The sequence below is a fragment of the Streptomyces sp. sk2.1 genome, from assembly GCF_008120935.1.
GTDB lineage: Bacteria > Actinomycetota > Actinomycetes > Streptomycetales > Streptomycetaceae > Streptomyces.
Window position 1 is genome coordinate 583,741 of the sequence record NZ_RDBO01000055.1, and the last position, 54,893, is coordinate 638,633.

A 54,893-nucleotide genomic window follows, 5' to 3' on the forward strand; every position below is an offset into this window, starting at 1 on the left:
CTCCCGAGCCCGCCCCGGTGAAGGCGGAGGCGGAGCCGGCGGAAAAGGCAGGGGCGGAAGCGGCGGAGGAGAAGGGGAACGCGGCGTCCGCGCCCGTGACGCCGCAGGCACCGGTGTCGGTACCGCCGCCCGCACCACCCGTACCGCCCGTGCGCGCCACCCGGGAGCCGGAGGGACAGGGCGGCGGAGGAGGCCGGGGCCGGGGACGGCAGAAGGCCGCGGTGGGCGTGGTGTGCGCGGCACTGCTGGCCGGTCTCGTATGGGGCGGCGCGCAATGGCTGGGGAAGGACGGCGGGACGGACCCGGGCGGGCGGTCGGGGCCGCAGTCCGTGCCGGAGCCGTACATCAAGAAGCAGCCGACCCTGACCGTGGGCGTCAAGAAGGACCAGCCCGGTCTGAGCGAGAGGACCAAGGGCGGTACGTACCGGGGGTACGAGGTCGACCTGGCCTACGCGATCGCACACGACATGGGGTACAGCCGTGAGCACGTCGTCTTCGTGCCCGTGAGCAGTGAGAACCGGAGCACGAAGCTGAAGATGGGCGAGGTGGACCTGGTCATCGCCACCTACAGCATCACGGAGGAGCGCAAGCACGCGAAGGCGCCGGACTACAGCGTCGCGTTCGCCGGTCCGTACTACGTGGCGAGCCGCAGCTTCATGGTCCGCAGGAAGGCGAAGACCGTCTCGATCGACGACTCCAGGGTGCTGAAGGAGAGGGAGCTGGAGGTGTGCACGGCGAGGGGGTCGACGTACGAGGGGTGGCTGCCCAAGGCCGGTTACACCATGACGGAGTTGCTCCCGAACGGCTACGACCGGTGCGTACGGGACCTGCTGGACCCGACGTCGCCGGTCTACGCGGTGAGCACGGACGACGTCATCCTCGCCGGGTTCGTCAAGGACGATCCCACCGAGCTGAAGCGGCTGGACAGCAGCGCGGGCGCGGAGGGCTACGGCGTCGCGATGAACCCGGACGAGAAGGGGCTGAAGAAGGAGGTGTGTTCGGCACTGGAGCGGATCATGACCGACGGGTCCTGGGAGAAGCTGTACGCCGACCACCTCTCCCCGCTGCTGGACAGGACGAACCCGCCGAGGAAGCCGAAGATGGCGGAGTGCCGGTCCTGACGTGACGGGTTGACAGGTCGGTGGGCCGGTGGGCCGGGGCGGAGGGTTCGCTCAGCGGTCGACGACCCACGCGGCATCGGCCGGGGGCCGGCCGGTGGCGAGGATGTGGCGGACGATCCGGAACGCCTCGCCGAGCGGCACGGTGTCGGTGTCCGGGTACTCGTCGGACTGGCCGTTCGAGAGCTCGAAGCCGTCGCTCCACCCGTCGGCGTCGGCCCCGGGGTCCGCGGCGTGCTCGCCCGGGTCACCGGGGTGTTCGAGGAGCATCACCATCGCCCGCTCGGTGTTGCTCACGACGGCCAGGGACCGTCCGGACGCGCTTTCCAACCAGGTGTCGAGCTTCCCCGCGGCGATCCGGCTCCGGAGCACTTCCGTCACCGTGTCCGCGGACATCGGGGCGGCGCCGTCCGTCAAGGTCCATGACTCCATGGGGGTGACCCTCTCACGGCGTGGACCTGCGGCATCGGCGCCCCCGACCGGCCGACGCGTTCCCACGCGGGGCGGTGCACGGGGCGGTACGGGGGCGACTCCGGCCCTCGGTACGTGAACGGGCGAGGGGCGAATAGCATGCACCCCGACGCGCACCGCGCGGCCGAAAGGGGGATCGGCCGGGCTCGGGCCGTTGGGTTCGGTCTGTCGTTCCCCCTGGTCGAGTTGGCTTTGCCAGAAGGAATCGAAGACACATGCATCGCCGTTCCAAGGCCCTCCACGGCGCCGTGGCCACCGCCCTGGCCGTCATCGCCCTCACCGCCTGTGGCGGCGGCGAGGACAGCGACGAGATCGTCCACTCCAAGAACGGCGGGACGGTGGGCGAAGCCCGCCGGGAGAGCCCGGCCGCGGAGAAGACCCCGGCGGCGGAGGAGACCCGGGCCGCCGAGGTGAAGTGGGGCCCCGAGCTGACGCCGGGGCAGCCGGCTCCGGGGCTGTACGAGCCCGGCAACACCGGGGGCGGGAAGTTCGAGATCGCCGTCACGAAGGTCGTCGAGGGGACCGTGGAGCAGATGAAGGGGGGCGGCTACGACGAGAGCGACCTGGCGGGCGACACCCCGTACTTCGTGTACGCGGAGTACACGTTGAGGGAGGGGGAGCCGACCTCCGTCAACGTCGACCTCAACGCCCACATCGGGGTCCTCGACGAGAAGGGCGAGGAGGTGGCCGAACGGCCGGTCGTCCACACGGGATACGTGGACGGCGGATGCCCGGTGGCGGACATCTACATGGGCTGGGACATCGGCGAGAAGCACACCGTGTGCACGGTCTTCGTCGGAGAGGCGGCGAACCCGCCCGCCCGGCTCATCTGGACCGCGGAGGAGGCCGTCGACCGCGACTACACGAAGATCCCTTCCTGGAGGTGGGCCGCCCAGTGACTGGTACACACTGACCGGTACGCGCCGGCCGGCTCCGACCGGCCGCCGGGCGTCCAAAACACGTGGAGGCGTCCGGTGCCGGCGGTCATGATGGCGCCATGAGCAATCGCGTGCCCGCAGCCCCCGTGGAAGCCCTGATCGTCGTGGACGTCCAGGCCGACGCCGTGACCGGTGACCGGGCGGTGCCCGACGCCGTACGGCTCGTGGACCGGACGGCGGACCTGATCGCACGGGCGCGGCGGGACGGGGCGCTCGTCGTCCATGTGCAGAACGACGGGGAGCCCGGCGCCGGTGACGAACCGGGCACGCCCGGCTGGGAGTTGCACCACCCCGTCGAGCCGTCCCCCGCGGAGACCGTGGTCCGCAAGACCTGGGACGACGGCTTCGAGGAGACGTCGCTGGGAAGCCTGCTGACCGGTCACGGGGTCCGGTCGCTCGTCGTCTGCGGTGTGATGTCGGAGATGTGCGTACAGGCCACGGCCCGTACGGCCCTGGCGCTGGGGTACCGGGTCGTCATGCCGCACGACGCCCACGCGACGCATGACATACCGGCCGCGCCCGGGATCAGCGACATGGTCCCGGCCGCCGCGGTCTCACGGGTCGCCGAATGGGCCCTGGGCAGTGACCTGGAGGTCGTGGCCCGTGCCGCCGACGTCGTGTTCACCGCCCTGCCCCCGCGTACCGGCTGAAGGCCGAAGAAGGCGACGGGGCGACAGGGCGACGGAGCGGGGCGGTCGGGTTCGGGCGGTCAGTCGGGCCTGAGGGAGCGCCAGATCCGGTCGGGCAGGATGCGCGCGGCCTGCGCGAGGTCCATGTCGTGCGTACGGGCCAGCCAGCGGTGCGCGGCCTCGGTGACTGGCCCCATGACCAGGACCTCCAGGATGGGCACCGGCACGGGTGCGATCTCGCCCGCCAGGACCCGCGGCGCCATCCACTCCGAGATGACCGCCAGTTTGGCCGCCTTGGCGGTGCGGATCTCGTCGGCGTGCGCCGCGAGGTAGCCGGAGTGGGCGGACGTGTGCAGGAAGAGCGCGGCGTCCGGGTGCTCCTCGGTGAAACGCAGGTGGGCGACGATCAGGGCCCGGACCCCGGTACGGGCGGTACGCGCGCGGTGCAGCGCGGCGATCATCTCGTCGAAGAGCTGCTCCGTGCAGCGGGTGTACAGGGCGGCGGCGAGGCCGTCGAAGCTGCCGAAGTGGTGGTACAGACTGCCGAGGCTGACGCCGCCGGCCTCGGTGACGGCGGTGACGGTGAACCCCGGGCGGCCGGACGTCGCGTACACCTCCAGCGCTGCGGTCAGGAGCCGGTCGACGGTGACCTCACCGCGTTGCTGCTTAGCCACGGTGACCCCGCCCCGTCGGTGCCGTCGTGCCCGTCACCCGGTTGTCCTTCGCCCGGTTTTCCGCCATGACGACACCCTATCGCACTGAAATTGGAGGATTTTTCTAGAAAAGAACTCCATGAATCCGGTCATGCGGTTCGTACTCACGGAGGTCCGGCCGGGGAGGTCGGGCGATCGGGAACCGGGGGGCCCGCTCCCGGCGTCCTCACGCGCGCCACCCATGCGGGCCCGCGCCGAAAGCCGTGCGGGGCACGTCACACACAGATCCTGAGGAGCAGCATGAGCGTTAACGGCAGCACGCGATCCCGGAGCGGCAGCCGCGGCAGCACCGGTCTCCCGACCCGGCGCGGCACTCGCCGGGCTCTCCTGGACTGCTCGAAGGCGGTGCTGGTCGTCGGGCTCGTCGTGGGTGCGGCCACCGCGTGCGGCGACTCGTCGAAGAAGGACGGGACCCACGCGGCCAAGGAGTGGAAGGTCGGCGACTGCGCCGGGCCCGACAAGGAGGTCAAGGACAGCTACCAGCCGATGGGCTGCGACGAGGCCGGGGCGACGATCAAGGCCCTCGAGGTCAAGGGCGGTTCCATGTTCTCCGACGCCGTCCAGTGCCCGGCCGGGACGGACACGATCATCTCGGTGAAGGTGTCCTTCGGCTCGGGTGACGCCAAGTCCGGCCTCCCGAGCAAGACCATCTGCGGCCGCAACCTGTCCGGTGACCACCCCGGCGACGCCGGTGCGGGCGGCGGTCAGCTGGTGAAGGGCGACTGCGTCACCGACAAGGCCAAGGAGGTCGCCTGCGCCGGTGCGGGCAGCGGTGTGACCAAGGTGGTCGACCTGAAGGAGAAGGCCGAGCAGTGCCCGTCCGGGTCCGACCCGCTGGAGCTGTTCCCGAGCCCGGGCCGTCCGTACAACGCGATCTGCACGAGCAAGATCTGACCGGACGGATCGGTTCGGGTCCGATCGGGTCCTCGTGAGCGGATCTCACGGATGGGTGCCGCGCGGCCGGTGGAGCACACGCTCCACCGGCCGCGCCGCGTTTCCGGCGTGTACGGATCAGCCGGCCGGAGCCGAAGTCGGAGCCAGGTCCGGGGCGGTGAGGTCGTCGACGGTGCGGGCGACCGTGCCGAACAGGTCGCGGACCGTGGTCAGGCTCGCGGCCTGCAACGCGTCCGCCGTGAGGACGGTGCCGTCCGGGGCCCGCAGCGAACGGGTCGCGGTGGCCTCGGCGACGACGGTCGGGCGGTAGCCGAGGTTGAAGGCGCCCTGCGCGGTGAACAGGACGCACATGTGCGTCATGAACCCGGCGATGACCAGGTCGCCGCCCCCGGCCCCGAGGTCCCGCAGGACCTCGTCGAGGTCCGTGCCGTGGAAGGCGTCGGGGACCTGCTTGACGACCACCTTCTCGCCCTCGGCCGGGGCGACCTCGTCGCTGATCGAGCCGATCTCGGCCCGGATGTCGTACGGAGTGCCCTCGCCGCCGTCGTTCACGACGTGGACGACCGGGGCGCCCGCGGCACGGGCGGCGGCGAGCAGCCGGGCGCCGGCGGCGAGGGCCCGTTCGGCGTCGTCGAGCCGCATCACGCCGGAACGGTAGGTGTTCTGGAAATCGATCATGAGCAGGGTCGACCCGCTCGGGCGGGGCAGCTCGTCGGGCAGGCCGATCACGTCGCGCAGGGTGGTGGACGCCGTCATGGGAGAAGCCCTTTCCGGTCGGGGAGGGGCGGATCGGCCCCACGGTGTATTCGACGCTAACATATTTCGTAAGCGTTGATAACGGTGGTCTGTGATCGCCGGTCTCCGCTGCGGACAAGCCCAGGTCAGAGGTGTTAGCGCTGTTATCGTGGAAGCCATGTCGACGGCACGAGAGCGCATCCTGCAAGCCACCGCGGAACTGCTCGCCACCAAGGCCGCTTCGGCGATCTCGACCCGGGCCATCTGCGACCTGGCCGGAGTCGGCATGCCCGAGATCTACCGGCAGTTCGGCGACAAGCAGGGGCTGCTCACGGCGGTGGCCGATGTCGGCTTCGAGCACTTCCTCGCCAACAAGAGGCGGAACCCGCTCACCGACGACCCGGTGGCGGACCTGCGGGCGGCCTGGGACAGCCATGTCGCGTTCGCGCTGCGCAACCCGCACCTCTACCGGCTGATGTTCACGCCCGCGGCGGAGCCCGGGCCGCGGGCGATCGAGGACGCGCAGGCCCTGCTCCTGGCGGCCGTGGAACGCTGCCGCGACGCCGGACGGCTGCGTACGACCCCCGAACTGGCCGGCCGGTCGATCCTCTCCGCCAATGTGGGCGTGTGCCTGATGGCGCTGTCCTTCCCCGAGTCGTTCGGCGGCCCGGACGTCTCGCAGTCGGTACGGGACGCCGTGATCGGGAAGGTCACCGGCGACGAGCGGGAGGACGCGCGGGTCGGTACCGCGACCGTCCTGGCCCAGGCCCTGGTCGGCACCCTCACCGGAGCGGCGCCGGTGGACCCCGCGGCCGTCGACGACCTGGCCCGCGCGCTCCGACCGCCGACGCCGGAAGCCTGAGCGACCCGGGCGGATCGAGAGGCCCGACAGATCGAGCGGCCCGGGCAGGCCGAGAGATCCGGACGACCCGGATGACATGGGTGGTCCGGACGGCCCGGGCGACCCGAGCGACCTGAGCGACCTGAGCGACCTGAGCGACCCGGGCGATCCGAGGGGCTCGAACGGCCCTGAGATCAGCCGTCGTTACCGGTGTCCCGGCGGAACAGGGCGGTCCAGAGGAAGGGTTCGCCGAAGAACGGGGAGTCGGACGGCTCGTCGCGCATCCGGCGGAGCTCGACCTCGGTCAGGCCGGAGAAGATCCGGCGCAGCGCATCCGGCGTGTAGGCGAGACCGCCCTGCAGGCCGCCGCGCTCGTAGAAGGCGGCGTCGGAGAGCTCGGAGCCCATGCCCGCTGCGCAGGCCTCGCCCGCGGCGAAGCAGCTGAGGGCGAAGTGGCCGCCGGGAGCGAGGCAGTTGTCGAGAAGGGCGAGGTAACTGACGCGGCGGTGGGGCGGCAGGTGGTGGAAGCAGCCCGAGTCGTGGACCAGGTCGTACGGCCCGGCCAGCTCCGTCGCGGCGAGGTCGAAGGCGTTGCCGTGGTGGAACCGGACGGCGTCCCCGACCCCGGCCTCGCGGGCGCGCTCCTCGGCCCAGGCGATGGCCGAACCGGACAGGTCGACGGCGTCCACCTCGAAGCCCAGCGACGCCAGGTGGATGGCGTTGCGGCCCGGCCCGCAGCCCAGGTCGAGGGCACGGCCCGGTGCGACCGTCCCGCGTTCGGTGTACGAGACGAGGTTCTCGTCCGGCTTCGCCACGAAGAACGGCACGGGCCGGTCCCGGTCCGCGTAGAAACCGTCCCACCAGGAGCCCGCACCGGCCGTCCAGCGGTCGGCATCGGGTGCGAACAGGCTGTCCATCAGCCGCAGTACGTCATCCACCGTGTGTATGTCGCGGTCCACGGGGGACCCCCTTTCAGGTCTTTCCGACGGACGGCGATCGTAGGCCCGCCCGGCCCCGCCGCCCGCCCGGAACCCCATACCAGCAACGGTTCGATGGGTAATCGGACTTGGCCCAGGGACCACCCTGCGCGGGTCCGATTGCGTGGCGGAGTCACCAACGGTGCGGCGGAGCGAGGAGAGTGGGGGCAGCGGTACGGAAGACGAAGGAGGACCGTGGTGGGTGTCGTGGCGAACCAGCGGAACGGTGCGGTCGGGCAGTCCATGGAGGTTCTGGAGGCGCGGGAGCGACTCCTGCGGGCGGGGCGCGAGTTGTTCGCCCTGTACGGGTACGCGCACACGAGCGTCGAGGATCTGTGCGTCCGGGCGAAGGTGCCCACGCACGTCTTCCAGCAGGAGTTCCTCTCCCGTGAGGTGCTGCTGATGGCGCTGTACGACGAGGTGGCGACCCATGGGATCCGGGCGGCCGAGAACGCCCTGATGGCGGAGGGCATGGAGGACTGCACCACGACGGAACGGGTCCGGCTGCTCTTCGAGGCCTACGTCAAGGCGGTCACCGTGGACCCGTGCGCCGCCAGGGTGGCCTTCGTCGAGGTGCTGGGGGTGAGCCGGGAGGTGGACAAGCACCTGGCGACCTGGCGGTCGATGTGGATCGAGTTCCTCACGTCCGAGGCCGAGCGCGCCGTGCGCCGGGGCGAGGCGGTGGAGCGGGACCACTTGGTCACCGTCACGGTGCTGAACCACTCGGTGGACGAGCTCATGGCCCACCACGGCCGGCGGCCCCGGCAGGTCGACGCCGAGTGGCTGACCGACGAGCTGACCCGGCTCTCGCTCGCCATGATCCTGTCGTCCTGACCCGACCCGACCCGACCCGACCCGACCCGACTTGACCTGGCCCGATCCGCCCCGCCGCGGACCGGACGAATCGCCGTGCCGCGAACCGCCCGCACCGCGGACCGTACGACCCGCGACGTCGTGAACCGCCCGTGCCGCGGGCCGGACGAATCGCCGTGCCGCGAACCGAATAATGGGGGGATGGCGAACGGCGCGGATCACACGGAACGACCGGACGACGAGATCACGACCGTCCTGACCGGTGTCGGGCCCCGGCTGCGGGCCCTGCGCCGGGACCGCGGCACGACCCTGGCCCAGCTCAGCGAGACGACCGGGATCTCCCTCAGCACCCTCTCCCGCCTGGAGTCGGGCGGCCGCAAACCCACGCTCGAACTGCTCCTGCCCCTGGCCAAGGCGTACGGGGTGCAGCTGGACGAACTCGTCGGCGCCCCGGCCACCGGCGACCCGCGCGTCCACTTCCGCCCCTTCGTCCGCGACGGCATGACGTTCGTACCGCTCACCCGGCACCTCGGCGGGCTGCACGCGTACAAGCAGATCCTGCCCGGCGGGCGGGGATCGACGGGGCCGCTGGAGCAGCGGGTGCACGAGGGATACGAGTGGCTTTACGTGCTGGCGGGGCGGTTGCGGCTGGTGCTGGGGGAGCACGATCTGGTGCTCACGGCGGGCGAGGCCGCCGAGTTCGACACGCACACCCCGCACGCGTGGGCCAGCGCCGGGCCGGAGCCGGTGGAGTTCCTCAGCCTGTTCGGCCGGCAGGGGGAGCGGATGCACGTGAGGGCCCGGCCCACCCAGCGGTGAGCCGCGCCGGGCGCGTACCCGAAGCGGGGCGGGAACGGCTCACGGGCGGGCCGTGTACGGGCCGCCCACCCCCCATGCCTGGTGCATCGCGTCGGCGAACGCGCCCGCCAGCAGGTGTTCGCCGGTGGGGCCGGGGTGTGTCCCGTCGTACGTGTCCCGGTGGATGTCGTACCCCGGCGGGCGGGAGGCCAGCAGGATCGGGGACATCGGCTCGTCGAGGTCGGCGACGACCTTCGCCAGGAGTTCGTTGAAGCGGTCGCACTCGGCGGCGAACGGGGCGTCCGACTCGGCCCGGACATTCGGTATCACGGGCATGAACACCATCCTGACGCGCGGGTTCGCGGTGCGGGCCGCCGCGACGAACGCCCTGGCGTTCAGCGCGGTCTGGTCGCTGTTCGTGTAGAACCCGAGGTCTATCAGGCCGAGCGAGACGAGCAGCACGTCGGTGCGGTGCTCGGCCACCGTGTCGGCTATCACCGGGGCCATGTGCAGCCAGCCCTCGCCCCAGCCGGCCAGGTGGGCGCGGGCCGCGGCGGGGAAGTCCGGCGCGCCGTACTCGTGACCGCCCGGGGCGTTCGCCGACGTGTCGTACAACGCGCTGCGCGGCCCGACGATCGCGAACGGCGCACCGAGGGTGGCGGTGAGGTGCTGCCACATCCGGTAGCGCCAGGTGAAGTCGCCGGCGCAGCCGATGGTCATGGAATCGCCGACAAACGTGAACCGCATGGCGTCATCATCGCGGATCACCGCTCCGGCCTGCGACGTGACGATGGACACTTGGGCCATGCGTTCGTACCTGACTGTGTCCGCGGCCGCCGCGCTGCTCCTCCTCGCCGGGTCGGCCCCGGCCGTGGCCGACGACGGGGCCGACCGGAGTTTCACGATCGAGGACCCCCGGATCACCGAGTCCAGCGGCCTCGCCGCCAGCCGCGCCCACCCCGGCGTCTACTGGACGCACAACGACAGCGACGACGGGCCGTACGTCTACGCCGTCGACTCCCGCACCGGGAAGACCGTCGCGACGATCACCCTGCGCGGGGTCGGGCAGCCGCGCGACGTGGAGGCCATCTCGCTCGGCCCCGACGGCAACCTGTACGTCGGTGACATCGGCGACAACCTGAACGGCAGCTGGGACCACGTCTGGATCTACCGCTTCCCGGAGCCGAAGGAGCTGAGGGACGCGACGGTCCGGGCCACCCAGTTCGACGTGAAGTACGCCGACGGCCCGCGCAACGCGGAGGCGCTGATGGTCCACCCCAGGACGGGGCGGGTCTACATCGCGTCGAAGAACGAGGACGGCGGCGGACTGTACGAGGGCCCGGAGAAGCTGACCACCGGCGGCGCCAACGTGTTCAAGCGGGTGGGGGAGGTGCCGTGGGTGACGGACGGGGCGTTCTCGCCGGACGGCAAGGAACTGCTGCTGCGCTCCTACTTCAGTGCCCGCGCCTACGCCTTCGAGAACGGCGGGCTCGGCGCCGACCACGCCGTGCGGGCCCCGATCCAGCGGCAGGCCGAATCGGTGACGTACACGGCGGACGGGTCGGCGCTGATGTTCGGCTCGGAGGGGGAACAGAGCGACGTGGAACGGGTGGAGGTGATCGGCAGGGCCGGTGAGGACGGGAAGTCGCCGTCCGGGGACGGCACCTCGTCCGGCTCGTCCGACGGGGGCGGGGACGGCGCGAAGGGCATCAGCCTGACCGGCACGCTGGTGCTCGTGGGGGTGGGCTTCCTGGTGTTCCTGGGGCTGCGGAGAAAGAAGGGCTGAGCGTCCGGGGCACGGAAGGGCTGACCGTCCGGGGGCACTCGCCCACTGCCCCGTTCACTCCCCGGCGTGCCGCGCGACGAGCACCTCGAAGCCGTCGATCAGCCGTTGCAGGCCGAACGCGAAATGGTCGACGTCGTAGCTGAAGGCGTCCTCGTCGAGCGCCGCCATCAGCGGATAGTCGCCGCTCGCCATGGCCCGTTCCAGATAGGGGGTCTGGTTCTCCCAGAAGGCGTCGTCGCTCAGCCCGGTCTGCCGCGCGGCCTCGACGGCCTGGAGCCGGGTGCGGGCGATGCCCTCCACGAAGCTGTTGACCGTGATGATCGTCGAGATCAGCTCCCGGCCGGGCAGTCCCATGCCCCCGAGGCCGGCGAGGGCCTGTTCGAGGCCCCGCAGGGCGCTGGGGCCGAGGACCGTGCGTGCCTGGTTGACCTTGAGGAGCCAGGGGTGGCGTTCGAGCTGCTCCAGGTAGGTGCGGGCCATGGTGGCGAGGGCGACGCGCCAGTCCGCCGGTTCCTCGGCCGGGGCGGCGTCCAGGGACTCGCCCAGTACGTGGTCGAGCATCAGGTCGAGCAGTTCGGCCTTGCCGGGGACGTAGCGGTAGAGCGACATCGTGCCGGTGCCCAGGTCGGTGGAGAGCCGGCGCATCGAGAGGGCGGCCAGCCCCTCCGCGTCGGCGATCGCCACGGCGGCGGTGACGATCCGGCCGAGGGTGAGAGCCGGTTTGGGGCCGCGGCTGGGCCGGTCGCCGGTGCCCCAGAGGAGTTCCAGACTGCGCGCGATGTCGCCGCTGCCGGTCGTCGTCCCGTCCGTCCCACCCGCTGAAGCGCTTTTCGTCATGGGTTCAGCGTAAGAGCGCCCGGCAGTGGGCCCCGCGGCGCCTCGGCGCCCACTGCCGGGTGCTCCAGGACCGCGGGCAAAAAATGAGTACGCTGTACTCTGATTCGGGTACGGTGTACCCAATTCATTGACGGAGGGGGTTCCGGCATGGCCGTGAGCGAATGTGCCGTACGTGCCGAAGGATTGGTGAAGCGGTACGGAGGAAGGCGCCGCGGGAAGCGGGGTGCCGAGGAGAAGAGGGCGCTCGACGGATTCGACCTGGCCGTCCGGCCCGGCACCGTCCACGGGCTGCTCGGGCCCAACGGGGCCGGCAAGACCACCGCGGTGCGCGCCCTGTCGACGCTGCTGCGGTTCGACGGGGGGCGGGCCGAGGTCGCCGGGGCGGACGTGGCCCGCGACCCCCGGCTCGTGCGCGAGAGGATCGGGCTCACCGGGCAGTACGCCGCGGTCGACGAGGTCCTGACCGGGCGGCAGAACCTGGAGATGTTCGGGCGGCTCTTCCGCCTGGGCGGCGCGCGGGCCCGGCTGCGGGCCGCGGAGCTGCTGGAGCGGTTCGACCTGTGCGACGCCGCCGACCAGGGGGTCAAGGAGTACAGCGGCGGCATGCGTCGCCGCCTCGACCTCGCGGCCTCGGTGATCCTCGCGCCCCGGGTGCTGTTCCTGGACGAGCCGACGACGGGGCTCGACCCGAGGGGCCGGGGCGAGGTCTGGGACAGCGTACGGGCGCTGGTCGCGGGCGGTACGACGGTGCTGCTCACCACCCAGTACCTGGAGGAGGCCGACCGGCTCGCCTCGCACATCACCGTCATCGACCGGGGCCGGTCCATCGCCGACGACACCCCGGACGGATTGAAGAACCGGGTGGGCGGCGACCGGATCGAGGTGGTCGCGGCCGATTCCGCCGACCTGCCCGCGGTCGCGAGGGCCGTGGAGCGCGTCGCCGGGACCGGCCCCGTCGTCCGGGACGAGGAGGCCCGCCGCGTCCACACCCAGATCGCCACCGACCGGGTCGCCGCGCTCACCGAGGTCGCGCGCACCCTCCAGGACGAGGGCGTCGGGATCGAGGACATCGGGCTGCGCAGACCGAGCCTCGACGACGTGTTCCTGAACCTGACCGGACACCGCACGAAGACGCCCGAAGAGATCGAGACCGAGAAGGAGGTGGCGGCGTGACCGCCCTCGCCCCGCACCCGGCCGGCCCCGCCCCGCACCCGGCCGATCCCGCATCGCACCCGGTCGGCCCCGCACGCGGCCGACTCGGCTGGGTGCTCGCCGACAGCTGGAACGTCACTCGGCGCAGCCTCACCCACTACCAGCGCCAACCGACCGCCATCGTCTGGCAGTTGGGGTTCCCGATCCTCTCCGTGCTGCTGTACGGGTACGTCTTCGGCAGCGCCATGAAGGTGCCCGGGGGCGGCGACTACCGGGAGTTCCTGATGCCGGGCATGTTCGCCACGACCATGGCCATGGGGTTCATGAACACCGCGATGGCGATGGCGACCGACATCGGCAAGGGCGTCGTGGACCGTTTCCGCTCCATGCCGATGGCGCCGTCCGCGGTCTCCGCCGGACGCGGCCTCGCCGACCTGGTGGTCGCCGCCGCCGAACTGGCGATCCTCGCGGTGACGGCCCTTGCGATCGGCTGGCGCGCGGACGGCGGACCGGCCGCCGCCGTCGGCGCGTTCGGACTGTTGCTGCTGCTCCGGTTCAGCCTGATCTGGGTCGGCGTCTGGCTGGGGCTCCTGCTCCCGGACCCGGAGTCGGCGGGCGGTCTGTACGCCGTCGCCTTCCCGGTCACGATGATCTCCAGCGCCCTGGTCGCCCCCTCCCTGATGCCGGGCTGGCTGGGCACCGTCGCCGCCTGGAACCCGATCTCGTCCACGGTCACGGCGGCCCGTGAACTCTTCGGCAACCCGGTGGCGGGCGGCGGGACCTGGGTGGAGGAACACGCCCTGCTGATGGCGGTGGTGTGGCCGCTGGTGCTGACCGCGGTGTTCCTGCCGCTGGCGGTGCGGCGGTTCCAACACCTGAGCCGCTGAGCCGCAGGGCTGCTCAGTCGCAGAGTTGCCGAGTTGCCGGGCCGTCGTTGTCAGTGGCCCGTGCGAGCATGCGCTCCGTAAGGCAACACGGGAAGCACAGGAACAGCGCTTACGGAGGACCCCATGGGCACCTGGGACACCGGCCACTTCGACAACGACACCGCGGCGGACTTCTCCGGGACGGTCGACGACACGCCGGAGAACGAGCGGGAAGCGGTGATCCGTGAGGCCCTGGAGGCGGTGCTCGCCCCCTCGGACTACCTGGACAGCGACGACGGGGCGGTCGCGGTCGCGGCGGCGGCGCTGGTCGCCGCCCAGTGCCCGGGAGGCGAACCGGTGACCACCGCGTACGGCCCCGACAAGCCGCTGCCGACCCTGGCGACGGACCTGCGCCCCCTCGCGGTGAAGGCCCTCGACGCGGTGCTGGGCGAGGACTCGGAGCTGCGCGAGCTGTGGGACGAAGGGGGAGACGAGGAATGGGCCGCGGGCATCGCCCGGCTCCGGGAGTTGCTGGTGGCGGCCTCCGGCTGATCGGGTGCCGGACCGGTCGGCCGGTCAGCCGCGGGGGCGGCCCGCCCGGACGAGCTCGTCGACGTCGAGGGTCACCGGGGCGCCGATCGACTCGGGCAGCGTGACCTCCTGCCCGGGGGCGTACACCTGGTGGCTGTCGTAACCGCCGCTGACGGGCTCCGTCAGGACGTGCACCCGGCCGTGCCTGCGGTCGATGATCACGTACACCGGGATCTTGGCCTCGGCGTACGCGGCGACCTTGTTGCGCAGGTCGTTGTTGTAGTCGATGGAGGTGACCTCCAGCACGAGGCGGAAGGCGGCGGGGTCGTAGCAGTTGTTCTCGATCAGGTGCTCGTCGAGATCGGCGTCGACGATCGCCAGGTCGGGGACGGCGTAGTCCTCGGGGCCGCCGGGGAGCCACAGGCCGACCCTCTGGAGGACATCGGTTGCCTGCCCGTGGAGCTCTGCGGCAAGCAGCGGAATCATGACTTCGGTCAGCACTTCGGCGTGCCGCCCGTCCGGGATCGGGGCCACGACGATGACGCCTCCGATGATCTCGACGCGGTATCCCGGGTGTTGTTCCATGAGTCTGTTCGCCGCGGTCAGCAGGGTTTCCGGCGCACCGGCACGGGGGCGTCGGGTTGTCGCTGCGGGCACGGCGGGCCTCCTGGGGAGAGGGAGTGTCGGGGCCATCGTCGTGGGGAGACTCGGCCGCCCGCACGCCTGCGGTGTTCCGCCACCCGACCGGATGAACGAGGAAGGGCCCCGCGCCGACACGCGGGACCCTTCCTCGTACAGGTGCTGCGGGTACTACGCCGTCACAGCTTCTCGATCACGTAGTCGATGCAGGCCGTCAGCGCCTCGATGTCCGCCGGGTCGATCGCCGGGAACATCGCCACGCGCAGCTGGTTGCGGCCCAGCTTGCGGTACGGCTCGGTGTCGACGATGCCGTTGGCGCGCAGGGCCTTGGCGACGGCCGCGGCGTCGATCTCGTCCGCGAAGTCGATCGTGCCGATGACCTGCGAGCGCTTGGCCGGGTCGGTGACGAACGGGGTCGCGTACTTCGACTCCTCGGCCCAGCCGTACAGGTTCCGCGCCGAGGCGGCCGTGCGGCCGGTGGCGAAGTCCAGGCCGCCCTGGGTGTTCATCCAGGTCAGCTGCTCGTTCAGCAGGAAGAGCGTGGCCAGGGCCGGGGTGTTGTACGTCTGGTTCTTGAGGGAGTTGTCGATCGCCGTCGGGAGCGAGAAGAACTCCGGGACGTGCCGGCCCGAGGCGTGGACGCGCGCGGCGCGCTCCAGGGCCGCCGGGGAGAAGACGCCGATCCAGAGGCCGCCGTCGGAGGCGAAGGACTTCTGCGGGGCGAAGTAGTAGACGTCCGTCTGGGCGATGTCGACCGGCAGGCCGCCCGCGCCGGAGGTGGCGTCCACCAGGACGAGGGCGCCCTCGTCGGCGCCCGCGACGCGCTCGATCGGCGCGGCGACACCGGTCGAGGTCTCGTTGTGCGTGAAGGCGTAGACGTCGACGCCCGCCTCGGCCCGCGGGTCCGGGTGGGTGCCCGGCTCGGAGGCGATCACGGTCGGGTCGGCCAGCCACGGGGCGAGCTCGGCGGCCTTCGCGAACTTCGAGGAGAACTCGCCGAAGTTCAGGTGCTGGGACTTCGTCTCGATGAGCCCGTGCGTCGCGATGTCCCAGAAGGCGGTGGAGCCGCCGTTGCCCAGGATCACCTCGTAGCCCTCGGGGAGGGAGAAGAGGTCGCGCACACCCTGACGCACCGAACCGACCAGGTTCTTGACCGGGGCCTGGCGGTGGGACGTACCGAGAAGGGACGTGCCGGTGGCGGCCAGGGCGTCGAGCGCCTCCGTCCGCACCTTGGAAGGACCGGCGCCGAAGCGTCCGTCGGCGGGCTTGATGTCAGCGGGAATCTGGATATCGGCCACGAACCGGAGCGTAGTGCCTCACGGACACGGCCGGACACCGTGTCCGTGAGGTGAGATATGTGCCCCGGTCCGCGGACGGCGCCGGAAGGGCAGGTGGGCGGGGTGGCAGGGGGTGCCGGTCAGCCCAGTCGTACCGGCAGGTCGTGCAGGTCGTTCTGGGTGACGATCGGCTTGTTCCGCAGCTCGGAGGCGGGCACGGCGAGCTCCAGCTCCGGGAACCGCTCGTACAGCGCGGGCAGGGCCACCCCCGCCTCCAGCCGGGACAGCGCCGCACCCGGACACACGTGCGGGCCGTGACCGAACGCGATGTGGCGGTTGGGGGAGCGGGTGACGTCGAACTCACCGGCCGACGGACCGTGCTGCGTCTCGTCGCGGCCGAGCGCGCCGAAGGAGACGATCAGCGCCTCGCCCTTCGGCAGCACCCTGTCGCCCACCTCGATGTCCTCGGTGGCGAACCGGATCAGGACGTGCGACGTGGGGGAGCTCCAGCGCAGGGTCTCCTCGACCACGTTCTCCCACGGCACCTCGCCGTTCAGCACCCGCTCGCGCTGCTCGGGGTGGGTCTGGAGCGCGACGACCGCGTTCACGATCAGGCTGATCGTGGTCTCGTGACCGGCCGCGATGATCAGCTGGAGGGTGTTGACGATCTCCTCGTCGGTGAGGTGGTCGCCGTCCTCGGAGGCCGCGATCAGGGCGCTGGTGAGGTCGTCGCCCGGGTTCTCCCGCTTGCCGTCGACGATCTTCGTGAAGTGCGTGCCGAGGTCCGCCATCATCTGCGGGACCTCCTCCGGCGGCGTCTGCGTCGAGAAGAACTTCTCGAAGAGCTCCTTCAACCGCGGGTGGTCCGCGCTGTCCACACCCATCAGTTCGCTGATGACGTTCATCGGCAGCGGGTAGGCGAACTCCGCCTTCAGGTCGACCGGCTCGCCCTTGGGCAGCGCGGCCAGCCGGTCCAGGCTCGCCGCGGTCAGCGCCTCGATGCCGGCGCGCAGCCGCTCCACCCGCTTCACGGTCAGCGCCTGCGCGACCAGGGTGCGCAGCCGGCGGTGGTCCGCGCCGTCGACCGTGAGCATGGAGCGGCCCGGGTTGGCGAGGCCGATCAGCGGCCAGTCCATCGGTATCTCGTTGCGCCGCCAGGCGTTCCAGACGTCGATGTCCTTCACGACCCGGCTGTCGGTGAGCAGCTGCCGTGCCTCGGCGTGGTGGGTGACCGCGTAGCAGTGCACCCCGCCCGGCAGTTCCACCTCGGCGAGCGGACCGGCKGSCCGCAGCCGGGCGCTCTCGCCGTCGAGGTCGGTGACGAAGGGGTCGAGGGCGATCCGGGTCATCTCTGGTCTCCGGTGTCGGTTGCCGTGGTGGGGCCCAGGGCAGGAGTGGGCGTGAACGTCACCGGCAGGTCGGTCAGGCCCCGCAGCCACGGGGACGGCCGCCGGGTGAGCTGCCCGGCCGGGACGGCGAGGTCGATGTCCGGGAGCCGGTCGAGCAGGACCTCGATGCCGGTACGGGCGATGACCTCGGCGGTCTCCTGGGCCGGGAACGGGCAGCGGTGTTCGCCGTGGCCGAAGGAGAGGAAGGCGTTGTTGCCGCCGGTCAGCGCGGAACCGTCGGTGCGGACCTGCGGGTCGGCGTTGGCGGCGGCGATGCCCAGCAGCAGCAGGTCGCCCGCCTGGATGTGGCGCCCGCCGAGGTGGGTGTCGCGGGATGCCCAGCGGCCCGCGACGTTCTGGGTCGGGGTGTCCTCCCACAGCACTTCGTTCATGGCCTCGGCGACGCTGTGCCGGCCGCCCGACAGGGAGGCCGCGAACCGGTCGTCGGTGAGCATGAGCCGCAGCGAGTTGCCGATCCAGTCGGCGGTCGGCTGGTGGCCCGCGGCCATCATGACCATGAGGTCCTGGGCGACCTCCTCGTCGGTGAAGCCGCCGCGGTCGGCGAGCATCCGCGAGGTGACGTCGTCGCCGGGCGCGGCGTGCTTGTCGGCCAGCAGCTGCACCATGGACGAGACGAGGTGCTGCTGTCCGGCCAGCGCCCGCTCCCGGCCGTCGATCATGTCGTTGAGCGAGCCGACGAGCGCGGCGCCGACGGTGTCGCTGAAGCCGTAGAGCTTCGCCAGGACGAGGGCGGGGAGCAGCATCGCGTACTCGGCGATGATCTCCGTGCCGCCGGTGGAGCAGAACCGGTCGATGAGGCCGTCGGCGAACTCCTCCGCGTACCGCTTGAGGGCGAACGGGTCGACGGCCTCCAGCGCGTTGCTGATCATCGCGGCGCGTTCGGTGTGCCGGGGGCCGACCGTGTACAGGATCGACGGCTGCTTCTGGCCGATCATCGGCCGCAGCGGCCAGTCGGCCGGGATGCGGTCCCACTGGTTCCACAGGTCGGAGTCGCGGCTGAACAGCACCGGGTCGGCGGTGACCTGGTGCAGTTCGCGGTAGCCGAGCACCAGCCAGGCGGGGATGTCGCCGTCGAGCACGACGGGCGCCACGGCACCGTGGTCGCGGCGCATCTCCCGGTACAGCCGGGCCGGTTCGGTCTGGAACCGGGGGCCGGAGAGCGGCACGCGGCCCTGGGAAACGGGGCGCCGGACCGGTCGGCGATCCTCTTCTGGGAGAGGGTGCGCAGGTGCTCGACCAGCGTGATCAGTACGTACTTGCTGGACGAGCGGTCCCGGGCGTCGCACTCCACCAGGGGCACGTCGTCCGGGAGGTCGAGCGCCTCCCGTATCTGCTGCTCGCTGTGGAGCGGGCCGCCGAAGTCGTTGCACGCCACGATGAACGGCGTGCCGTGGTGCTCCAGGCGGTCGATGGCGTACCAGGAGTCGGCGAGCCTGCGGGTGTCGACGAGCACGACGGCGCCGAGGGTGCCGGAGAACAGCCGGTCCCACAGGAACCAGAAGCGCTCCTGGCCGGGTGCGCCGAAGAGGTACAGCACCGAGCGGGCGTCGAGCGAGATCCGGCCGAAGTCGAAGGCGACGGTCGTGGACGTCTTCGACTGCACGCCGTCGAGGTGGTCGACGGCCTCGCCCGCGCGGGTCATGGTCTCTTCCGTGTTCAGCGGACGGATCTCGCTGACGGAGCGGACCATGGTGGTCTTGCCGACCCCGAAGCCGCCGACGACGACGATCTTCAGTCCGTTGTCGGCCGTCGCCTGCAGGGCGGCACGGTCAGAGGTTGCGGAGTCCAACGAGCACCTGTTCCAGGATGTCGGGGTCGGGGAGCCGGTCCGCGACACGGGCGGTACGGGGGTGGCGGGCGCTGATGCGGCCGGTGTCCAGCAGGTCGGACAGCATGATCCGGACGATGCCGACGGGCAGGCCGAGGCCCGCCGCGATCTCCACGACCGCGGTGGGCCGTTGGCACATCCGCAGGATCGTGACGTGTTCCGACTGCATGCCGGGGGTCGGCTCGCACTCGGACACCACCAGCGTCACCAGGTCGAACGCGTCCGAGTCGGACCGGCTGCGACCCCCGGTGAGGGTGTACAGCCGGTCCGGGTCGTCGTCCCGGCCGGGCCGGGGACGGGGGCGGGTGGTCATACGGCCGCGGTCGCGTCGGCGGCGGGGGAGCGCGGCGGGGCGCTGAGGTGCTCGCCGAGCTGTTCGACGAGTTCGCTCATGTTGTGGCCGATGAGGCCGACGTCGGAGTCCTCGGAGGCGACGACCGCGAGGTGGGCGCCGTCGCCCGCCTCGACGATGAACAGCACACCGCCGTAGAACTCGGCCATCGCGGACCGTACGCCGCCGGTGCCGTCACCGAACTCGATGGAGGCGCCGTGCGACAGGCTCTGGATGCCGGCGGAGATCGCGGCCAGCTGATCGGCCTGGTCGACGGAGAGCTCGGGGGTGCGGCACAGCTTGAGGCCGTCCCTGGACAGGACGAGGGCGTGACGGGCGCCGGGGGTGCGCTCCAGCAACCCCTCCAGCAGCCAGTTGAGCTTCTCGTCGGTGGTCGCGGTCATCGGGTGTTGCCTTCTTCCGGGTGCGGGGAATTGGCCCGAACAGCCTGGCGGAAGCTGCTGAAGCGGGCTGCCTGTTCCTTGGGGTCGGAGGTGCGGGGGCGGGGGGTCCTCGCCCCGTCCGTGTTGGCGTTGGCACGGGCCTCGGCGGCGGCGAGGGTACGGCCGCGGCGGCGCTTGGGCAGTCCGCTCTCGCCGAACCGGGGCAGGCTGCCGGTGGTCTCGGAGGCGGCGGAGGCGTCCTCGGAGGCGTCCGCGGGGGTGTCCGCGACGGCGTCCTCGGATACGGGGGCGGCCGGGGCCCCCGTCACCTCGACCGGATCGTCGCACTGGACGCCCCGTCCCGCACCGCGGTCGTCCAGCCCGGCGTGATCCTGGACGACCTGCGCGCCGCCGCGGCCCCGCACGGCCTCACCTTCGGGCCCGACCCCTCCACGCACGGCCGCTGCACCCTCGGCGGCATGATCGGCAACAACTCCTGCGGCGCGCACTCGGTCGCCTGGGGCACCACGGCCGACAACGTGCACGCCCTGACCGTGGCCCGCTACGGCGGCGACACCCTCCGCCTGGGCCGGGCCGCGACGACCGGCCTCCCCGACGCGCTGCGCGAACTCCCGGCGTTCGCCGCAGCGAACCTGGCCCTCCTGCGCACCGGCTTCCCCGACCTCCCGCGCCGCATCTCCGGATACGCCCTGGACGCGCTGCTGCCCGAGCGCGGCACCGACCTCGCCCGCGCCTTCTGCGGCAGCGAGGGAACGCTCGGCGTGGTGACGGAGGCGACCGTACGACTGGTCGGGGCACCGGCGGCCCGCGCCCTGGCCGTACTCGGCTACGCCGACGAGTCCGCGGCGGCCGAGGCCGCCCCCGGCCTCCTCCCGCACCACCCGCTCACCGTCGAGGGCATGGCCGCCGACCTCGTCCGCGAACCGGCCGGGCTGCCGCGCGGCGGCGCCTGGCTCTTCGTCGAGACGGGCGGTGCCACCCCGGCCGAGGCCCGCGCGCATGCCGAACGCGTCCTGCGCGCCGCCGACGCCCTGGACGGCACCGTCGTCACCGACCCGGCCGGGCAGCGGGCCCTGTGGCGCATCCGCGAGGACGCGGCCGGCACCGCGACCCGCATGCCGGACGGCACCGAGGCATGGCCCGGCTGGGAGGACTGCGCCGTACCGCCCGCCCGCCTCGGCCCCTACCTCCGGGAGTTCCGCGCCCTGCTCGCCGGACACGGGCTGCGCGGCACCCCGTACGGGCACTTCGGCGACGGCTGCATCCACGTCCGGATCGACTTCGACCTGCTGAGCACGGCGGGCGTGGCCCGCTTCCGCCGCTTCTCCGAGGACCTCGCCGACCTGGTCGTCGCCCACGGCGGATCGCTGAGCGGCGAGCACGGCGACGGCCAGGCCCGCGCCGAACTGCTGCCCCGCATGTACGGGGACGGGCTGGTCGCCCTCTTCTCCCGTTACAAGGACATCTGGGACCCGGACGGCGGCATGAACCCCGGCATTCTCGCCCGTCCCGCCCGGCTCGACGAGAACCTCCGCTTCGAGGTGCTGCCGAAACGCCCCGTGGACGTCGCGTTCGGCTACCCACATGACGGCGGCGACTTCTCCGCGGCGGTGCGCCGGTGCGTGGGCGTCGCCAAGTGCCGTACGCCCCGCACCACCGGCACGGACGTGATGTGCCCGTCGTACCGGGCGACCGGCGAGGAGGCCCACTCCACCCGGGGCCGGGCCCGGCTGCTGCACGAGATGCTCGCGGGCGAGGTGATCACGGACGGCTGGCGGTCGGACGAGGTGCGCGAGGCGCTCGACCTCTGCCTGTCCTGCAAGGGCTGCCGCGGCGACTGCCCGGTGGGCGTCGACATGGCCACGTACAAGGCGGAGTTCCTGCACCACCACTACCGGGGGCGGCTGCGCCCGGCCGCGCACTACTCGATGGGCGGGCTGCCGGTGTGGCTGCGCCTGGCCGCCCCGTTCGCCCCCGTCCTGAACGCCCTGGCCCGGATCCGCCCCTTGGCGGCTCCGGCCAAACGGCTGGCCGGAATCGCCCCGGAACGCACGCTCCCGGTCCTGCCCCGGCGGTCGTTCACCCGGTGGTTCGCACGGCGCCGGGGCGGGGGAACGGTGATCGTCTCCGACGAGCAGCTGGTCACCCTCTGGCCCGACACCTTCACCGACCGCCTCTCGCCCGAGGTGGGCCGGGCCGCGGTCCGGGTCCTGGAGTCGGCGGGCCGCACCGTGCTGCTGCCGGGCCGGGGCCTGTGCTGCGGCCTGACCTACGTGTCCACGGGGCGGCTCGACAGGGCCCGCGAGGTCATGCGCCGCACCCTGGACCGGATGGGGCCGAGCCTCGGCGACCCGCTGGTCGTCCTCGAACCGAGCTGCGCCGCCACCCTCCGCACCGACCTGCCCGAACTCCTCCCCGACGACCCGCGCGCCGCCGAACTCGCCGCCTCCGTAAGGACCCTGGCCCAGTACCTGGAGGAGTACGCCCCCGACTGGCGGCCACCCCGCCTGGACCGCCCGGTCGCCGGTCAGACCCACTGCCACCAGCACGCGGTCCTGGGCGACGCGGCGGAACGCCGACTGCGCGAACGGGCCGGACTGACCGGCGAACTGAGCGGCGGCTGCTGCGGCCTCGCCGGAAACTTCGGCTTCGAACGCGGTCACTGGGACGTGTCGGTGGCCTGCGCGGAGGAGACCCTGCTGCCGTCGGTACGGGCGGCGGCCCCGGGCACGGCCTTCCTCGCCGACGGCTTCTCCTGCCGCACCCAGCTGGACCAACTGGGCGGCGTACGGGCCCGGCACCTGGCGGAACTGCTGGCGGAGGGACTGCCCCCGGAACCGGACGCGCCCTGATCCCGAAGCCCTGACCCCGGAGCTCGGGTCTCGGGTCTCGGGTTTCGAGCTCCGGACTTCGAGCTTCGGGAAGGTCCGTTCACTCTTCAGTGTGTACGAAGGAGAGGCGCGGGCCCGGGGCTTGAGCTTCGGGATTCGAGATCCGGGATTCGAGCTCTGCCGTTCAAGCGGTTGGTTGGTTTGTTGGGGGGTTTGGGGAACCCCCCGCCCCTCCCGAACCCGTAACGGCCAGCAAGTATGACTAATCGTGACCGACTTGCGGCACAGGGTCACGGCTGTCTACGGTGCCGAACGTAATGACCCCGAACGCGGTGTTGGAGCACCGGCCGGGGTCTGACCCCAAGATCGATCCGCTGAAAGGCGATCCCGTGGCTGTTTCAGACCTTAGCCCTGCCCCGCGTACGCCCGCACCCTCGCGTGCTCATCCGATGGCCCGAGCGGGCTACGGGAAGCGTTCCGTGCCGGAGCGACGTCCGCCGCTCGAAGGCGATTTCGCATTCCTGCCCGAGCGCGAGCGGCACATCGCGGGCTACATCGAAGCCCTGTCGGACGGCTCGGCGGTGGACACCAAGTCACTGGCCAAGAACCTCCCGCTGTACGGCCAGACGGCCGTCGGCAGCGCGCTGAAAGCCCTGAGCGTGGCCGGTCACCTGCGACGCGTACGAGAACTGCGGGGCGAGGGCGACCAGGTTCGCTGGGTCACCCGGACCTACTGGTCGCGCAACGCCCACGACAACGAATGGTGGAACGCTTTCCTGGCCGCCGAGGCCGTATCCGTACCGGAGCCCGTACCGGTAACAGTGCCCGTTCCCGTACCGGTGTCGGTTCCGGAGCAACGCACCGCAGAGCCGCAGCAGGAGCCTCGGCCGGAAGCGGACGGGGACCGGCGGCCTTCGCGGGCGTTCATGGCCCTGGCGCGGCTGGGCCGTACGGACGCCCGGCTGGCGCTCTCGGCGGCGGACTGTGCGGAGCTGGAGCAGTTGGCGGCCGAGTGGTTCGAACGGGGTGTGGGCGCCGAGTACCTGACCAGTGCCCTGGCCGCCGGGCTCCCCGATGCCATCGGTTCGCCCTTCGGCTTCGTACGACGCCGCCTGCGCGACAAGCTCCCGCCCCGCCTGCCCGCTCCCGCCGCCGGGTCCGCGTCGGAGGCCCCGCTGCGCCGGATGCTGGCCGAGTGCACCGAATGCCGAACCCCCGGCCGCCCCGAGGCGTTCCGCGACGGACTGTGCAGGCCCTGCCGCGAACCCGGCACCGGCACAGGACCGGCGGACTGACCACCGACTGCGGCGGTTGTCGGTGGTCAGCCCGTGAGCGCGAAGACCAGACACAGAAAGACGAAGAACGCCAAGGACCCGCCGAGCAGCGTCAGCGCTGCCGGAACCGCCGCCGTCAGTCGCTTCTTTTCCTTGCGCAGGCCCGAACGGAACACCAGGCAGGCCAGGGCGGGCGGCAGCACCATGAGGACGAGGAAGACCGCCGGCACCAGGAACTGACCGGCCGTGGTGGTGCCGGTGTCGGTGGCCGACTGCCAGATCGCCGTACCGAAGAGCATGGCGGGTCCGCCCAGCAAGAAGGACGAGAGGCCCAGCACGACGGCGACGATGGTCCCTTCCGTCAGCCGCTCGGCCCACCCGTGCTCCGCGCGCACTTCCGCCATGCCTCTGCCCTCCAGACGGACGCAGTCTAGGTCCGGCCCACCGGCCACTTTCCCCCTGGGGCCGGAGCCCGGCGTCCGGGACCGGAGCACCCGGGGTGGAAGACGCCCCGGTCGGCAGTCGTCCTACGAGGCGCCGTCGAGGACCTCGCGCAGCCGGTGCGCGAACTCGTCCGGCTTCCCCGGGTATCCGAACTCCCCGTCGCAGAAGCCGCCGTGGTGGCTCGGGAACACGGTCACCCGCTGCCCGAGCAGTTCGGCGGTCGCGACGGATGTGCGTCCGGTCTGCACGTCCACGGACTCCTCGCCCACGGCGATCACGACGCGGGTCGGCGCGGCGGCGAGCGCGTCGGCGTCCGGCCGGTAGCCGCTGACCGCCCACGACCGGTCGGACAGCAGCGGGTCGTCACGTGAACCGTCGTCCTCCGTGGGCATCCCGAACGCGGCGGGGTCGGCCTCCGGCTGCGCGAAGTACGCGTCGGTGAACTCCCCCTCCCACGAGGTCATGGCCACGAACGCGGCCATCCCGGCCCACCGGCCGCGCTTCTCGTAGGCGTCCCGGACGGCGGCCCGCGCCCGCACGGCCGCCGGGCCGTCCGGCGTGAGGGTGATGAGCGGCGGCTCGTGCGCGACCAGGGTGGTCACGTCCGCGGGATACCGCGCCACGACCGCGAGCGCGGTGACCGCTCCGCCGCTGCTGGCGAACATCTCGACCGGCCCCGCCCCGAGCGCCTCGATGACGGCGTGCACGTCGTCGGCCTGGGTCTGCGGCGTGTGGTCGGTCCTGCCGTCCTTGCGGGTGCTGCGGCCGAGGCCGCGCGGGTCGTAGGTGGCAACGGTCCGCTCAGGAAAGCGCGCGGCGAGCGCGGCGAAGCCGGCGGCGTCCATGGGCTGCCCGATCATCAGCAACGGCGGGCGTCCGTCCGCGGTCGGCAGCGGCCCGCGAACGTCGTAGACGAGGTCCGCACCGGCCGTTTCGAGTGTGTAGGTCTCCATACCCATGCAGACCGGCCCCGCCCCGGAAACTCATCGGTCCGGCGGGCGCCGCTCCACGCGGTGCCGTCGGTGAGCCGGACCGGGGCGGCCCGCCGGCCGGGCGAGGGCCAGGGCGTGCGCGCGGTCGAGGGTGTCGGCGGCGCAGGGACGTCCGGCTGTACGCCGGTGCCCTCCCAGTTCGTGCCGGAGACGGAATCGACGGCGCGGCGGAGCCGGGTGCGGATCGCACTTGAGCTGTGACCCCACGGCGACAGGGTCCTGTTTCCGGCGCTCCCGCCCTATGATCACGCACATGTCGATCGCATCTCCCATACCCATTCTTCACAACTCCAGCGGTGCCACGCTGCGTCGTGAGGGAGACGCGCTCATGCTGCGGCGGCCCGACCAGGAGATCCGGATCCCGCTCCGGGCGATCGAGCGCGTGCGCGCCGAGGGACGTACCGTCGCGGTCGAACTCACCGCGCCCGCGGGAACGGTGGCCACCGTGCACCGCATGGACGACGCGAGCGAGGCGGCCGTGGCCCTGTTCGCCGAGAACGTCAACGAGATCCTCCCGGAGCGTGACGGGGCGGCCGAGCCGGCCGACGGCGCATCCATGGTCGCCATCCGGACCCTGACCGAGAGCCCCGACGAGCGCAGGGAGCGCACCCGGAAGCGACGGCGGAAGATCGGGGCGCTCTCCGTGGGCACCGTCATCATCGCCCTCGCCATCGCGCTCGGGATCTGCGGGCAGTGGTCCGTCGCGCTCACGACGGTGCTGCTCGGCCCGCTCGGCCCGCTCGGCCTCTACTACGGCGGCACCGCGGCGCAGAGCGCGTACCGCACGTGGTACCTGCCGCGGGACGGCATCATCGTCCAGGCGCGGCGGGTCGGGAGCGACACCTTCCTGGGCGGCCGGTTCGGTACGTACGCGTACATCGACCGGCACGGCGTGGCGCGCAAGGCCCACAAGCGCAGCAACGACCTGACCATCATGGTCGCCTACCACCAGGACAAGCCGTACGTCGTGACCGTCGTCGAGTCGCGGGCCGCCTTGATCGGCGACATCGTCTTCGCGGTGTTCGCCCTCCTTTTCGGGCTGTTCGTCACCGGCCTCGTCCTTGCCGCGGCCGCCTACGCCCTCCTGACCGGGGACGCCGGGTAACGCCCCGCCCCCGGAGGGCCTGGGCCGGTACTTCCGCCGGGTGCCGCTTCAACGCCTCGGCGTGCGGCGGCCGTTGTCCGATGTCACCAGCGGGCGACGAGCTTCTCCTCCTTGCCCCGGTTGCGGTACAGCCAGGTGGTTCCCGGCGCGACGGCCCCGGTCAGATAGCCGACGACGGGCTCCCGCTGCGTTGCGCTGTCCAGCTCGCCGAGCAGCTCCAGAGCCTCGGGCAGGGGGAAGAAGGCGGCCTGTTCGATGTCGTCGTCCTGCGGCGCGATGTCCCCCGACCACTCGTCGATCTCGAAGGCGGCGGCCAACGCCGAAGGGTGCCGCTCGGAGTCGATGTGCATGAGGAACGCGGTCCGCACCGGGTCGCCCACCAGCAGCCCGGTCTCCTCCCGCAGCTCGCGTCGGAGAGCCTCGTGCATGAGCTCGCCGTCCTCGACCCCGCCGCCGGGCAACGACCAGAGGATCTCGCCGTCGGCGCCGAGGCTCTCCCGCACGAGCAGGATCTCGTCGCCCCGGCGGATGATGCCGATGACCAACTGCACCCGGGGCCCGGGGGTCTTCGAATCCTCTGCTGCCATGCCGCAGACCGTACGTGACGTCCAGTCCGCCGACAGCCGGGGCCGCCGCGGAGAGGGGTGCGGCAAGCCTCACCTCCTCAACGATCATGCACCGCTCAGCGCTCGCCGGACTTCGGCTGCGGGGAAAGGAGTGCCCTTGCTCCGTGTGATCAGTCGGTGGTGGAAGTCGTCCAGGACGATCGCGTGCCGCGCGTGACGACCGAGGATCGCGCCGATGTCGTTCGGAACGCCGGAGGGCCGGCGGCCCGCGACCCATTCGCGCAGGAAGGTCCCGTGGTCGGCGCCACCACGCACGCTGTCGGGAAGGTGATGACGAAGCAAGTGGCCCGGTGCGTAGCAACGGTCGTACACGAGGTGATCGGCAAGAAAGGCGTCCTCTTCCGCCGAGAGTTCGAAGTCGCGGCTCAGGGCCAGCCCGAAGTCGGTGAAGTACACCTGCCGGCCGTCGGTGAGCAGGTTGGAGAAGTGCGCGTCGAAGTGGACCAGCCCGCGCGTGCTCATGAACTCCGTTCCCCGCCGCAGCGCATCCTCCACCCACAGGTAGGGCGACTGGCCTCCCTGCTCCTGCCCGGCCATGTTCCGTGCCTCGCCGAACCACCCGCCGAGTGTCTGGGGCACATGCTCCAGGAAGAGCACCAGGCTGAAGGACGACCGTCCGATGGCTTCCAGCCTGCGGCGCACCGACGGCGACCCATCCCAATGCGCCACGGCCCCGTCCACGCCCCCGAACTCATCGGCGAAGCCGGTGGGAGGACTGTCCGGCAGGATCCGCCAGTGATACAGCAGCGGGAACCCCGCGTATTCGTTCTTCAGCACCCAGCCCGTTGTCAGGATGTGCGCTGCCAGCTCACGCCAGGCACCGAACCCCGCCGACCCCACCCCGTATTGATAGAAAAGGGGAAGACCGAACAGGTTGGCGGTCGACCGCACGTGCTCCGGCTGCAACTCCATGTCGGTCAACGGGACCCGCTTGACGAAGACGCGCCTCCCCGCCACCTGCATCTCCGCCGACCTGCCGCCGATGCCGGAACCGGGATTCGCCGCAGCAGCCACCGCATCCTCAAGCCGCCGGTCACTGATCAGAGACAGCTGTGCGCGTACATCCGCATACGCGGACACTCGCGCGGAATGCCCTGACTCGGTTACATCCATGTGCAGCTCCAGACCGATGTCGCAACTGACTGTCGTTGATCATGGCAGGCAAGTCGAGGTGCCGAAGTCGTCGCCGGCCCGACTGCCGTTGAAGCGCCACGGCCATCCAGAGTCTGTTCAACCGTGAACCCGCCATGCTCATGGTTGTCGATGAACCACCCACGCGCCGGTTCCTGCGACTCCCCGACCAGAAATCGGCGAACCCGTCTGCTTCGCCGGGCGGCGGAATGGACATGGGCGACTCGCTGCCGGGAACCGCCGTCGGGGAAGTCGGGGAAGTCGGGGAAGTCGGGGAGGAGACCGGTCTGCCCGTCTCCGTCGGAATCTCCGACGCCAGCGCCCACGACAGTCAGGCCCTGATCCCGCTCGTGAAGGCCGACCGCCCATCCGGTCCCGCCGGAGCCCTCGTCGGCGCAGGCCCGGCGAGCGCCATGCCGGCAAGGGCTACGACTGTCGCCATCTGCTGCCGCGGGCTCCCCGATCGGGATGACTTCTAAGGGGCGGCGTAGGCGCGCAGGAAGGTGTCGGTCGCGGCGCGGGCGACGGAGCGCAGCTCGGTTTCGGGGACCTCGCGCGTGGCCAGCCGGGAGCGCCGCTCCATGGGGCCGGTCAGCAGGGCCAGGAACTGCTCGCCGGCCAGGCCGGGGTCACTGATGTCCAGTCGACCGTCGAGTGCGAGCCGGGCCAGACGGTCCGCGAGAGCCTCGTGCAGGCGCTCCGCGCCGTTCCGCTGGAAGTCGTCCAGCAAGTCGGGAAAACGGGTGGCTTCGGCGTGGAGCAGCCAGCGCAGCGCCTGGAAGTCCGCGCAGCAGTGGCTGCGCAGCAGCCGGCACCCGGCGTTCTCCAGCGCATCGCGCACCTCGTCGCCCGGCTCGCGCAACCCATCGAGCGCGGCCAGCGCGTCGGCCGTCGTGCGCCCGACGGCCGCCCGCATCGCCTCGCGGAAGAGGGTTTCCTTGTCGCCGAGGTGGTTGTACACGGTGGGCTTGGCCACGCCTGCCTCGGCCGCGATCTCCCGTACGCACGACTGCCCGTACCCGTCCCGAGCGAAGGTCCGAAACGCGGCTTCGAGGATCGCCTGCCGCTTGTCGATGCGCCCGCGTGACACGGTGCGCCTGCTCGCTTCTGGGGTTCTGGCTCCGCTCACCCCGCCATGGTACGACCAAGGACCACCTATTGAACCAATTGGTTCAAAATAATGGCCTTTACGGTTGCGTGGCGTCGTCGTCCATGGCTACGTTGAACCGCACGGTTCAAATTATTTCTCCTTGCGTGCAACGGAGTGGGAAGACATGCCTCAAATCAGAGACGACCGCCTGGATCCCGCCCTGTTGCGGCTGATCGGCGTGACTCTGCTGGGCGGGATCATGGGGATCCTCGACAGCACCATGGTCACCGTCGCGGCGGACACACTCGCCGAGGAGTTCCACAGCTCCCTCGGCGCCATCAGCTGGGCCTCGACCGGCTATCTCCTCGCGCTCACCGTGACCATCCCCATCACCGGTTGGGCCGTCGGCCGGTTCGGCGTCAAGCCGCTCTGGCTCTTCGGGCTCGTCGTCTTTCTGACGGGATCGCTCGCCTCCGCACTCGCCTGGGACATGGCGAGCCTGATCGGTTTCCGGGTCCTCCAGGGCATCGGCGCCGGTGTGGTCGACCCGCTGGTGCTGGTCATCCTCGCCCGGGCGGCCGGACCCGGCCGGGCCGGACGCGTCATGGGAATGATGGGTGTCGTGCTCTCGCTCGGGCCCGTCCTCGGTCCCGTTCTGGGCGGCATCGTGCTCCAGGGCCTGGGATGGCGCGCGATGTTCTACATCAACCTGCCCATCGGCATCATCGCCGCCCTGCTCGCCCTGCGGGTCATCCCCTCCGAGCCCGCCGGTGAGCACAGGTCCCGGGCACCGCTCGACGTCCTCGGCGCCGTGCTGCTCGCTCCGGGCTTCGCGGCCACCGTGTACGCACTCACGCAGGCGGGCGAGAAGGCCACGTTCGGCACGCCCGCGGTGCTCGTCCCACTGGCCGCCGGCCTCCTCCTGCTCCTCGCGTACGTCCGCCACGCGCTGCGCACCCGGCGTACCGAGCCGCTGATCGACGTCCGTCTCTTCACCAGCCGCAGCTTCGCCGCCAGCGTCACCGTGCAGGGCCTCGTGGGTCTGGGCACGTACGCCGGCCTCTTCGCCCTGCCCCTCTACTACCAGGTGATCCACGATCACGGGGCTCGCGCCGCAGGACTGCTGGTGGCGCCGCTCGGCCTGGGCTCGGCGCTCGCGATGCCCCTCGCCGGACGGCTGAGCGACAAGCTCGGCGCACGCAAGCTGGTCCAGGGCGGGGCGGTGCTGGCCGCGGTCGGCGCGGTCGTCCTCACCCGCCTCGGCGACGGGGGCAGCGAAGTCCGGTCCGCAGTGGCCGTGTTGGCCATCGGTCTGGGACTGGGTGCCGTGGGCGCACCGACCATGGGGTCGTTGTACCGAACGCTGCCGTCGGAGAAGGTGCCGCAGGGCAGCTCCGTGCTCTACAACCTCAACCAGCTCGGCGGGGCGCTCGGCGTCGCCTGTGTCGCCCTGATCCTTGCCGCCGCCGGAACGGGCGGGGCCGCCGGGAGTGGCATCAACGGCTTCCAGCACGCCTACTGGTTCGTCTTCGCCGTTGCCGTGGTGATCCTGGTGGCCAGCCCGCTGCTCCCCGGGCGCCCGGAGGCGGCCCCGGCCCCGGCAGAGGCATCCGGCAGCGAACCGAACCAGGCGCTCGTGGAGTGAAAGCGGATCACGTGATCCTCTTCAGCACCGATTGCCGAAGGCGGCCCAGTGGTGGGAGGCCGGAGGAACTTCACGCGTCCCCGGCCACCCGTCGGCTGCTCGGCGCGTGCCTGGACCTGATCACCGATCCGCTGCTCGAAGAGGTGCAGAACCGCGATCCGGCTGACCTGGCCTGGCCTGGCCCGGCTCCGGACAGTCCATCGGGCCCTTCGGGCTCAGCGTGAGGACCGGCACCGCCACGACCGGGCGAGGAGGTCACTACGCTGCATGAGTGCTGTCATATAGCGAGTTGACCCCGCCGGAGCGCGCGCTGTGGGATGCCTTTCCCAAGGGGCATCGAGTTGATCTGAGCACGGGCATGCCCGAGGCCGACGACCCCGCCGCGGGTGAGGAGTGGGGCCCCGAACGCACTGTCCGCGCAGCCGTCGTGGCGGCGCTGCTGCTCGGCGGGAATCACGATCGGTCCGGCGCCGTCGCCGCCCTCCGGCTCGCCGGGACACGCATCACCGGCCGTCTCGACCTGTCAGGAACGGAGATCTGCCACACGTTCTCACTTGAGGGCTGCCGACTGGACGAGGCAGTGAACGTGTATGGCGCCACGACCGGGACGATGGCGATCACGGACAGCTGGGTCCCCGGGATCGACGCCGAACTCGCCCGAATCGGGGGTGATCTGGACCTGAGACGGTCGGCCCTCGAAGGCGGCCCTCTCGTACTCGCCAACGCTCATGTGGCCGGAAATCTGCTGCTCACAGATGCCAGAATCTCCGGTCCCGGAGAGTGGGCGGTGCTCGCGGGCAGCCTGATCCTGGAAGGCGGCGTCTTCGGCGAACGGCTCACCACGCAAGGCGGGCTACGACTGCCCGGCGCGCACATACCCAGCGGCCTGTTCCTGCAAGCCGCACGGCTGGAGAACGCCGGGGGCGTCGCACTTGCCGCAGGCGGCGTGGTCACCTCGACCGTGGACTGCTCCCAAGGGTTCACCGCACAAGGAGAGGTACGACTGCGAAGGGCCCGTATAGAAGGTCTGCTGACCTTCGAGGGGGCCTGTCTGAACGGGGGCGGCATCGCCCTGGACTGCATAGCGATGCAAGTGGCGGACTTCGACTTCAGGACCGCCGCACCGCTCTCAGGATCGGTTGATCTCCGGTTCGCGCAGGCCGCCTGGTTCCAGGACAGCGAGCGGAGCTGGCCGGGAAAGGTGCTGCTGGACGGGTTCGGATACGGCTCCATCCGATTCGGGGACGCGTCATCCGCGGCAGACGACGGCGGAACGCTCGCGAGGGACGACGTCGCGCGCCGCCTGGCGTGGATCCGCCGAAATCCCGGCTACTCCCCTCAGCCGTACGAAGAACTTGCGGGCTGGTACCGGCAGATCGGCCACGACGACGACGCCCGGCGCGTGCTCCTGATCAAACAGCGTCACCGGCGTCGCACCTTGTCCCTGCCGGCACGCGCCTGGGGGCACCTGCTCGATGTGACCGTAGGTTACGGCTACCGGCCATGGCTGGCGGGTGTGTGGCTTCTGATACTGACCCTGCTGGGCACCCTGGCCTTCCGTACGCAGTCTCCGACGCCGGTGAAGCAGGGCGAAGGCGCCCCGTTCCAGCCCCTCGTCTACACACTCGACCTCTTGATCCCCATCGGGGGGCTGGGCCAGCGCACGGGGTGGTACTGGTCGAACGACTTCCTCCAATGGTTGGCCTACTTGCTGATCGCCTTCGGCTGGATGCTGACGACAGCCGTCATCGCGGGTGTCACCCGCACCCTGCAGAAGAACTAAGAAGAACTAAGAAGAACTAAGCGGTGTCCGACAAGAGCTCGGGTATGCCGGCGACTGCCGACCACCCCCTTGATCACGACTCCGCACAGGCTCTGGGGCGCGTATCGAGTGGTGATCAAAAGCCCGCTCGGGCCAGGTCTTCGACCCGGATCATCGAGGCGCGCAAGTGCAGGCCGGCGAGGCAGCCCTTCGGAGTCCTGTCGTACCGGGTGGCGATGCCGCGCCAGGCCCTCAGCCCGTTGATCAGGCGCTCGACAGCAGCCACCGGCCTGATCGGCTGTCGCCGACTCACCAAGTGAAGGCCGCACGGGCGGAGGCGGCTTCGCGCTGATCGCCCGGATGGGTGCGCGGCCGTGCTTCACAATGTCTCCCTGTGACGAGCACCTTGATGACCACGGCCATCGCGATCGTCGGCACGCTCCTGGGCAGCGGACTGACGGCGTTTGTGACCGCTCGGATCGAGCGGCGAAAGAACGAGGCTCTGGAACGGCAGCAGATACGCCAAGAGGCCGCACAGGATCGCGCCGCGCTTCGTGAACTACGGGTCGAGCACCGGAGGTGGCGCCGGGATCGTCGACAAGCCGCCTACCAGGGCTTGATGGACGCAGCTCATGAAGCGCAGGGGGCTGTCTGGCAACTGGCACAGCTGACGCTGGAGCCCTACGACCAGCATCGCTACGACATACGGCGGGGTGCGGCCATCGACGCCGTACGCATGACCCGGCAGGCGGCGACCACTGTCGAGCTCGAAGGACCCGCTGGTGTGGCACAGGCCGGTGCCGAGTACGCCGAAGCCATGGATCGGCACATCCACCCGCCCATTCAGTACCTGATGGAACTGAGCAGGGGGCCGCTGACCGATGAGCAGAAGGACCGCTATCGCTCCTCGGCTGCGGAAACGGGCCTTGTCGTGGAGGACATGCGGCGGCGCTTCGTCCCTCTCGCGCGTGCGGCTCTGGACGAGTTGGTGGACGAGGCCGACCAGGGGACACAGACGGCCGCATGAGGCGTGGAGGGGCTGTCGGGCCTCTCATCAGGGCTTCCCCGGCACTCACGGTCCCCGGCCCGCCGACGCCCGCCATCCTGCGGACGTATCACCACTCCGAACGAAACGACCTGAGGGAACCGGTGGCGGTCGGCCGAAGAAGCCGAGCCGAGCCTGACGAACGGCCCCCGCTGCACAGCGGGGGCCGCCCGGTCGGGTCCCAGCGGGTCACCCGTGGCGCTTGGCGAGTTCCACGAGGCCGGTGAACCCTTCATGCGTCAGGGCCAGGTGCGGGCCGTCGGGGTTCTTGCTGTCGCGGATCAGGAACTCACCGGTTGCGCGCGCGTGGTCGGGCGCCCACTCGACGCACTGCCCCTCACCGCCGCTGTAGGTGCTCTTGACCCACCGTATGGACCGAGGGCCGGGCATGCTGCTCATGTGGCGTGATCCTCCATGATCTTGCGAATCAGGGTCAGTGACTCTTCCTCGGACAGCGCCGCCATGCGAAGCCGGTCGAACATGCCGACGGCTGTCGTCACCACGTTAGGGGAGTCGTCCACCTGACCACCATGGGTGGGGGTCTCGGTGTAGACCGCGTGGGGGGTGTCGTTCAACGAGAGCAGCGTAAACGGCAGATGGCTGGGCGCGGCACCTGCCCTGTACGGCAGCACCTGGACCGTGACGTGGGGCGATGCCATCTGCGCGATCAGGTGTTCAAGCTGCCCGATCATGACGTCCCGACCACCGACGCATGCGCGCAGGACGGCTTCGTGGATCACGACCCACAGGAGCGGTGGTGCGTCGCGTTCTATGACGACCTGCCGCCTGATGCGCAGCTCCACGCGCCGTTCGATTTGATCCGCCGTCTCGCGCGGGAAGGCGGCGCGGATGACGGCCCTCGCGTACTCCGGGGTCTGCAACAAACCCATGAGGAACGTGCACGAGTAGTCCGTGATCCCGCTCGCGGACTCCTCAAGGGTGATGTACGGCACGAACCATTCGGGATGCCCCTGCTTGCTCAGTTTGGCGCGCAGCCGGGCGTACACGCCGGGCGTTCCGGCCACGCGGTCCATGGCGTCCGCGAAGGCTTCCGACGCGAGCACGGCGCCGTTCTCGACCTTGCTGACCTGTGCCTGCCGGTAGTGCAGCTTGTCCGCGAACTGCTCCTGCGACAGCCGCAGGGCTTCACGCAGCGCCTTGGTCTCCTCGCCGAAGTACACGGCACCGTTCGCCGGCTCCTGTGCCTGGTCGGCCCCTTCGATCACCTGTTCAACTCCCCGGTATTCCGCTTGCGTTGGAATGGCTCCAGGTCTATCGAGCGTACGCGCCCCGAAGCCATGGTGTGAGCAACGGGTCACGCAGAGCAGCGGGAGTGAACGGTCGATGGTGCACGGAGCGGTGGACACGGCGGCAGCAGCCGGCAGGCGACAGTCGGCGGGGGAGGGCATCGGGGAGGCCGAGCGGGCGCGCGACGAACTGGGCGACGCGCTCGGGGCGGCGGGGGTGAAACTGCCGTCCCTGTCCCTCGACGCCGCCTCCTGCGCCGGGACAGCCCCGCGTGTGCTGATCGATCTGGGGCGCTGCAACGTGGCGACGGCCCGCGCGCTCGCCACCGCGCTCCGGCGGGAGGTGGGGCGGTGACCCGGCGGGTGTTCCGCTACGTCCCGTTCTCCGTCGAGCAGGACGCGACGGCGGAACCGGAGTACGAGGCCCGTTGCGTGTCCGGCGACGAAACCGAGTGCGGTGCGGAGTCCGGTACGTACGGCGGTCCCGAACCGGTGGAGGAGTGGCAGCGCGGGCACACGCAGGAGACGGGCCACCGGCGCTACCGCCGGAACTTCGGCGACTACGCGGTGCTGCGGCCGTCGGCGGAACCGGCCCGGCTCGCGCGGACGCACGGAGGCACGCCGTGATGTTCGCCCCCGCCGCCGGTCGGCCGTGGCGCGACGCGTGGCCGCCGGTCGCGCGGACCGGTGACGGCAACGCGTGGGTGACAGGGTCCTGCTGGCTGTACTGCCGCCGCGAGGGTGTGCGCGTGCTGTGGATCGGTTCCGTGAACACCCCCGGCGCGACGGGCGACGTGTACGCGTGCGGCCCCTGCCTGGTGGAACTCGACCGCATGGTGCGATCCCAGACCCACGACCGCGACACAACCGACCGCCACGCCGCACGACCCGTACAGCCCACGCGGCCCGCGAGGCTCGCCCTGCCCGCTCACACACCACCTGCGGGCGGGCCCGGGACGGTGGCGTGCGAGCACCGACAGACCGAGAACCGCGCCGGCAAGACCTTCTGCCGGGCCTGCGAGCGACAGCTCTACCTGTGAGGAGGTCGCTTCCTCTCTTGGGGAGCGATCGGGGTTGTCGCACCCGAGGTCCGAGGCGCCGGAGTTGCAGCCGTTCTCCTCGATCTCCCATCTGTTCCGCGAGTTCCGGCACACGGCGTGGCGGCTGGAGACCCGTCGCGGGTACGCCTCCGACAGGCGCAGTTCGAAGTGGGCGCACTGGCAGGCCGGCGAGAACGTTGCCGGGGATGCGAGCACCTGGCTAAGGATGGGCTTGTGCCGTCGTCCGCTACACCGCCAAAAAATCGACCCACACGGCGGCCGCCCACCCCGGCTGATGTGACCGCTAAGGGTTGCCCGTAATCCACGGTGGATCGGCGCGCGGCGTCAGACGCGGTGCATCGCAAGGCGGAGGGGCATCCGCATGCTGGATGCATTCGGACGTTCCGACAACGCAGCGAGGAGTGGGGTCTCCCTGTTCGAGCGCAGCCGAGAGCTTGGGGAAGTAGCTGTCGTCGCGCGCCCACCGGGGATTGGCGGGACAGCCCTTGGCTCCGCTCAAGGTGCGAGGCGCCCGATACCGATCAGACTTGAATACATGGCAGAAGAACGACAGTCCTGCGGCGAAAACCGCGACTTCCGAGGCGTGGCGGAGCGATTCGGAAGCGCGCACCGCGAGCACGTCGGGATGAGTCCTGAGGGTCCGCTGCCCTGTTGCCAATTCGCCGCCGCTGCAGGAACTCACGTTCAGGCCGCCGGAGTCTGATCATGGGACTGCTCACGCTCCCCATAGCACAGGTCCGCGGTCTGATCGGGGTGGCGGAAGCTCCGCGACAATGCCGAGCGGAACTGCACGACTCAGGAGAGCTCCGTGCCCAGCTGGATTTATTGAAACGGGAACTTGAAGACGGATGTATCGACACGGAGGGAGTTCGAACCGGGAAGAGGAAAGGCTACTCGACCGGCTAGGTCGGCCCCGCACCGAATGATCGAAGGTGACGCACTCATGGATAACGCAGCCAAGGTGACCCTCGCGGCCGCAGTAGTGGGCGGCTATGTGCTGGGCCGGACGAAAAAGGGCCGACTGGCCCTGACCATTGCAACGTACCTGGCAGGGAGACGATTCGGCCTTGAACCCCGACAGCTTGCCGCCGAAGGGATGCGCAGACTGGGAGAGATTCCCCAGTTCGCCGAGCTGCAGGAGCAGCTGAAAGGGGAAGTCTTCGACGCAGGCCGTAAGGCAGTGGCTGCCGCCGCCGACCGGGGCATGAGTTCGCTTGCCGACGCCATCAGTGACCGTACGGCCCGGCTCGGTGAGAAGCAGGATGAGGGGGAGGAAGAGGAGGAGCAGCCAGAAGAGGAGTACGAGGAGGAAGAGGAAGGCGCAGAGTACGAGGAAGAGGAGGAACCGGAAGGAGAAGAGCCGGAGGCCGAGTACGAAGAGGGCCAGGCCGAGGAAGAGGAGGAGCAGCCAGAAGAGGAGTACGAGGAGGAAGAGGAAGAGGAAGAGGAAGAGCCGGAAGCGAGACAGTCGAAGCAGCGCCGCAGTTCTCGTCAACCAGCCCAGCCCAGAGGAGGCGCGGCGCGGAAGAAGGCTGCTCCCGCCCATGGAGAGAAGACTGCTCCGGCCAAGAAGTCCGCCGCCCGGAAGACGGCTCCGGCGAAGAAGACGGCTGCGAAGAAGACTGCTCCGGCCAAGAAGTCCGCCGCCCGGAAGACGGCTCCGGCGAAGAAGACGGCTGCGAAGAAGACTGCTCCGGCCAAGAAATCCGCCGCCCGGAAGACGGCTCCGGCGAAGAAGACGGCTGCGAAGAAAACTGCTCCGGCCAAGAAATCCGCCGCCCGGAAGACGACGTCGTCGAAGCGAGCAGCGTCCAAGCGTGCCGATCGTCGGAGGTAGCCAGCCATGACCAGGACGGAAACAGACCAGTCCACGGCGCAAATGTCGGGTGCGGATCGGCTTCGCGAAGAGGCGTCCAAATTCCTCAGTGCACAGGTGGAGAACCTCGCCGAGAAGGCGGGCGAAAAACTGACCGATGTCACTGGGCAGCTCACCGATGTGGCCGAGAGCGGATCGCTTCCTGCGATCGGCTCCCGTATTCTCCAGGGTGATTCCCCGCTGAAGGCATTCGTTGGAGAGAAAGCCAAGGGTGTCAAGGACAAAGTCGTGGGGAAGGTCAAGGAAGCGTTCGGCGGTGGAAAGGGGAAACGCAAGTCGAGCGGCGGCAAGGTCATGAACATCATCGAGGTTCTCGATGTGGGAGTGCCCCTGCGTGTCGCGTACGACCACTGGACGCAGTACGACCAGTTCAGCAGCTTTGCGAAGGGCGTTCGCGATGTCTCGAAGAGCGACGAGATGTCCAGTGACTGGAAGGTCAAAGTCGGCCCCTCCTCGCGCGGCTTCAAAGCGAGTGTCCAGGAACAGATTCCCGACGATCGCATCGTTTGGACATCCGAGGGGGCCAAGGGGACTACCCGCGGTGCGGTCAGTTTTCATGAGCTGGCACCCAGCCTGACCCGAATCGTCCTGGTCGTGGAGTACTACCCGTCCGGGTTCTTCGAGAAGACGGGCAACCTGTGGCGCGCCCAAGGACGCCGAATGCGACTCGACTTCAAGCACTTTCAGCGATACGTCACCCTTGCCCAGGAAGAACCCGAGGGCTGGCGCGGTGAAATCAGGGACGGTGAAGTCGTCGTTTCCCACGAAGACGCCATGGAAGAAGAGGCCGCCGAACAGGAGGACTCACAAGGCGAGGAGTCCGAGGACGAGGACTACGAGGAGGAGCCCGAGGACTACGAGCCCGAGGACAAGGACTACGAGCCCGAGGACAAGGACTACGAGCCCGAGGACGATGGCTACGAGGACGAGGGTGAGCCCGACGACGAAGAGGACGAGGACGAGGACTACGAGGACGAGGACGAAGGTGAATACGAGGAAGAAGAAGGAGAGGAGGAGGACGTAACCCCCTCCCGAGGGCAGGGACGACAGCGGTGACGCCGTGACCGGCATCGCCTTCAGGCAGGGGGCCTACCTGTTTCGGAGCCGCAGACCACCATCTTGTCGGGCCGCAGCCTGGGCGGGCTTCTCCGGGAGAGGAGTTCGTGCACGGCCTGGTGCCGTTCGTGGATACCGCCGACGATGCGGCGCGGACGGCCATTGACGACCGTGGTTCCGTCCGGGACCAAAGGTGGCTGCTTCGGAAGAGGCGCGCCAGGAACTTCCGCGGGTGGGAATGCAACTGCCCCACCACGCGTACTGCACCGGCCACCTCGATTCGAAGGGCGGTTCCGCGTCGGTCACGAAGGACGCGTCAGCCCTGCCTGCCGTGCAGCCTCTGCCTCGTCCTTGACCGCATCGATGTGCTGCGGATGCCGTGTGCAGGTGTGGGCGGGTGAGTGCTCCAGGTCAGCGTCGATGCTCCGTCCAGCGCAGAGAGCGACCGTCCGGTAGAGCGCGTCCTGTTGCCATGGTGTGTACAGCCGGCGCTGCGGGCGCCGTGCTCCGCTTCCAACTGTGCGTATCCCGGTCAGAGCGGAAGCTGAGGAATCATGCCTGCAGAACACCGGACTGTTGACGCGGCGTGCTGGATCGCCACCGCGCCGCGTACCGGCCATGCCCCCGGCACCGACCTGACCGCAGACGGCGCCTCGTCGAAGTCGGCCTCCACATAGGCGCGGACCGCCCGCACGTGCTCATCCACGTCGTCGTCACAGACGACGTGGATGAGGGACTATGCCTTCGGCTTTCGTTCGGCGGCCTGCTCAAATTTTTTTCGGGGTCGGCAACACCTGAAATCTGCGGCGGCTTCCGACCAAAGGGCAGAAAACACCTCCAGCGGAGAAAGGCTCCGTGCAAGTCACTGAGTGGCGAGGCTCTGCCGGGCTACCAGTAGTGCCTTCGACCAGCGACCGGGTGCCACAGCTACCCCAAGATCCACAAGGCAACCCCGATAACGCGGCCCTGCTCGAGCGCAGCCGAGAACTCGGGGAAGTAGCTCTCGTCGCGCGCCCGCCTGGGATTACGGGACAGCTCTTGGCTCCGAGATGCGGTCGGCCCAGGCCGTATATCATGGAACAGCGTCTTGTGAAGGTGACGCGGGCATCATGTCGTCTCCGATTCCGGAGCGGGAACATGGCCGTAGGCGAAGAGGACGAGACAGGGCGCGTCCGGCGTCCGTCCAGCAAGAAGCCCGTCAAGAAGACCGTCAAGAAAACCAGCACCGGACGGGCCGGCAGCCGCACGAACGAAACGAAGCATGCGACCCGTCGTGTTTCGGCCCCGCGAGCCATGCGTTATGCGGCTGAGCAGCTCCAGGAGCTTTTGGGGCGAGCGCCCGAGTCCGTCTCGGCGTTGAAGCCGACGGAGGACGGCTGGCAGGCGGACGTGGAAGTTTTGGAGCTGGAGCGCATTCCCGCCACGACCAGCGTGATGGCGAGTTACCGGGTGACGCTGGACAAGGAAGGCGAATTGCTGGCGTACGAGCGCACCCGCCGCTACACCCGAGCCCAGATCGACCCGCGTGGCTAGGGCCGGAATACCACTGCTGCACCGCGCGACGGACGAACGGAAGCGGCCTCGTCCGGAGCCACGTGTGAGCTGCTGAAAGGAGGCACCATGACTATGGTGCCGCAGGGCGGAGGAACCGTTTCCAGGGCCGGCGGAGGAGGGTCGGGGAACCTTTACGACATCCTCGAGCTGATTCTGGACCGCGGCCTGGTAATCGATGTCTTCGTGCGTGTGTCCTTGGTGGGCATCGAGATCCTCAAGATTGATGCCCGCATCGTCGTGGCGAGCGTGGATACCTATCTGCGCTTCGCGGAGGCCTGTAACCGCCTCGACCTGGAAGAGGGCCGCAAGGCTCCGTCTCAGCTGACCGACCTGGTCGGAGAAGTGACCGAGGGCGGAGCGCATGGCAAAGCCAAGGGTGCGCTGAGCGGGGCCGCTGACGTGCTGACCGATGCCCTGAAGGGAGGGCATGACGACGAGGAGGCCGAGCAGTCAGAAAAGAAACACAAGGAGCCCGAGGAGAGGCGGGAGCGGCCGCGGCGTCGGCCTGCCGCCCGGCGCCGGGAGGAGTGAACCATGGCCATATACGTGTATTCCATTGTCCTGGCCACCCATCCGCAGCGTTTGGACGGCCTCCACGGGGTGGGGGACCCGCCTGCGCCCCTTCGCACAGTGCACACAGAAGCACTGTCCGCGGTCGTCAGCGACGCGCCCGAGGAGCTGCGTCCCAAACGCCGAGATCTCAGCGCCCACCAGGCCGTCCAGGAACAACTGATGGCCGACGGCACCGTTCTGCCACTGCAGTTCGGCTTCACCACCGTGGACGACGACGCTGTACGAGCGGTCCTGGAGGACGGCACGGACAACTTCAGCGAACGCTTGCGGGCGTTGGAGGGCTGCGTAGAATTCCACTTGAAGGCTGCCCAGGACGAGGACGCGCTGTTGCGCCAGATCCTTCAGGAGTCCGACGAGGCGCGCGAACTCAATGAGGAGATCAGAAGCGGCCGCAGCAGCCCGGAACTGCCGCTCGCCCTCGGGGAGCTGGTCTCTCAAGAAGTGCAAGCGCGGCAGGAACGGCTCGCCGTCGAAGTCCTCGATGCGCTGCGCGGATTCGCGCGGGAAGAGCGCTTGTCGCAGCCGACCGGCAACGACTTCCTGAATGTGTCCTTCCTTGTGGAGCGGGACAACGAGAAGACCTTCCTCGGCGCGGAACAGGATATCGCCAAGGAACTGGGCGAGGACTTCGACCTGCGACTGGTCGGCCCGCTGCCCGCCTACAGCTTCGTCTGAGGAGTCCCCATGGGACTGCTGACTCAACTCGCAACTCTTCCGCTGGCGCCGGTGCGCGGCGTGGCCTGGGTCATGGAGCGCGTCGTCGAGGCCGCGGAGAACAAGTACTACGACCCAGCCCCCGTCGAGCAGGAACTTGCCGCACTTGAGCGAGCGCTCGTGGCGGGAGAAATCGACGAGGAAACCTTCGGCCGGCGCGAGGACGAGTTGCTGGACCGGCTGGACGAGATCAGGGCCCATGTCCAGGGCGTTGATACCTGATCGCGGCAGCCGGCGGAACGGGCCCATTGCCACGCGCTCCCGTCGAAGCTCCGGGACACCAGGAATTGAGGTGCAGAGGCCGTGACCGAACCCGTCGCCAGGAGACTGGGCGACCTCCCGTCCAGGTCCGCCCCGTACGGCCAGGGTTCCTCGGCCAATCTTGCCGACATCCTGGAGCGCGTCCTGGACAAAGGCATCGTCATCGCAGGCGATATCCAGATCAACCTCCTGGACATCGAACTGCTTACCATCAAGCTGCGCCTGCTGATCGCTTCGGTGGACAAAGCGAAGGAAATGGGAATTGACTGGTGGGAGCACGATCCCTCACTGTCGTCCCGCGCCAACGGCGGCTACCACTCACTCGCCGAGGAGAACAAACGGCTGCAGGCCGAAATCACGGCGCTGCGCGAGGACCGTGAGCTGCCACCGGCCAAGAACGAGGAGAGCCGCACCGCGGCCCCCCGCCGCACCGCCCGCACCAAACGGGCAGAGCCGAGCCCCCGCGGTGAGAGGCGGGACGAGCCATGACCGCCACGGTCTCCTATGCGTACGCCGTGGCACGGGACGCCGACGGATCGCTGGAAAAAGCTCTGTCCGGGCTCCCCGGAGTGGCGGAGACGACGGTGCATCTGGTACGTGCAGAACACAGCGACGATGTGGTGGTCGCCGTGAGCCCGGTACCCGAGCAAGACTTCCAAGAAGCCGCACTGCGAGCGCATCTTGAGGACTTGGACTGGCTGGAGTCAGTCGCCCGCGCCCATCACCGGGTGATTGAGGCCCTGGCCGCCCGCACCGCCGTCCTGCCACTGCGTCTGGCAACGGTATACCTCGACGACGAGCGGGTGCGGCTCATGCTCCGGGCCCGTCACGAAGCGTTTGCCGACAGACTCACCGACCTGGCAGCGCAGGTGGAGTGGGGCGTCAAGATCTATGTCGAAGCGGCCGCCGAGGCCGAGAGGCCGGCAGGCCCACCCACGGATGCGGGTCTGACCCCCGGGCGGGCATACCTCAGCCGGCGCAGAGCACAGCGACATGCCCGCGAAAACGCCTATCGGGACGCCGAACAGGCAGCCGAGCGGGTCGAGGCCGCCGCCCGCGCCTATGCGGTTGATCGCGTCCAGCACCGGCCGCAGCAAGGCGAACTCGCCCGCGGGCCGGGAGAGAACGTCATCAACGACGCCTACCTTGTGCCGCTGCAACAGGCTGAAGACTTCCGCGCCGATGTCATGCAGGCCGCAGAAGGGCTACCCGGGGTACGCGTCGAAGTCACCGGGCCGTGGGCCCCGTACTCCTTCGCCACCCTCACCGAGGCCGAACCGCCGAAGAAGGCCACGCCGTGAGGGCGGCGGGCAAGCCGGAGGAGCCGCTGCCGCAACGGCAGATCGCACTGATCGACCTGCTGGACCGGTTGCTGAGCGGAGGCGTGGTCCTCACCGGTGACATCGTGCTCTCCATCGCCGATATCGACCTCGTACGCATATCGCTGCGCGCGCTGATCGTCTCCATCAGCGAACAGAATCCTTCCCCGTGGCAGGCCATCTCGGCACCCGTAGGAGACGATCATGTCAGGTAAGGACCGACCGCCCGGAAGTCGCCTGGACGAGGTCGCCGATGCCGCCGCCCGCGCCTTCCGCATGCTGCCCGCAGTGCCGCAGGACATCCTGCCCCGGGGCGGTGCGGAGGCGCGAAGGCCGGCCCATCGGATCACCACCGCCCCGGACACGGTGGAACGGGACCTGATCAAGCTCGTACTCACACTCGTCGAGCTGCTACGACAGCTCATGGAACGCCAAGCCCTTCAGCGGGTCGACGCAGGAGACCTCACCGAGGAACAGGAAGAGCGCCTCGGAGAAACTTTGATGATTCTGCACAGTCGTATGATTGAACTCTGCTCCCGGTACGACCTTTCCATGCAAGATCTCAACTTGGATCTCGGACCTCTCGGAACTCTGCTGCCACCACCCGAATGACGTCAGGGAGAGCGAAATGGGTATCGGAAAGAAGTCCAAGAACATTGGCGAAATCGCGGAGGGTAAAGCAAAGGAATCGGTCGGGCGGGCCGTGGGTAACGAAAGACTGGAGGGAAAGGGGAGGGTTCAAAAGATGAAGGGTAAAGTGAAGCAGGCCATCGAGAAGGGTAAGGAAACCTTCAGGCACTGAAAGAAGGACACGCCGCTCCGCTCCGCTGCCACACTTTGAACAAAGGGCGGGCCTGCGTTCACCTGATGCGGGGCTGCCGGACTCGGAGATCCAGGCATGGCTGTTGATGCTTGCGGACCGGCTCAAGGAGAGCATCGAGACCGGACAGGATCCACCGCCCGCACCGCCGCAGACCCACTGGGAGTGGCGCGCCCGTTTTCCGGAGCTCGCGCAATTGCTGGGTGGTTGGTACTCGCAGGACATGTCGGACGAGTTCGAGAGCCATGAGGCCGCGTTCCAGGACTATCTGGACAGCACCGACCCCGGACCGGTGGCCCGGCTCGCCGGTGAGCTCCGCGATCTGCTCGCGCTTCCCGTCGAGGAGTTCGACTGCGCCACAGAGCCGGCCGAACTCGGCCTGGAGATCGAGCCGCCCGCTCGGCTCAGCACGGTCGGGTGGCTCGTCGAACTCGCTCGGGCGTCGACCGGTACTGACCTCGTGAGCCGCACTCCGGATGCCGTCGGTTCCGTCTTCTCCCGGCCCGAACCTCTCGGTCATCGGCGACCGCAGCCCGAAGCCACCCCCGGGCCAGGCCCGTTGGGCCCGGCAATACGCTGGGGTCGTGATGAGGAAAAGGACAGGCGGGCGGCTGCTCGGCGCTGTTCTGGTCGCTTCCGTGGCAGTCGTCCCGGGGTGTGCGACCCCGGTCGATGTCGGCAAGTTGCCCGGGGTGTACCGCAACGAGGAGAAGGGCGGCGAGGTCCGGCTCGATTCCGACGGGACGTTCTCCGTCACCGACGTGTCGATGGGGGAGGGCTCCGGACCGGTCGACTTCAGCGGTCGATGGGAGTTCCACGACAGCCGGACGTCCAGCGATTTCGTCTATCTGGCGGTCGAGGACGGTGGACTCGGCAAGATCGGCGGCGTCCAGCTCTACACGAAGGGTGAGGGGACGGTGTACTTCCCATTCGATCCGGACGGGCCGCCGACTCTGGAGCTCGACAAGGTGGACGCTCCGTAGGTCCCGTGTGCCGGGGTGGGCGCGTGGTGTCGCCCCCGTAGCCCCGGCGCGGGTCGTTCAGTCGTCGGGGGCGTCCCGGCGCACGATCTCGTGGGCGAGGGCGGCGAGTGCCGGCAGGGCCGGGTGGCCGGGGGCGTCCCGGATCGCGAGCGGGTACGGACGGATCTCGCGGCAGGAGCGGTACCCGGGGACCCCGCTCGAACTGCTGCGGATCGACGACCGCACCGCCGGGCTGACCCGCGGCGAGGTCGACGCCGCGTTGCTGCGGGGGCCCGTGGAGGCTCCGGGGCTCGTCACGGAGGTGCTGTTCGACGAGGGGGAGGTAGGCGACGCCGGGGTGCGGATGCATGTCGGCGGTGGACGCGGCCGAGACCCCGACGCCGCGGCCCGCCGCGATGGCGGCCAGCCAGTCGTCGGTGTTGGCGACGGTGAGGGTCGCGGCGGGTCTGGCGTGCGGCGGCCACAGGTCCGTGGTGGTGGTGCCGGACACGGTGTTGAGGACGACGGTGTCGCCCGCCAGGTCGGCGAGACGGAGCGTGCCCCGGGCGGCGAGCGGGCCGTCCGCGGCGACCGCCGCCATCCGGTCCTCGTCGAACAGCACCTCCGTGACGAGCCCCGGAGCCTCCACGGGCCCCCGCAGCAACGCGGCGTCGACCTCGCCGCGGGTCAGCCCGGCGGTGCGGTCGTCGATCCGCAGCAGTTCGAGCGGGGTCCCCGGGTACCGCTCCTGCCAGCGGCGCAGCAACGGTGTGGTGTACGGGCCGAACGCCGACCAGGCGTGCCCGAGCCGCAGCGGCCAGCGGCCCGGACCGCCGGGGGCGAGCGCCTCGTCGAACGCGGCGACCGCGACGGCGGCCTTGTCCCGGAAGGCGATGCCCTCGGGGGTGAGGGCGAGATGGTGGGTGGACCGGTCGACGAGCCGGATGCCGAGCTGCTGCTCCAGGGCGGCGAGCGTACGGGAGACCGCGGGCTGGGTGAGGCGGAGGCGGGCGGCGGCGTGGGTGATGTTGCCCTCGTCGGCGACGGCGAGGAAGGCGCGCAGATGGCGGATCTCGACGCCCCGGCCGGGGTCGCGGCCCGGCCGTCCCCCGCCGCGGTCGTCGTCGTCCTGTGCCGGGCTCATGCGCGGGGAGCATAACGGGAGCCCAGCAGGCATTTCACGTGCCACGCGGAGACACCTACCGTAAGAGGGACATACGTGACGGGAGCCCGGCGCGTGCGTATCGGACGAAACGCCGGAAGACGTCTCGGACCGTACTCCCGAACCCGCTCCCGGACCGGCTTCCGGACCAGAAGGAACACCGCAAGTGAACGACCGACGCAGTGCAACAGGGGTGGCGACCGCGGAGCGGGCCGCCGTCGTGGCCGTACCCGGGGCGGTCGCCGCCCCGGGCGGGCGGCCGGGGCCGGGCCGCCCCGGTGGCCGGGCGGCGGCGCTCGCCCCGGTCGCGCTGGTCGTCGCGGGCGGCCTCTCCGTCCAGTTCGGCTCCGCCGTCGCGGTCCTGCTGATGCCCCGGGCCGGTGCGCTCGGCGTCGTCACCCTCCGCCTGGCCGTGGCCGCACTCGTGCTGCTGATCGTCTGCCGCCCGAAGCTGCGCGGCCACTCGCGCGCCGACTGGGGCACGGTCCTCGCCTTCGGGGCGGCCATGGGCGGCATGAACACGCTCTTCTACCAGGCCGTCGACCGCATTCCGCTGGGTGCAGCGGTCACCCTGGAGGTGCTGGGCCCGCTCGTCCTCTCGGTGGTGGCCTCCCGCCGCCTGGCCAACCTGGTGTGGGCGGGCCTCGCGCTGGGCGGGGTCGCGCTGCTGAGCGGGGGCGGCTTCGACCGCCTCGACCCGGCCGGGGCCGCCTACGCGCTCGGCGCGGGCGCCATGTGGGCGGCGTACATAGTCTTCAGCGCCCGCACCGGCCGCCGCTTCCCCCAGGCGGACGGCCTGGCCCTGGCCATGGTCGTCGCCGCGGTCCTCTCGCTGCCCCTGGGCGTCATGGAGGCGGGCTCGAAACTGCTGGTCCCGTCCACGCTGGGGCTGGGCGTGCTGGTGGCGCTGCTGAGCTCGGTGCTCCCGTACACCCTCGAACTCATGGCGCTGCGCCGCCTGCCCGCCCCCACCTTCGCGATCCTGATGAGCCTGGAACCGGCGATCGCGGCCACGGCCGGCTTCCTGGTCCTCGACCAGGCCCTGTCGACCACCGACGCGCTGGCGATCGCCCTCGTCATCGGGGCGAGCATGGGCGCGGTGCGCAGCCAGACGCGGCGCGTGAAGGCCCGCGAACGCGGCTGACGCGTACCGAGCCGGCATACATCGATCGGAGTACGTGGCTGCTCCGATGACGTAGGTCCGGGTGACGCGGTGGGGACGATGCCCCGGCAGGGGGCGGAAACCTACCGTCTAGCCCCATGACGAAGACGATTTCCACAACTCCCACAACTCCCACGACTCCCACGAGTTCCACGAGTTTCACGAAGACGGGTTCCCTGGCCGGCCTCGCGGTCGCCGTCCTCGCCCTCACCGCGTCCGACGTGGTCAACAAGGGGTACGACCCGTTGGCCGAGACGGTCAGCAGATACGTCAACCTGCCGCACGGCTGGCTGGTGACCGTCGGTCTGCTGGGGATCGCCCTCGGGTCGGCGGCCCTGGCCGTCCGGACCGTGCGGGCCGGGGGCGGTGGACGGAGCGGGTGGCTTCTGGGCTTCTGGGCGGTGTGCGTACTGGTCGCCGCGGTCTTCCCGGCCGACCCGCCGGGCAACTGGGACCGTCCCTCGACCGCCGACACCGTGCACGGGGTCGCGGCCTGGGCGGGGTTCCTCGCGCTGGCGGTGGCGATCGTACGACTGACCATGACGTGGCGGCGCGAGCCGGCGCGGGCGTCCGGGGCGCGCGGGCTGACCGTGCTCGCGTGGGCGTCGTCGGTGGCGTTCGTCCTGTTCGCCGCGGCGATGGTGGACCGGGCCGTCCTCACCCACACCGCCCCGCTGGGGCTGGCCGAGCGCGTCGTCATCGCCGTGGACCTGGCCTGGCTCGCCCTCGCCGCCACCACCGCCTCGGCTGCTCCCCGGTCCGCCGCGTCGGGCACCATGAGCCGCATGACGACGGGCCTCACCAAGTGAGTTCACGAACGAACGCGTGGATACGCGCACGGACGGGTGCATGGACGGGTGCGCGGGCGGCCTCGCGCGTGAGCGCACGCGTGGCCTCGCTTCCGTGGAGCGGTGGCAGCAGTGGCAGCAGCCGGCGGGCGCGGCTGGTGGACGTGACGCTGGCGCTGCTGACCGCCGTGGCCATCGGCGCGGGCCCCGCCGCGATGGGCGCGCCGCTGTCATGGAACGGCACGTTCGATCTCGGGGCGGCCCTGGGCGGACTGCTGCTGGTCCGCAGGCGTCACCCCCTGCTCGTGCTCGTCCTGTCCGCCGCCGTGCTCATCGGCTGGCAGAGCGCCGGTCTGTTCGAGGGCGGGTGGATCTGGCCGCTGACCGCAGCCCTGTTCACCGCCGCGCTCGGCCACCCCGGCAAGTCCGCCGGTGTCGGGGCCCTCGTCCTGATGTACGGCCTGACCCCGCAGGGGCCGGACGGCACCGAGACCCTTGCCCGGGGCGGCGTCGAACTGCTCTGGCTGGCCCTGGTGCTGGCCGCCGCGAACGCCTGGCGCCAGTACGGTCGTTGGCGTGCCGAGCACCACGCCCGTCTCGTGCAGCTGGAACAGACCCGGCTGGCCGAGCAGCGCCTGCGCATCTCCCGGGAGGTCCACGACGTGGTCGCCCACACCCTGGCCGTCGTCGGTGTCCACCTGAACGTCGCCGTCGAGGCCCTGGACGATTCGCCGGAGGAGGCGCGTGCCGCGCTGCGCACCGCGATCGCCGCGCGCACGCAGGCCATGAGCGAGCTGAAGGCGTTCGTCGGCGAGCTCCGGGAGGCGCCGCAGCAGGGCCTGGAGTCCGTCGCCGATCTGGTCGAGCAGGCCCGGGCCGCCGGGCTGGAGGTGCGCTACGACCTGGAGGGCGACAGCGGAGCGGTCCCCGCGGCCCAGGCGCTCACCGCCTACCGCGTCGTCCAGGAGGCCGTGGTCAACACCCTGCGCCACTCCGACGCGGGGCGCCTCACCATTCGAGTACGGGTCCTTTCAGGGGAGTTGGAGGTGACGGTCACCGACGACGGGCGGGCGGTGACGTTCTCCGAGGGGCACGGCCTGACCGGGATGCGCGAGCGCGTCACGGTGCTGGGGGGAACGCTGCGCGTCGGCCCCGGTACCGATGTCGGCACGGGCACAGGCACGGGCACCGGTATCGGCACGGGCACCGACGTCGACACCGACACCGACACCGGCACCGGCTCGGGTTTCGTCGTGAAGGCCGTTCTGCCTCTGACGACTGCATGACAGGCTGACCCCCATGACCATAAAAGTGCTGCTCGTCGACGACCAGGCGCTGGTACGGGCGGGATTCCGCAGCCTGCTCGGCCGGGCCAGGACGCTGGCCGTCGTGGCGGAGGCCGCCTCGGGGGAGGAAGCGGTACGGCAGGCGGTCCTGCACCGGCCGGACGTCGTGCTGATGGACATCAGGATGCCGGGAACGGACGGCATCGAGGCCACCCGCCGCATCCTGGCCGAACTGCCGGCGACCAGGGTGATCATCCTGACGACGTTCGACACCGACGAGCACGTCTTCGAGGCGCTGCGGGCGGGCGCGAGCGGGTTCCTCACCAAGGAGGTCGAACCGGCCGAACTGCGGCGGGCGGTCGAGGTCGTCGCGGCGGGCGACTCCCTGCTGTCACCGGGCGTCACCCGTCGCGTCGTCGAACGCTTCGCGCACCGCCCCCGCGCCGCCACGACCCTGGCCGCGCTGACACCGCGCGAGAGCGACGTGGTCCGGCTGGTGGCGGAGGGCCTGTCCAACGACGAGATCGCCGCCGCGCTGGTGATCAGTCCGCTGACCGCGAAGACCCACATCTCCCGGGCGATCACCAAGCTGGGCGTGCGCGATCGTGTGCAACTCGTCATCCTCGCCTACGAGGAGGGCCTGGTCGGCGGCGTCGCCCCGCGCGGGAACGGGTGATCCCCGCGGCCGGAACCGGCCCTTGTCGACCGGCCGCGCGCGGGGAGATCATGGCGGGCCGTACGCATCCGGGCACAAGGGCATACGGGCATACGGGAGTCCGGCCGCCGGGACCGCGGTGACCGGAGCCGAGCAGGGATCACACCGGGGGAGTCCATGGCCGTCGTCGCCGCCGCCGTCTACTTCGTCCTCGCCGTGGGCGCGGCCGTGATGTTCGGAAAGGGCATGGACCGCAACCTCCAGGGCCCCCGGCTCCGGGCCCTCTGGGCCGAGGGGCTCACCGCCGAGGCCCGCTGCACCGCCGTGCGCACCGAGGAGGCCCAGGACGCCGAGGGCGGCTTCATCGTGCACCGGCGCCCCACCCTGGAGTTCCGGACGGGGGACGGGCGCACGGTCGTCTTCGAGGACCGTCAGTCGCGCCTCGAACCGGCCGTGGGCGACTTCGTGACCGTCCACTACGGCGCCGCGGACCCGGAGGGGGACGTGACCACCCGGACCCCGTCCTTCCTCGTGCTCCACGCCAGGGCCGTGATCACCGGGGTGGGGAGCGTCTTCGCCCTGATCACGGCGGTCGTCCTCGCCCTGGTCCTCTGACCTCCCGAAGCCCCGGCCCCGGTCGTCCTCACTCCGGGTTGACGGTGTCGAAGTACAGCGTGTCCGTCGCCGCGTCGAGGAAGAACCGCCCCCGCGTCAGGCCGTCCACCGGGCCGGGGCCCAGGAGCAGCGCGTCGTAGGAGGCGCTGGTCAGCCACCGCGCGTGCGCGGGCAGGAACGCGGCCAGCACCTCCGGCACCCCGGTCGGCCCGGCCGGTCCGAAGGCGTGCGCCGGGTCCGCCGCGGTCCGGGCCGCGGTTCCGGCGGGCAGCCGGGCCAGGCCCACCACCCGGTACCGCGGGTCCGGGCTCGGCAGGTACGAACGCCCCTCCGCGTCCTGGTCGTACGCCAGCCAGTGCGCCCCGCGCAGCCGCCCCGCCTCGCCGAACCTGCGTTGCAGCGGGGCGAGATCCGTCCGTACCCGCTCGCGATCCGGGACGGGTTCGTCGTCGGTCGACGCGTACACCGTCCCCCCGACGGCCGCCGCCGCCGCGACGCCGATGCCCAGCGCCAGCCAGGCGCGACGGCTCGGCCCCCTCGAACGCTCCATGCCCGTGCCCCCGCCGTGCGATGTGCTGCCGGTTCCGTCGTCGGCCGCGAGCGTAACCCCGGGAGAGGACCGAAGTCCGAAGAGGGCCGAAGTCCGGAGAGGACCGAAGTCCGGAGAGGACCGAAGTCCGGAGGGGACCGAACCCCGGAGGGAGACCGGAGGGAGAACTGATCCGGCGGAAAATAATGCAAGCATGCTTGATTGTTTATTGGTCCGCTGCCATGCTCCTGGACACACCGCCACGCCCCGAGGGAGTGCACCGTGTCCGACGCATCGGCCGTGACCGTCGCCGTACTCGACGACCTGCGCCAGGAGAGCGAGGAACTCGACCTGCTGGTCGCCGGGGCGGACGCGGCCCGCTGGGCGGGGCCGACCCCGGCCGAGGGCTGGACCGTCGCCCACCAGATCGCGCACCTGCACTGGACCGACGAGGTCGCCCTGATCGCCGTCACCGAGCCGGACGCCTTCGCCGCCGAGGTCGAGAAGGCGCTCGCGCACCCCGGCACGTTCGTCGACGAGGCCGCCGGGGAACTCGTCGCGCTGCTGTCGCCCGGGGAACTGCTCACCCGGTGGCGCGAGGGCCGGGACCGACTGCGCGAGGCCCTGGGCGCGGCCCCGCCGGGCGTGAAGTTCCCCTGGTACGGGCCGCCGATGAGCGTCGCCTCGATGGCGACCGCACGGCTCATGGAGACCTGGGCGCACGGTCAGGACGTCGCCGACGCCCTCGGCGTCACCAGGACCCCCACCGCCCGGCTGCGGCACGTCGCCCGGATCGGGGTGCGGGCCCGCGGCTACGCCTACCTGGTACGGGGGATGCGGGCGCCCGAGGAGGAGTTCCGGGTCGAGCTCGACACCCCCGACGGCGGGACGGTCGCCTTCGGCCCCGAGGACGCGCCGCAACGCGTCACCGGGCCGCTCCTCGACTTCTGCCTGCTCGTCACGCAGCGCGCGCACCGCGACGACCTCGCCGTCCGGGCGGTCGGCCCCGACGCAGACCGCTGGCTCGACATCGCCCAGGCGTTCGCGGGTCCCGCGGGACCGGGCCGCGCGCCGAAACGAGGAGACGGGGAACGAGGGAACGGCAAGTGACCGACGTACAGGGGCAGCACGCGACCGACGTACGAGGACGGCACACGACCGGCGTGCTGCGGATCGGCAACGCCTCCGGGTTCTACGGCGACCGCTTCGACGCCCTGCGCGAGATGCTCACCGGCGGCCCCCTCGACGTCCTCACCGGCGACTACCTGGCCGAGCTGACCATGCTCATCCTCGGCCGGAGCATGCTCAAGGACCCCGCGCGCGGGTACGCCACCACCTTCCTGCGCCAGCTGGAGGAGGGCCTCGGGCTCGCCCACGAGCGCGGGGTGAGGATCGTCGCCAACGCGGGCGGCCTCAACCCGGCCGGACTGGCCGACGCCGTACGGGAGTTGGCGGACAAGGTCGGCGTCCCGGTACGGGTCGCCCATGTGGAGGGCGACAGCCTGCCCGTGCCCGAGGGATTCCTCACCGCCAACGCCTACCTCGGCGGCGCCGGGATCGCCGCCTGCCTCACCGCCGGAGCGGACGTCGTCGTCACCGGACGGGTCACCGACGCCGCCCTCGTCACCGGCCCCGCCGCCGCCCGCTTCGGCTGGGGGCCCGACGACCTGGACGCCCTCGCCGGGGCCGTCGTCGCCGGGCACGTCCTGGAGTGCGGCACCCAGGCCACCGGCGGCAACTACGCCTTCTTCCGCGGCCACGACCTGCGCCGCCCCGGCTTCCCCGTCGCCGAGATCCACGCCGACGGCTCGTCCGTCATCACCAAGCACGACGGCACCGGCGGCGTCGTCGACCTCGGCACCGTCACCGCCCAACTGCTGTACGAGACGGGCGGCGCCCGGTACGCCGGACCGGACGTCACCGCCCGGCTCGACACCGTACGGCTGACTCAGGACGGCCCCGACCGCGTCCGGATCTCCGGGGTGCGCGGCGAGGCCCCGCCGCCCGCCCTCAAGGTGGGGCTGAACCGGCTCGGCGGCTGGCGCAACGAGGTCGTCTTCGTGCTCACCGGCCTCGACATCGAGGAGAAGGCGCGGCTGGTGCGCGAGCAGTTCGACGACGTCCTCGCCCGCTCCGGCACCCGGCCGCGGGAGGTGCGCTGGGAGCTGGCCCGCACCGACCGGGCCGACGCCGCCACCGAGGAGACGGCCAGCGCCCTGCTCCGGCTCGTCGTCCGCGACCCCGACCAGGAGACCGTCGGGCGCGCGGTCTCCGGCGCCGCGATCGAGCTGGCGCTCGGCAGCTACCCCGGCTTCCACGTCACCGCCCCGCCCGGGAAGGGCGCCCCGTACGGGGTGTTCGAGGCCCGGTACGTACCGGCCGACGAGGTCGCGCACGTCGCCGTGCTGCCCGACGGGCGGCGCGAGACGCAGGAGCCGCCCGCCCGGACGCGGGCCCTGGAGGACGCCGAACCGCCGTCCCTGCCACCGCCGTCGGAACCCGGTCCCACCCGTCACGTCCCCCTCGGGCTCGTCGCCGGAGCCCGCAGCGGGGACAAGGGCGGGGACGCCAACGTCGGGGTCTGGGTCCGCGACGACGAGGCATGGCGGTGGCTGGCCCACGAGCTGACCGTCGAACGGTTCCGGGAACTCCTCCCGGAGACCGCCGGCCTCACCGTCGTACGCCACGTCCTGCCGAACCTGCGCGCCCTGAACTTCACCGTCCGCGGACTGCTCGGCGAGGGCGTCGCCGCCCAGCACCGGTTCGACCCGCAGGCCAAGGCGGTGGGGGAGTGGCTGCGCTCCCGCCACCTGCCCGTCCCCGTATCCCTGCTGGAAACCGCCCACGCACCGGAGGCGCACGCATGAGCCGGCCCCGTACCACCGAAGGCGCACGCATGACCGCCCACGTACCACCGGAGGCGACCGCATGACCGTCCTGCCCACCGCGCTCGACACCGCGGGGCCCGAGTACGCCGCGAACCGCACGGCCATGCTCGCGAAACTCGACGAACTGGCCGCCGAGCACACCAGGGCGCAGGCCGGCGGCGGGGAGAAGTACGTGGCCCGGCACCGCGCCCGCGGCAAGCTCCTGGCCCGGGAGCGGATCGAGCTGCTGATCGACGAGGACACCCCGTTCCTGGAGCTGTCGCCGCTCGCCGCCTGGGGCAGCGAGTACACCGTCGGCGCCTCGCTCATCACCGGCATCGGGGTGATCGAGGGCGTGGAGTGCCTGATCACCGCCAACGACCCGACCGTGCGCGGCGGCGCCTCCAACCCCTGGACGCTGAAGAAGGCCCTGCGGGCCAACGAGATCGCCTTC

General features: G+C 70.7%; 62 protein-coding genes and 4 pseudogenes (1 of these 66 running past the window's edge). 43 read left to right on the plus strand and 23 right to left on the minus strand.

Annotated features, from left to right (window positions below):
• Positions 1-1,121, plus strand: a 1,121-nt coding sequence (locus EAO76_RS19990; protein WP_187438693.1) for a transporter substrate-binding domain-containing protein, incomplete at its 5' end; no start/stop codon positions are given.
• Between the two features lie 51 nt (positions 1,122-1,172).
• Here the strand turns inward: EAO76_RS19990 and EAO76_RS19995 are convergent.
• On the minus strand, positions 1,173-1,550 hold the full coding sequence (locus EAO76_RS19995) for a hypothetical protein (RefSeq protein WP_148837250.1): 378 nt from the start codon (positions 1,548-1,550) through the stop codon (positions 1,173-1,175).
• Between the two features lie 254 nt (positions 1,551-1,804).
• On the opposite strand from EAO76_RS19995, the gene EAO76_RS20000 reads away from it, so the two are divergent.
• The gene (locus tag EAO76_RS20000) at positions 1,805-2,488 is read left to right on the plus strand and encodes a hypothetical protein (protein ID WP_148837251.1); all 684 of its coding nucleotides are present in this window, start codon (positions 1,805-1,807) and stop codon (positions 2,486-2,488) included.
• A gap of 98 nt (positions 2,489-2,586) precedes the next feature.
• Positions 2,587-3,177 carry a cysteine hydrolase family protein gene (locus tag EAO76_RS20005; protein WP_148837252.1) on the plus strand — a complete coding sequence of 197 codons (591 nt, stop codon included), beginning with the start codon at positions 2,587-2,589 and terminating at the stop codon, positions 3,175-3,177.
• 59 nt (positions 3,178-3,236) lie between these two features.
• Here EAO76_RS20005 and EAO76_RS20010 read toward each other — a convergent pair whose 3' ends face one another.
• Complete coding sequence (locus EAO76_RS20010) at positions 3,237-3,830, minus strand: TetR/AcrR family transcriptional regulator (RefSeq protein ID WP_148837253.1); 594 nt, start codon at positions 3,828-3,830, stop codon at positions 3,237-3,239.
• A gap of 279 nt (positions 3,831-4,109) precedes the next feature.
• Here EAO76_RS20010 and EAO76_RS20015 point away from each other — a divergent pair, with 279 nt between their 5' ends.
• On the plus strand, positions 4,110-4,763 hold the full coding sequence (locus EAO76_RS20015; protein WP_148837254.1) for a hypothetical protein: 654 nt from the start codon (positions 4,110-4,112) through the stop codon (positions 4,761-4,763).
• 117 nt (positions 4,764-4,880) lie between these two features.
• Here the strand turns inward: EAO76_RS20015 and EAO76_RS20020 are convergent, their stop codons facing one another.
• Positions 4,881-5,519, minus strand: coding sequence for an isochorismatase family protein (locus EAO76_RS20020; RefSeq protein WP_148837255.1), 639 nt, complete (start codon positions 5,517-5,519; stop codon positions 4,881-4,883).
• A 157-nt stretch (positions 5,520-5,676) separates the two neighbouring features.
• On the opposite strand from EAO76_RS20020, the gene EAO76_RS20025 reads away from it, so the two are divergent.
• Positions 5,677-6,360 (plus strand): TetR/AcrR family transcriptional regulator, encoded by a 684-nt coding sequence (locus EAO76_RS20025; RefSeq protein WP_148837256.1) that lies wholly within the window; start codon positions 5,677-5,679, stop codon positions 6,358-6,360.
• Positions 6,361-6,533: 173 nt separating this feature from the next.
• Here EAO76_RS20025 and EAO76_RS20035 read toward each other — a convergent pair whose 3' ends face one another.
• Positions 6,534-7,298: a class I SAM-dependent methyltransferase gene (locus EAO76_RS20035; RefSeq protein WP_148837257.1), complete on the minus strand. Its 765-nt coding sequence runs from the start codon at positions 7,296-7,298 to the stop codon at positions 6,534-6,536.
• A 261-nt stretch (positions 7,299-7,559) separates the two neighbouring features.
• On the opposite strand from EAO76_RS20035, the gene EAO76_RS20040 reads away from it, so the two are divergent.
• Complete coding sequence (locus EAO76_RS20040; protein WP_148837439.1) at positions 7,560-8,150, plus strand: TetR/AcrR family transcriptional regulator; 591 nt, start codon at positions 7,560-7,562, stop codon at positions 8,148-8,150.
• Positions 8,151-8,330: 180 nt separating this feature from the next.
• Entirely contained in the window at positions 8,331-8,948 is a 618-nt protein-coding gene (locus EAO76_RS20045) for a helix-turn-helix domain-containing protein (protein WP_148837258.1), read from the plus strand.
• A 39-nt stretch (positions 8,949-8,987) separates the two neighbouring features.
• On the opposite strand, the gene EAO76_RS20050 is transcribed toward EAO76_RS20045, so the two are convergent.
• Entirely contained in the window at positions 8,988-9,674 is a 687-nt protein-coding gene (locus EAO76_RS20050) for a GDSL-type esterase/lipase family protein (protein ID WP_262375598.1), read from the minus strand.
• A gap of 58 nt (positions 9,675-9,732) precedes the next feature.
• On the opposite strand from EAO76_RS20050, the gene EAO76_RS20055 reads away from it, so the two are divergent.
• A complete protein-coding gene (locus EAO76_RS20055) occupies positions 9,733-10,713 on the plus strand; it encodes an esterase-like activity of phytase family protein (protein ID WP_148837259.1) in 981 nt (326 codons plus the stop codon).
• 54 nt (positions 10,714-10,767) lie between these two features.
• Here EAO76_RS20055 and EAO76_RS20060 read toward each other — a convergent pair whose 3' ends face one another.
• Positions 10,768-11,550: a TetR/AcrR family transcriptional regulator gene (locus EAO76_RS20060; RefSeq protein WP_148837260.1), complete on the minus strand. Its 783-nt coding sequence runs from the start codon at positions 11,548-11,550 to the stop codon at positions 10,768-10,770.
• Between the two features lie 147 nt (positions 11,551-11,697).
• Here EAO76_RS20060 and EAO76_RS20065 point away from each other — a divergent pair, with 147 nt between their 5' ends.
• The 3 genes from EAO76_RS20065 (at position 11,698) to EAO76_RS20075 (ending at position 14,120) form a co-directional block, all read left to right on the plus strand.
• Complete coding sequence (locus EAO76_RS20065; protein WP_148837261.1) at positions 11,698-12,723, plus strand: ATP-binding cassette domain-containing protein; 1,026 nt, start codon at positions 11,698-11,700, stop codon at positions 12,721-12,723.
• Positions 12,720-13,589 (plus strand): ABC transporter permease, encoded by an 870-nt coding sequence (locus EAO76_RS20070; RefSeq protein WP_148837262.1) that lies wholly within the window; start codon positions 12,720-12,722, stop codon positions 13,587-13,589. Before EAO76_RS20065 ends, EAO76_RS20070 begins: the two co-directional genes overlap by 4 nt.
• Before the next feature lie 123 nt (positions 13,590-13,712).
• Positions 13,713-14,120 (plus strand): DUF4259 domain-containing protein, encoded by a 408-nt coding sequence (locus EAO76_RS20075; RefSeq protein ID WP_148837263.1) that lies wholly within the window; start codon positions 13,713-13,715, stop codon positions 14,118-14,120.
• A gap of 24 nt (positions 14,121-14,144) precedes the next feature.
• On the opposite strand, the gene EAO76_RS20080 is transcribed toward EAO76_RS20075, so the two are convergent.
• From EAO76_RS20080 to EAO76_RS20110, 7 genes and pseudogenes are all read right to left on the minus strand, one after another.
• Entirely contained in the window at positions 14,145-14,684 is a 540-nt protein-coding gene (locus tag EAO76_RS20080) for a Uma2 family endonuclease (protein ID WP_148837441.1), read from the minus strand.
• 233 nt (positions 14,685-14,917) lie between these two features.
• A complete protein-coding gene (gene serC, locus EAO76_RS20085; protein ID WP_148837264.1) occupies positions 14,918-16,036 on the minus strand; it encodes a phosphoserine transaminase in 1,119 nt (372 codons plus the stop codon).
• Between the two features lie 119 nt (positions 16,037-16,155).
• On the minus strand, positions 16,156-17,364 hold the full coding sequence (locus EAO76_RS20090) for a cytochrome P450 (RefSeq protein ID WP_148837265.1): 1,209 nt from the start codon (positions 17,362-17,364) through the stop codon (positions 16,156-16,158).
• Entirely contained in the window at positions 17,361-18,590 is a 1,230-nt protein-coding gene (locus EAO76_RS20095; RefSeq protein ID WP_148837266.1) for a cytochrome P450, read from the minus strand. The genes EAO76_RS20090 and EAO76_RS20095 overlap by 4 nt, the downstream gene beginning before the upstream one ends.
• Positions 18,572-19,213: pseudogene (locus EAO76_RS20100) on the minus strand (GTP-binding protein); the annotation flags it as partial. The pseudogene EAO76_RS20100 and the gene EAO76_RS20095, both read right to left, overlap by 19 nt.
• On the minus strand, positions 19,194-19,565 hold the full coding sequence (locus tag EAO76_RS20105; RefSeq protein ID WP_148837267.1) for a DUF742 domain-containing protein: 372 nt from the start codon (positions 19,563-19,565) through the stop codon (positions 19,194-19,196). The gene EAO76_RS20105 and the pseudogene EAO76_RS20100, both read right to left, overlap by 20 nt.
• The gene (locus EAO76_RS20110) at positions 19,562-19,987 is read right to left on the minus strand and encodes a roadblock/LC7 domain-containing protein (RefSeq protein WP_148837268.1); all 426 of its coding nucleotides are present in this window, start codon (positions 19,985-19,987) and stop codon (positions 19,562-19,564) included. Before EAO76_RS20110 ends, EAO76_RS20105 begins: the two co-directional genes overlap by 4 nt.
• A gap of 71 nt (positions 19,988-20,058) precedes the next feature.
• Between EAO76_RS20110 and EAO76_RS20120 the strand changes: the two genes are divergently transcribed.
• Both EAO76_RS20120 and EAO76_RS20125 read left to right on the plus strand, forming a co-directional pair.
• Positions 20,059-22,839, plus strand: a complete 2,781-nt coding sequence (locus EAO76_RS20120; RefSeq protein ID WP_399462469.1) for an FAD-binding and (Fe-S)-binding domain-containing protein — start codon at positions 20,059-20,061, stop codon at positions 22,837-22,839.
• A gap of 368 nt (positions 22,840-23,207) precedes the next feature.
• Positions 23,208-24,113, plus strand: coding sequence for a MarR family transcriptional regulator (locus EAO76_RS20125; RefSeq protein WP_399462415.1), 906 nt, complete (start codon positions 23,208-23,210; stop codon positions 24,111-24,113).
• 26 nt (positions 24,114-24,139) lie between these two features.
• Here EAO76_RS20125 and EAO76_RS20130 read toward each other — a convergent pair whose 3' ends face one another.
• Together EAO76_RS20130 and EAO76_RS20135 are read right to left on the minus strand one after the other, a co-directional pair.
• Positions 24,140-24,496: a hypothetical protein gene (locus EAO76_RS20130; RefSeq protein WP_148837270.1), complete on the minus strand. Its 357-nt coding sequence runs from the start codon at positions 24,494-24,496 to the stop codon at positions 24,140-24,142.
• A 123-nt stretch (positions 24,497-24,619) separates the two neighbouring features.
• The gene (locus EAO76_RS20135; RefSeq protein ID WP_148837442.1) at positions 24,620-25,489 is read right to left on the minus strand and encodes an alpha/beta fold hydrolase; all 870 of its coding nucleotides are present in this window, start codon (positions 25,487-25,489) and stop codon (positions 24,620-24,622) included.
• 292 nt (positions 25,490-25,781) lie between these two features.
• On the opposite strand from EAO76_RS20135, the gene EAO76_RS20145 reads away from it, so the two are divergent.
• The gene (locus EAO76_RS20145) at positions 25,782-26,633 is read left to right on the plus strand and encodes a hypothetical protein (RefSeq protein WP_148837271.1); all 852 of its coding nucleotides are present in this window, start codon (positions 25,782-25,784) and stop codon (positions 26,631-26,633) included.
• A gap of 83 nt (positions 26,634-26,716) precedes the next feature.
• On the opposite strand, the gene EAO76_RS20150 is transcribed toward EAO76_RS20145, so the two are convergent.
• Positions 26,717-27,220: an NUDIX hydrolase gene (locus tag EAO76_RS20150; RefSeq protein ID WP_187438695.1), complete on the minus strand. Its 504-nt coding sequence runs from the start codon at positions 27,218-27,220 to the stop codon at positions 26,717-26,719.
• A gap of 84 nt (positions 27,221-27,304) precedes the next feature.
• Positions 27,305-28,372, minus strand: a complete 1,068-nt coding sequence (locus tag EAO76_RS20155; protein WP_148837272.1) for a serine/threonine-protein kinase — start codon at positions 28,370-28,372, stop codon at positions 27,305-27,307.
• Between the two features lie 293 nt (positions 28,373-28,665).
• Here EAO76_RS20155 and EAO76_RS20160 point away from each other — a divergent pair.
• Positions 28,666-28,835 (plus strand): annotated as a pseudogene (locus tag EAO76_RS20160) (IS5/IS1182 family transposase); the annotation flags it as partial.
• Positions 28,836-28,865: 30 nt separating this feature from the next.
• Here the strand turns inward: EAO76_RS20160 and EAO76_RS20165 are convergent.
• On the minus strand, positions 28,866-29,519 hold the full coding sequence (locus EAO76_RS20165) for a TetR/AcrR family transcriptional regulator (RefSeq protein ID WP_148837273.1): 654 nt from the start codon (positions 29,517-29,519) through the stop codon (positions 28,866-28,868).
• A gap of 145 nt (positions 29,520-29,664) precedes the next feature.
• Here EAO76_RS20165 and EAO76_RS20170 point away from each other — a divergent pair, with 145 nt between their 5' ends.
• Positions 29,665-31,125, plus strand: a complete 1,461-nt coding sequence (locus EAO76_RS20170) for a DHA2 family efflux MFS transporter permease subunit (protein WP_148837274.1) — start codon at positions 29,665-29,667, stop codon at positions 31,123-31,125.
• Between the two features lie 271 nt (positions 31,126-31,396).
• Positions 31,397-32,908, plus strand: a complete 1,512-nt coding sequence (locus EAO76_RS20175; RefSeq protein WP_148837275.1) for an oxidoreductase — start codon at positions 31,397-31,399, stop codon at positions 32,906-32,908.
• Between the two features lie 115 nt (positions 32,909-33,023).
• On the opposite strand, the gene EAO76_RS20180 is transcribed toward EAO76_RS20175, so the two are convergent.
• Positions 33,024-33,173: a hypothetical protein gene (locus EAO76_RS20180; protein WP_187438718.1), complete on the minus strand. Its 150-nt coding sequence runs from the start codon at positions 33,171-33,173 to the stop codon at positions 33,024-33,026.
• Positions 33,174-33,281: 108 nt separating this feature from the next.
• On the opposite strand from EAO76_RS20180, the gene EAO76_RS20185 reads away from it, so the two are divergent.
• Positions 33,282-33,914: a hypothetical protein gene (locus EAO76_RS20185; RefSeq protein ID WP_148837276.1), complete on the plus strand. Its 633-nt coding sequence runs from the start codon at positions 33,282-33,284 to the stop codon at positions 33,912-33,914.
• 207 nt (positions 33,915-34,121) lie between these two features.
• Here the strand turns inward: EAO76_RS20185 and EAO76_RS20190 are convergent, their stop codons facing one another.
• Positions 34,122-34,331, minus strand: a complete 210-nt coding sequence (locus EAO76_RS20190; RefSeq protein WP_148837277.1) for a DUF397 domain-containing protein — start codon at positions 34,329-34,331, stop codon at positions 34,122-34,124.
• Positions 34,328-35,158, minus strand: coding sequence for a helix-turn-helix transcriptional regulator (locus tag EAO76_RS20195; protein ID WP_148837278.1), 831 nt, complete (start codon positions 35,156-35,158; stop codon positions 34,328-34,330). Before EAO76_RS20195 ends, EAO76_RS20190 begins: the two co-directional genes overlap by 4 nt.
• Before the next feature lie 118 nt (positions 35,159-35,276).
• Between EAO76_RS20195 and EAO76_RS20200 the strand changes: the two genes are divergently transcribed.
• The 17 genes and pseudogenes from EAO76_RS20200 (at position 35,277) to EAO76_RS20280 (ending at position 45,396) form a co-directional block, all read left to right on the plus strand.
• Positions 35,277-35,534, plus strand: coding sequence for a hypothetical protein (locus EAO76_RS20200; RefSeq protein WP_148837279.1), 258 nt, complete (start codon positions 35,277-35,279; stop codon positions 35,532-35,534).
• A complete protein-coding gene (locus EAO76_RS20205; protein ID WP_148837280.1) occupies positions 35,531-35,806 on the plus strand; it encodes a hypothetical protein in 276 nt (91 codons plus the stop codon). Before EAO76_RS20200 ends, EAO76_RS20205 begins: the two co-directional genes overlap by 4 nt.
• A complete protein-coding gene (locus tag EAO76_RS20210) occupies positions 35,806-36,219 on the plus strand; it encodes a hypothetical protein (protein ID WP_148837444.1) in 414 nt (137 codons plus the stop codon). Before EAO76_RS20205 ends, EAO76_RS20210 begins: the two co-directional genes overlap by 1 nt.
• 64 nt (positions 36,220-36,283) lie before the next feature.
• Positions 36,284-36,520, plus strand: a complete 237-nt coding sequence (locus EAO76_RS47660) for a DUF6879 family protein (protein WP_376296741.1) — start codon at positions 36,284-36,286, stop codon at positions 36,518-36,520.
• Between the two features lie 663 nt (positions 36,521-37,183).
• Positions 37,184-38,077 (plus strand): histone protein, encoded by an 894-nt coding sequence (locus EAO76_RS20220; RefSeq protein ID WP_148837281.1) that lies wholly within the window; start codon positions 37,184-37,186, stop codon positions 38,075-38,077.
• 6 nt (positions 38,078-38,083) lie between these two features.
• Positions 38,084-39,172: an SRPBCC family protein gene (locus EAO76_RS20225; RefSeq protein WP_148837282.1), complete on the plus strand. Its 1,089-nt coding sequence runs from the start codon at positions 38,084-38,086 to the stop codon at positions 39,170-39,172.
• A gap of 1,137 nt (positions 39,173-40,309) precedes the next feature.
• Positions 40,310-40,705, plus strand: coding sequence for a gas vesicle protein (locus EAO76_RS20230; RefSeq protein ID WP_148837283.1), 396 nt, complete (start codon positions 40,310-40,312; stop codon positions 40,703-40,705).
• Between the two features lie 87 nt (positions 40,706-40,792).
• Positions 40,793-41,257 carry a gas vesicle structural protein GvpA gene (locus EAO76_RS20235; RefSeq protein ID WP_148837284.1) on the plus strand — a complete coding sequence of 155 codons (465 nt, stop codon included), beginning with the start codon at positions 40,793-40,795 and terminating at the stop codon, positions 41,255-41,257.
• Between the two features lie 3 nt (positions 41,258-41,260).
• A complete protein-coding gene (locus EAO76_RS20240) occupies positions 41,261-41,974 on the plus strand; it encodes a GvpL/GvpF family gas vesicle protein (RefSeq protein WP_148837285.1) in 714 nt (237 codons plus the stop codon).
• Positions 41,975-41,983: 9 nt separating this feature from the next.
• Positions 41,984-42,235, plus strand: coding sequence for a gas vesicle protein GvpG (locus EAO76_RS20245; RefSeq protein WP_148837286.1), 252 nt, complete (start codon positions 41,984-41,986; stop codon positions 42,233-42,235).
• 81 nt (positions 42,236-42,316) lie between these two features.
• The gene (locus EAO76_RS20250) at positions 42,317-42,763 is read left to right on the plus strand and encodes a gas vesicle protein (protein ID WP_148837287.1); all 447 of its coding nucleotides are present in this window, start codon (positions 42,317-42,319) and stop codon (positions 42,761-42,763) included.
• The gene (locus tag EAO76_RS20255) at positions 42,760-43,575 is read left to right on the plus strand and encodes a GvpL/GvpF family gas vesicle protein (RefSeq protein ID WP_148837288.1); all 816 of its coding nucleotides are present in this window, start codon (positions 42,760-42,762) and stop codon (positions 43,573-43,575) included. Before EAO76_RS20250 ends, EAO76_RS20255 begins: the two co-directional genes overlap by 4 nt.
• Positions 43,572-43,808 (plus strand): gas vesicle protein, encoded by a 237-nt coding sequence (locus tag EAO76_RS20260; RefSeq protein WP_148837289.1) that lies wholly within the window; start codon positions 43,572-43,574, stop codon positions 43,806-43,808. Before EAO76_RS20255 ends, EAO76_RS20260 begins: the two co-directional genes overlap by 4 nt.
• Entirely contained in the window at positions 43,798-44,205 is a 408-nt protein-coding gene (locus tag EAO76_RS20265) for a gas vesicle protein K (RefSeq protein WP_148837290.1), read from the plus strand. Before EAO76_RS20260 ends, EAO76_RS20265 begins: the two co-directional genes overlap by 11 nt.
• A 16-nt stretch (positions 44,206-44,221) precedes the next feature.
• The gene (locus tag EAO76_RS20270) at positions 44,222-44,395 is read left to right on the plus strand and encodes a CsbD family protein (RefSeq protein ID WP_148837291.1); all 174 of its coding nucleotides are present in this window, start codon (positions 44,222-44,224) and stop codon (positions 44,393-44,395) included.
• Positions 44,396-44,636: 241 nt separating this feature from the next.
• Positions 44,637-44,795, plus strand: a pseudogene (locus tag EAO76_RS47330) (contact-dependent growth inhibition system immunity protein); the annotation flags it as partial.
• 205 nt (positions 44,796-45,000) lie between these two features.
• Entirely contained in the window at positions 45,001-45,396 is a 396-nt protein-coding gene (locus EAO76_RS20280) for a hypothetical protein (protein ID WP_262375600.1), read from the plus strand.
• Between the two features lie 279 nt (positions 45,397-45,675).
• On the opposite strand, the pseudogene EAO76_RS20290 reads toward EAO76_RS20280, so the two are convergent.
• Positions 45,676-46,519, minus strand: a pseudogene (locus EAO76_RS20290) (LysR family transcriptional regulator); the annotation flags it as partial.
• A gap of 184 nt (positions 46,520-46,703) precedes the next feature.
• Between EAO76_RS20290 and EAO76_RS20295 the strand changes: the two are divergent.
• The 5 genes from EAO76_RS20295 (at position 46,704) to EAO76_RS20315 (ending at position 51,043) form a co-directional block, all read left to right on the plus strand.
• Positions 46,704-47,681, plus strand: a complete 978-nt coding sequence (locus tag EAO76_RS20295; RefSeq protein WP_187438696.1) for a DMT family transporter — start codon at positions 46,704-46,706, stop codon at positions 47,679-47,681.
• Positions 47,682-47,797: 116 nt separating this feature from the next.
• Complete coding sequence (locus EAO76_RS20300; RefSeq protein ID WP_148837294.1) at positions 47,798-48,508, plus strand: DUF998 domain-containing protein; 711 nt, start codon at positions 47,798-47,800, stop codon at positions 48,506-48,508.
• A gap of 68 nt (positions 48,509-48,576) precedes the next feature.
• A complete protein-coding gene (locus tag EAO76_RS20305; protein ID WP_148837295.1) occupies positions 48,577-49,773 on the plus strand; it encodes a histidine kinase in 1,197 nt (398 codons plus the stop codon).
• A 13-nt stretch (positions 49,774-49,786) separates the two neighbouring features.
• Complete coding sequence (locus EAO76_RS20310) at positions 49,787-50,449, plus strand: response regulator transcription factor (RefSeq protein ID WP_148837296.1); 663 nt, start codon at positions 49,787-49,789, stop codon at positions 50,447-50,449.
• Between the two features lie 156 nt (positions 50,450-50,605).
• Positions 50,606-51,043, plus strand: a complete 438-nt coding sequence (locus EAO76_RS20315; protein WP_148837297.1) for a DUF3592 domain-containing protein — start codon at positions 50,606-50,608, stop codon at positions 51,041-51,043.
• A 28-nt stretch (positions 51,044-51,071) separates the two neighbouring features.
• On the opposite strand, the gene EAO76_RS20320 is transcribed toward EAO76_RS20315, so the two are convergent.
• Complete coding sequence (locus tag EAO76_RS20320) at positions 51,072-51,593, minus strand: hypothetical protein (protein ID WP_148837298.1); 522 nt, start codon at positions 51,591-51,593, stop codon at positions 51,072-51,074.
• A 261-nt stretch (positions 51,594-51,854) separates the two neighbouring features.
• Here EAO76_RS20320 and EAO76_RS20325 point away from each other — a divergent pair, with 261 nt between their 5' ends.
• The 3 genes from EAO76_RS20325 to EAO76_RS20335 all read left to right on the plus strand — a co-directional run.
• Entirely contained in the window at positions 51,855-52,682 is an 828-nt protein-coding gene (locus EAO76_RS20325) for a TIGR03084 family metal-binding protein (protein WP_148837299.1), read from the plus strand.
• The gene (locus tag EAO76_RS20330) at positions 52,679-54,439 is read left to right on the plus strand and encodes an acyclic terpene utilization AtuA family protein (protein ID WP_262375601.1); all 1,761 of its coding nucleotides are present in this window, start codon (positions 52,679-52,681) and stop codon (positions 54,437-54,439) included. The genes EAO76_RS20325 and EAO76_RS20330 overlap by 4 nt, the downstream gene beginning before the upstream one ends.
• Positions 54,440-54,500: 61 nt before the next feature.
• A protein-coding gene (locus EAO76_RS20335; RefSeq protein ID WP_148837300.1) for an acyl-CoA carboxylase subunit beta crosses the window boundary here: on the plus strand, positions 54,501-54,893 show its start. It continues 1,206 nt past the right edge of the window; the window shows 393 of its 1,599 coding nt (coding positions 1-393); its start codon is at positions 54,501-54,503; its stop codon lies off the right edge, out of view.

Coding starts and splice junctions, on each gene's coding strand:
- EAO76_RS19995 (WP_148837250.1), bottom strand. CDS start 1,550: ATGGAGTCATGGACCTTGACGGACGGCGCCGCCCCGATGTCCGCGGAC.
- EAO76_RS20000 (WP_148837251.1), top strand. CDS start 1,805: ATGCATCGCCGTTCCAAGGCCCTCCACGGCGCCGTGGCCACCGCCCTG.
- EAO76_RS20005 (WP_148837252.1), top strand. CDS start 2,587: ATGAGCAATCGCGTGCCCGCAGCCCCCGTGGAAGCCCTGATCGTCGTG.
- EAO76_RS20015 (WP_148837254.1), top strand. CDS start 4,110: ATGAGCGTTAACGGCAGCACGCGATCCCGGAGCGGCAGCCGCGGCAGC.
- EAO76_RS20020 (WP_148837255.1), bottom strand. CDS start 5,519: ATGACGGCGTCCACCACCCTGCGCGACGTGATCGGCCTGCCCGACGAG.
- EAO76_RS20025 (WP_148837256.1), top strand. CDS start 5,677: ATGTCGACGGCACGAGAGCGCATCCTGCAAGCCACCGCGGAACTGCTC.
- EAO76_RS20040 (WP_148837439.1), top strand. CDS start 7,560: ATGGAGGTTCTGGAGGCGCGGGAGCGACTCCTGCGGGCGGGGCGCGAG.
- EAO76_RS20045 (WP_148837258.1), top strand. CDS start 8,331: ATGGCGAACGGCGCGGATCACACGGAACGACCGGACGACGAGATCACG.
- EAO76_RS20050 (WP_262375598.1), bottom strand. CDS start 9,674: ATGCGGTTCACGTTTGTCGGCGATTCCATGACCATCGGCTGCGCCGGC.
- EAO76_RS20055 (WP_148837259.1), top strand. CDS start 9,733: ATGCGTTCGTACCTGACTGTGTCCGCGGCCGCCGCGCTGCTCCTCCTC.
- EAO76_RS20060 (WP_148837260.1), bottom strand. CDS start 11,550: ATGACGAAAAGCGCTTCAGCGGGTGGGACGGACGGGACGACGACCGGC.
- EAO76_RS20065 (WP_148837261.1), top strand. CDS start 11,698: ATGGCCGTGAGCGAATGTGCCGTACGTGCCGAAGGATTGGTGAAGCGG.
- EAO76_RS20075 (WP_148837263.1), top strand. CDS start 13,713: ATGGGCACCTGGGACACCGGCCACTTCGACAACGACACCGCGGCGGAC.
- EAO76_RS20080 (WP_148837441.1), bottom strand. CDS start 14,684: ATGGAACAACACCCGGGATACCGCGTCGAGATCATCGGAGGCGTCATC.
- EAO76_RS20105 (WP_148837267.1), bottom strand. CDS start 19,565: ATGACCACCCGCCCCCGTCCCCGGCCCGGCCGGGACGACGACCCGGAC.
- EAO76_RS20110 (WP_148837268.1), bottom strand. CDS start 19,987: ATGACCGCGACCACCGACGAGAAGCTCAACTGGCTGCTGGAGGGGTTG.
- EAO76_RS20130 (WP_148837270.1), bottom strand. CDS start 24,496: ATGGCGGAAGTGCGCGCGGAGCACGGGTGGGCCGAGCGGCTGACGGAA.
- EAO76_RS20135 (WP_148837442.1), bottom strand. CDS start 25,489: ATGGAGACCTACACACTCGAAACGGCCGGTGCGGACCTCGTCTACGAC.
- EAO76_RS20145 (WP_148837271.1), top strand. CDS start 25,782: ATGTCGATCGCATCTCCCATACCCATTCTTCACAACTCCAGCGGTGCC.
- EAO76_RS20150 (WP_187438695.1), bottom strand. CDS start 27,220: ATGGCAGCAGAGGATTCGAAGACCCCCGGGCCCCGGGTGCAGTTGGTC.
- EAO76_RS20155 (WP_148837272.1), bottom strand. CDS start 28,372: ATGGATGTAACCGAGTCAGGGCATTCCGCGCGAGTGTCCGCGTATGCG.
- EAO76_RS20170 (WP_148837274.1), top strand. CDS start 29,665: ATGCCTCAAATCAGAGACGACCGCCTGGATCCCGCCCTGTTGCGGCTG.
- EAO76_RS20190 (WP_148837277.1), bottom strand. CDS start 34,331: ATGAGCAGCATGCCCGGCCCTCGGTCCATACGGTGGGTCAAGAGCACC.
- EAO76_RS20200 (WP_148837279.1), top strand. CDS start 35,277: ATGGTGCACGGAGCGGTGGACACGGCGGCAGCAGCCGGCAGGCGACAG.
- EAO76_RS20210 (WP_148837444.1), top strand. CDS start 35,806: ATGTTCGCCCCCGCCGCCGGTCGGCCGTGGCGCGACGCGTGGCCGCCG.
- EAO76_RS20220 (WP_148837281.1), top strand. CDS start 37,184: ATGGATAACGCAGCCAAGGTGACCCTCGCGGCCGCAGTAGTGGGCGGC.
- EAO76_RS20225 (WP_148837282.1), top strand. CDS start 38,084: ATGACCAGGACGGAAACAGACCAGTCCACGGCGCAAATGTCGGGTGCG.
- EAO76_RS20230 (WP_148837283.1), top strand. CDS start 40,310: ATGGCCGTAGGCGAAGAGGACGAGACAGGGCGCGTCCGGCGTCCGTCC.
- EAO76_RS20235 (WP_148837284.1), top strand. CDS start 40,793: ATGACTATGGTGCCGCAGGGCGGAGGAACCGTTTCCAGGGCCGGCGGA.
- EAO76_RS20240 (WP_148837285.1), top strand. CDS start 41,261: ATGGCCATATACGTGTATTCCATTGTCCTGGCCACCCATCCGCAGCGT.
- EAO76_RS20245 (WP_148837286.1), top strand. CDS start 41,984: ATGGGACTGCTGACTCAACTCGCAACTCTTCCGCTGGCGCCGGTGCGC.
- EAO76_RS20255 (WP_148837288.1), top strand. CDS start 42,760: ATGACCGCCACGGTCTCCTATGCGTACGCCGTGGCACGGGACGCCGAC.
- EAO76_RS20265 (WP_148837290.1), top strand. CDS start 43,798: ATGTCAGGTAAGGACCGACCGCCCGGAAGTCGCCTGGACGAGGTCGCC.
- EAO76_RS20270 (WP_148837291.1), top strand. CDS start 44,222: ATGGGTATCGGAAAGAAGTCCAAGAACATTGGCGAAATCGCGGAGGGT.
- EAO76_RS20280 (WP_262375600.1), top strand. CDS start 45,001: ATGAGGAAAAGGACAGGCGGGCGGCTGCTCGGCGCTGTTCTGGTCGCT.
- EAO76_RS20300 (WP_148837294.1), top strand. CDS start 47,798: ATGACGAAGACGATTTCCACAACTCCCACAACTCCCACGACTCCCACG.
- EAO76_RS20310 (WP_148837296.1), top strand. CDS start 49,787: ATGACCATAAAAGTGCTGCTCGTCGACGACCAGGCGCTGGTACGGGCG.
- EAO76_RS20315 (WP_148837297.1), top strand. CDS start 50,606: ATGGCCGTCGTCGCCGCCGCCGTCTACTTCGTCCTCGCCGTGGGCGCG.
- EAO76_RS20320 (WP_148837298.1), bottom strand. CDS start 51,593: ATGGAGCGTTCGAGGGGGCCGAGCCGTCGCGCCTGGCTGGCGCTGGGC.